Annotated in this window: 53 protein-coding genes and 1 pseudogene (2 of these 54 cut by a window edge); 19 read left to right on the top strand and 35 right to left on the bottom strand. The window is 73.5% G+C overall.

What is annotated here, in order from left to right; all coding sequences use genetic code 11:
• Nucleotides 1–454, top strand: partial view of a Gfo/Idh/MocA family protein gene (locus RM590_RS23880; RefSeq protein ID WP_311706745.1) — the final stretch only. 548 nt of this gene lie to the left of the window's left edge; only the last 454 of its 1,002 coding nucleotides appear in the window; its start codon lies beyond the left edge, outside the window; it ends in the stop codon at nt 452–454.
• An 82-nt stretch (nt 455–536) separates the two neighbouring features.
• Here the strand turns inward: RM590_RS23880 and argH are convergent, their stop codons facing one another.
• Nucleotides 537–1,988: an argininosuccinate lyase gene (gene argH / locus RM590_RS23885; protein WP_311706746.1), complete on the bottom strand. Its 1,452-nt coding sequence runs from the start codon at nt 1,986–1,988 to the stop codon at nt 537–539.
• Nucleotides 1,985–3,181 (bottom strand): argininosuccinate synthase, encoded by a 1,197-nt coding sequence (locus RM590_RS23890; RefSeq protein WP_311706747.1) that lies wholly within the window; start codon nt 3,179–3,181, stop codon nt 1,985–1,987. The genes argH and RM590_RS23890 overlap by 4 nt, the downstream gene beginning before the upstream one ends.
• A gap of 190 nt (nt 3,182–3,371) precedes the next feature.
• Between RM590_RS23890 and RM590_RS23895 the strand changes: the two genes are divergently transcribed.
• Both RM590_RS23895 and RM590_RS23900 read left to right on the top strand, forming a co-directional pair.
• On the top strand, nt 3,372–3,938 hold the full coding sequence (locus RM590_RS23895; protein ID WP_311706748.1) for a GNAT family N-acetyltransferase: 567 nt from the start codon (nt 3,372–3,374) through the stop codon (nt 3,936–3,938).
• 191 nt (nt 3,939–4,129) lie between these two features.
• Nucleotides 4,130–5,209, top strand: coding sequence for a polyprenyl synthetase family protein (locus tag RM590_RS23900; protein WP_311706749.1), 1,080 nt, complete (start codon nt 4,130–4,132; stop codon nt 5,207–5,209).
• 72 nt (nt 5,210–5,281) lie between these two features.
• Here the strand turns inward: RM590_RS23900 and RM590_RS23905 are convergent, their stop codons facing one another.
• The 7 genes from RM590_RS23905 to RM590_RS23935 form a co-directional block, all read right to left on the bottom strand.
• A complete protein-coding gene (locus RM590_RS23905) occupies nt 5,282–5,860 on the bottom strand; it encodes an arginine repressor (RefSeq protein WP_311706750.1) in 579 nt (192 codons plus the stop codon).
• A 16-nt stretch (nt 5,861–5,876) separates the two neighbouring features.
• Entirely contained in the window at nt 5,877–7,067 is a 1,191-nt protein-coding gene (locus tag RM590_RS23910) for an acetylornithine transaminase (protein ID WP_311706751.1), read from the bottom strand.
• Nucleotides 7,064–7,969 (bottom strand): acetylglutamate kinase, encoded by a 906-nt coding sequence (gene argB / locus RM590_RS23915; RefSeq protein ID WP_311706752.1) that lies wholly within the window; start codon nt 7,967–7,969, stop codon nt 7,064–7,066. Before argB ends, RM590_RS23910 begins: the two co-directional genes overlap by 4 nt.
• Complete coding sequence (argJ, locus tag RM590_RS23920) at nt 7,966–9,117, bottom strand: bifunctional glutamate N-acetyltransferase/amino-acid acetyltransferase ArgJ (protein WP_311706753.1); 1,152 nt, start codon at nt 9,115–9,117, stop codon at nt 7,966–7,968. Before argJ ends, argB begins: the two co-directional genes overlap by 4 nt.
• Nucleotides 9,114–10,142: an N-acetyl-gamma-glutamyl-phosphate reductase gene (gene argC / locus RM590_RS23925; RefSeq protein ID WP_311706754.1), complete on the bottom strand. Its 1,029-nt coding sequence runs from the start codon at nt 10,140–10,142 to the stop codon at nt 9,114–9,116. The genes argJ and argC overlap by 4 nt, the downstream gene beginning before the upstream one ends.
• Nucleotides 10,143–10,575: 433 nt before the next feature.
• Nucleotides 10,576–11,499 carry an RNA polymerase sigma-70 factor gene (locus tag RM590_RS23930; RefSeq protein ID WP_311706863.1) on the bottom strand — a complete coding sequence of 308 codons (924 nt, stop codon included), beginning with the start codon at nt 11,497–11,499 and terminating at the stop codon, nt 10,576–10,578.
• A gap of 176 nt (nt 11,500–11,675) precedes the next feature.
• Entirely contained in the window at nt 11,676–12,443 is a 768-nt protein-coding gene (locus RM590_RS23935) for an SDR family oxidoreductase (protein WP_311706755.1), read from the bottom strand.
• A gap of 777 nt (nt 12,444–13,220) precedes the next feature.
• On the opposite strand from RM590_RS23935, the gene RM590_RS23940 reads away from it, so the two are divergent.
• A complete protein-coding gene (locus RM590_RS23940; RefSeq protein ID WP_449657250.1) occupies nt 13,221–14,705 on the top strand; it encodes an Hsp70 family protein in 1,485 nt (494 codons plus the stop codon).
• Nucleotides 14,706–15,002: 297 nt separating this feature from the next.
• On the opposite strand, the pseudogene RM590_RS23945 reads toward RM590_RS23940, so the two are convergent.
• A pseudogene (locus RM590_RS23945) lies at nt 15,003–15,404 on the bottom strand (IS5/IS1182 family transposase); the annotation flags it as partial.
• Between the two features lie 117 nt (nt 15,405–15,521).
• Between RM590_RS23945 and RM590_RS23950 the strand changes: the two are divergent.
• The 3 genes from RM590_RS23950 (at nt 15,522) to RM590_RS23960 (ending at nt 18,998) form a co-directional block, all read left to right on the top strand.
• Nucleotides 15,522–15,971, top strand: a complete 450-nt coding sequence (locus RM590_RS23950) for a helix-turn-helix transcriptional regulator (RefSeq protein ID WP_311706756.1) — start codon at nt 15,522–15,524, stop codon at nt 15,969–15,971.
• Between the two features lie 5 nt (nt 15,972–15,976).
• Nucleotides 15,977–16,411, top strand: a complete 435-nt coding sequence (locus RM590_RS23955) for a VOC family protein (protein ID WP_311706757.1) — start codon at nt 15,977–15,979, stop codon at nt 16,409–16,411.
• A gap of 154 nt (nt 16,412–16,565) precedes the next feature.
• Nucleotides 16,566–18,998, top strand: a complete 2,433-nt coding sequence (locus tag RM590_RS23960) for an excinuclease ABC subunit UvrA (RefSeq protein ID WP_311706758.1) — start codon at nt 16,566–16,568, stop codon at nt 18,996–18,998.
• Between the two features lie 40 nt (nt 18,999–19,038).
• Here the strand turns inward: RM590_RS23960 and RM590_RS23965 are convergent, their stop codons facing one another.
• From RM590_RS23965 to RM590_RS23975, 3 genes are read right to left on the bottom strand one after another with little or no spacing between them, the layout of a single operon-like run.
• The gene (locus RM590_RS23965; protein ID WP_311706759.1) at nt 19,039–19,818 is read right to left on the bottom strand and encodes a 2-phosphosulfolactate phosphatase; all 780 of its coding nucleotides are present in this window, start codon (nt 19,816–19,818) and stop codon (nt 19,039–19,041) included.
• Nucleotides 19,815–20,231: a hypothetical protein gene (locus RM590_RS23970; protein WP_394813959.1), complete on the bottom strand. Its 417-nt coding sequence runs from the start codon at nt 20,229–20,231 to the stop codon at nt 19,815–19,817. Before RM590_RS23970 ends, RM590_RS23965 begins: the two co-directional genes overlap by 4 nt.
• A complete protein-coding gene (locus RM590_RS23975; RefSeq protein ID WP_311706760.1) occupies nt 20,228–20,704 on the bottom strand; it encodes a winged helix-turn-helix transcriptional regulator in 477 nt (158 codons plus the stop codon). The genes RM590_RS23970 and RM590_RS23975 overlap by 4 nt, the downstream gene beginning before the upstream one ends.
• A 24-nt stretch (nt 20,705–20,728) precedes the next feature.
• On the opposite strand from RM590_RS23975, the gene RM590_RS23980 reads away from it, so the two are divergent.
• Complete coding sequence (locus tag RM590_RS23980) at nt 20,729–21,157, top strand: YybH family protein (RefSeq protein WP_311706761.1); 429 nt, start codon at nt 20,729–20,731, stop codon at nt 21,155–21,157.
• Nucleotides 21,158–21,219: 62 nt separating this feature from the next.
• On the opposite strand, the gene RM590_RS23985 is transcribed toward RM590_RS23980, so the two are convergent.
• The 3 genes from RM590_RS23985 to RM590_RS23995 all read right to left on the bottom strand — a co-directional run bounded on the left by RM590_RS23985 (nt 21,220) and on the right by RM590_RS23995 (nt 23,819).
• Nucleotides 21,220–21,618 (bottom strand): thiol-disulfide oxidoreductase DCC family protein, encoded by a 399-nt coding sequence (locus tag RM590_RS23985; protein ID WP_311706762.1) that lies wholly within the window; start codon nt 21,616–21,618, stop codon nt 21,220–21,222.
• Nucleotides 21,619–21,712: 94 nt separating this feature from the next.
• Nucleotides 21,713–22,273, bottom strand: coding sequence for a histidine phosphatase family protein (locus RM590_RS23990; protein WP_311706763.1), 561 nt, complete (start codon nt 22,271–22,273; stop codon nt 21,713–21,715).
• A 91-nt stretch (nt 22,274–22,364) separates the two neighbouring features.
• Nucleotides 22,365–23,819 carry an aminotransferase-like domain-containing protein gene (locus RM590_RS23995; RefSeq protein WP_311706764.1) on the bottom strand — a complete coding sequence of 485 codons (1,455 nt, stop codon included), beginning with the start codon at nt 23,817–23,819 and terminating at the stop codon, nt 22,365–22,367.
• Between RM590_RS23995 and RM590_RS24000 the strand changes: the two genes are divergently transcribed.
• On the top strand, nt 23,818–24,756 hold the full coding sequence (locus RM590_RS24000) for a DMT family transporter (protein WP_311706765.1): 939 nt from the start codon (nt 23,818–23,820) through the stop codon (nt 24,754–24,756). The genes RM590_RS23995 and RM590_RS24000 overlap by 2 nt on opposite strands.
• Before the next feature lie 55 nt (nt 24,757–24,811).
• Nucleotides 24,812–25,009, top strand: coding sequence for a DUF1918 domain-containing protein (locus tag RM590_RS24005; protein ID WP_311706766.1), 198 nt, complete (start codon nt 24,812–24,814; stop codon nt 25,007–25,009).
• A 97-nt stretch (nt 25,010–25,106) separates the two neighbouring features.
• Here RM590_RS24005 and RM590_RS24010 read toward each other — a convergent pair whose 3' ends face one another.
• Nucleotides 25,107–26,351, bottom strand: a complete 1,245-nt coding sequence (locus RM590_RS24010; protein WP_311706767.1) for a glycoside hydrolase family 10 protein — start codon at nt 26,349–26,351, stop codon at nt 25,107–25,109.
• Nucleotides 26,352–26,590: 239 nt separating this feature from the next.
• Between RM590_RS24010 and RM590_RS24015 the strand changes: the two genes are divergently transcribed.
• Nucleotides 26,591–29,221, top strand: coding sequence for a cellulose binding domain-containing protein (locus RM590_RS24015; RefSeq protein WP_311706865.1), 2,631 nt, complete (start codon nt 26,591–26,593; stop codon nt 29,219–29,221).
• A gap of 105 nt (nt 29,222–29,326) precedes the next feature.
• A complete protein-coding gene (locus RM590_RS24020) occupies nt 29,327–30,193 on the top strand; it encodes a 3-hydroxybutyryl-CoA dehydrogenase (RefSeq protein ID WP_311706768.1) in 867 nt (288 codons plus the stop codon).
• 63 nt (nt 30,194–30,256) lie between these two features.
• On the opposite strand, the gene ku is transcribed toward RM590_RS24020, so the two are convergent.
• Complete coding sequence (gene ku, locus RM590_RS24025; RefSeq protein ID WP_311706769.1) at nt 30,257–31,219, bottom strand: non-homologous end joining protein Ku; 963 nt, start codon at nt 31,217–31,219, stop codon at nt 30,257–30,259.
• Between the two features lie 30 nt (nt 31,220–31,249).
• Between ku and ligD the strand changes: the two genes are divergently transcribed.
• On the top strand, nt 31,250–32,140 hold the full coding sequence (gene ligD / locus RM590_RS24030) for a non-homologous end-joining DNA ligase (RefSeq protein WP_311706770.1): 891 nt from the start codon (nt 31,250–31,252) through the stop codon (nt 32,138–32,140).
• A gap of 59 nt (nt 32,141–32,199) precedes the next feature.
• On the opposite strand, the gene pheT is transcribed toward ligD, so the two are convergent.
• From pheT to infC, 7 genes are all read right to left on the bottom strand, one after another.
• Complete coding sequence (pheT, locus tag RM590_RS24035) at nt 32,200–34,722, bottom strand: phenylalanine--tRNA ligase subunit beta (protein ID WP_311706771.1); 2,523 nt, start codon at nt 34,720–34,722, stop codon at nt 32,200–32,202.
• Entirely contained in the window at nt 34,722–35,870 is a 1,149-nt protein-coding gene (pheS, locus tag RM590_RS24040; RefSeq protein WP_311706772.1) for a phenylalanine--tRNA ligase subunit alpha, read from the bottom strand. The genes pheT and pheS overlap by 1 nt, the downstream gene beginning before the upstream one ends.
• Before the next feature lie 125 nt (nt 35,871–35,995).
• Nucleotides 35,996–37,075 (bottom strand): sensor histidine kinase, encoded by a 1,080-nt coding sequence (locus RM590_RS24045; protein WP_311706773.1) that lies wholly within the window; start codon nt 37,073–37,075, stop codon nt 35,996–35,998.
• Nucleotides 37,076–37,167: 92 nt separating this feature from the next.
• Nucleotides 37,168–38,025 (bottom strand): TrmH family RNA methyltransferase, encoded by an 858-nt coding sequence (locus tag RM590_RS24050; RefSeq protein WP_311706774.1) that lies wholly within the window; start codon nt 38,023–38,025, stop codon nt 37,168–37,170.
• 151 nt (nt 38,026–38,176) lie between these two features.
• On the bottom strand, nt 38,177–38,563 hold the full coding sequence (rplT, locus tag RM590_RS24055; protein WP_311706775.1) for a 50S ribosomal protein L20: 387 nt from the start codon (nt 38,561–38,563) through the stop codon (nt 38,177–38,179).
• 112 nt (nt 38,564–38,675) lie between these two features.
• Nucleotides 38,676–38,870 carry a 50S ribosomal protein L35 gene (gene rpmI / locus RM590_RS24060; protein ID WP_311706776.1) on the bottom strand — a complete coding sequence of 65 codons (195 nt, stop codon included), beginning with the start codon at nt 38,868–38,870 and terminating at the stop codon, nt 38,676–38,678.
• Nucleotides 38,871–38,923: 53 nt separating this feature from the next.
• Nucleotides 38,924–39,538, bottom strand: a complete 615-nt coding sequence (gene infC / locus RM590_RS24065; protein WP_107485146.1) for a translation initiation factor IF-3 — start codon at nt 39,536–39,538, stop codon at nt 38,924–38,926.
• Between the two features lie 316 nt (nt 39,539–39,854).
• On the opposite strand from infC, the gene RM590_RS24070 reads away from it, so the two are divergent.
• A complete protein-coding gene (locus RM590_RS24070; protein WP_311706777.1) occupies nt 39,855–40,202 on the top strand; it encodes a DUF1844 domain-containing protein in 348 nt (115 codons plus the stop codon).
• Here the strand turns inward: RM590_RS24070 and RM590_RS24075 are convergent.
• Nucleotides 40,180–40,926, bottom strand: a complete 747-nt coding sequence (locus RM590_RS24075; RefSeq protein ID WP_311706778.1) for an aquaporin — start codon at nt 40,924–40,926, stop codon at nt 40,180–40,182. The genes RM590_RS24070 and RM590_RS24075 overlap by 23 nt on opposite strands.
• Nucleotides 40,927–41,025: 99 nt before the next feature.
• Entirely contained in the window at nt 41,026–41,751 is a 726-nt protein-coding gene (locus RM590_RS24080; RefSeq protein ID WP_311706779.1) for an SseB family protein, read from the bottom strand.
• A 151-nt stretch (nt 41,752–41,902) separates the two neighbouring features.
• Here RM590_RS24080 and RM590_RS24085 point away from each other — a divergent pair, with 151 nt between their 5' ends.
• The gene (locus RM590_RS24085; RefSeq protein ID WP_311706780.1) at nt 41,903–42,898 is read left to right on the top strand and encodes a serine hydrolase; all 996 of its coding nucleotides are present in this window, start codon (nt 41,903–41,905) and stop codon (nt 42,896–42,898) included.
• On the opposite strand, the gene mycP is transcribed toward RM590_RS24085, so the two are convergent.
• The 6 genes from mycP to RM590_RS24115 form a co-directional block, all read right to left on the bottom strand.
• Entirely contained in the window at nt 42,861–44,093 is a 1,233-nt protein-coding gene (gene mycP / locus RM590_RS24090) for a type VII secretion-associated serine protease mycosin (protein WP_311706781.1), read from the bottom strand. The two genes, RM590_RS24085 and mycP, sit on opposite strands and share 38 nt — an antisense overlap.
• A complete protein-coding gene (locus RM590_RS24095; RefSeq protein ID WP_311706782.1) occupies nt 44,093–45,073 on the bottom strand; it encodes a hypothetical protein in 981 nt (326 codons plus the stop codon). Before RM590_RS24095 ends, mycP begins: the two co-directional genes overlap by 1 nt.
• Nucleotides 45,074–45,142: 69 nt before the next feature.
• Complete coding sequence (locus RM590_RS24100; protein WP_311706783.1) at nt 45,143–46,240, bottom strand: DUF2510 domain-containing protein; 1,098 nt, start codon at nt 46,238–46,240, stop codon at nt 45,143–45,145.
• A gap of 54 nt (nt 46,241–46,294) precedes the next feature.
• The gene (locus RM590_RS24105; RefSeq protein ID WP_311706784.1) at nt 46,295–47,080 is read right to left on the bottom strand and encodes a 3-oxoacyl-ACP reductase; all 786 of its coding nucleotides are present in this window, start codon (nt 47,078–47,080) and stop codon (nt 46,295–46,297) included.
• Between the two features lie 30 nt (nt 47,081–47,110).
• Nucleotides 47,111–48,502: an aldehyde dehydrogenase family protein gene (locus RM590_RS24110; RefSeq protein ID WP_311706785.1), complete on the bottom strand. Its 1,392-nt coding sequence runs from the start codon at nt 48,500–48,502 to the stop codon at nt 47,111–47,113.
• A 14-nt stretch (nt 48,503–48,516) separates the two neighbouring features.
• Nucleotides 48,517–49,887 (bottom strand): glutamine synthetase family protein, encoded by a 1,371-nt coding sequence (locus tag RM590_RS24115; RefSeq protein ID WP_311706786.1) that lies wholly within the window; start codon nt 49,885–49,887, stop codon nt 48,517–48,519.
• A 75-nt stretch (nt 49,888–49,962) separates the two neighbouring features.
• On the opposite strand from RM590_RS24115, the gene RM590_RS24120 reads away from it, so the two are divergent.
• The 3 genes from RM590_RS24120 (at nt 49,963) to RM590_RS24130 (ending at nt 53,051) form a co-directional block, all read left to right on the top strand.
• On the top strand, nt 49,963–50,703 hold the full coding sequence (locus RM590_RS24120) for a FadR/GntR family transcriptional regulator (protein ID WP_311706787.1): 741 nt from the start codon (nt 49,963–49,965) through the stop codon (nt 50,701–50,703).
• Between the two features lie 169 nt (nt 50,704–50,872).
• Nucleotides 50,873–52,351, top strand: a complete 1,479-nt coding sequence (eat, locus tag RM590_RS24125) for an ethanolamine permease (protein ID WP_311706788.1) — start codon at nt 50,873–50,875, stop codon at nt 52,349–52,351.
• Between the two features lie 13 nt (nt 52,352–52,364).
• A complete protein-coding gene (locus tag RM590_RS24130) occupies nt 52,365–53,051 on the top strand; it encodes a gamma-glutamyl-gamma-aminobutyrate hydrolase family protein (RefSeq protein WP_311706789.1) in 687 nt (228 codons plus the stop codon).
• Nucleotides 53,052–53,082: 31 nt separating this feature from the next.
• On the opposite strand, the gene RM590_RS24135 is transcribed toward RM590_RS24130, so the two are convergent.
• A complete protein-coding gene (locus RM590_RS24135; RefSeq protein ID WP_311706866.1) occupies nt 53,083–54,285 on the bottom strand; it encodes a cation:proton antiporter in 1,203 nt (400 codons plus the stop codon).
• 218 nt (nt 54,286–54,503) lie between these two features.
• On the opposite strand from RM590_RS24135, the gene RM590_RS24140 reads away from it, so the two are divergent.
• Nucleotides 54,504–55,436 carry a 5'-3' exonuclease gene (locus RM590_RS24140; protein ID WP_311706790.1) on the top strand — a complete coding sequence of 311 codons (933 nt, stop codon included), beginning with the start codon at nt 54,504–54,506 and terminating at the stop codon, nt 55,434–55,436.
• Between the two features lie 53 nt (nt 55,437–55,489).
• On the opposite strand, the gene RM590_RS24145 is transcribed toward RM590_RS24140, so the two are convergent.
• Nucleotides 55,490–56,207, bottom strand: the end of a protein-coding gene (locus RM590_RS24145) for a DEAD/DEAH box helicase (RefSeq protein ID WP_311706791.1). It continues 2,093 nt past the right edge of the window; the window shows 718 of its 2,811 coding nt (coding positions 2,094–2,811); its start codon lies off the right edge, out of view; the stop codon is at nt 55,490–55,492.

The following is a 56,207-nucleotide window of genomic DNA, read 5'->3' on the forward strand; positions in this document are numbered from 1 at the left end:
GCTGGACCTGGGCGTGTACCCGGTGTCGTTCGCGCATCTGCTGCTCGGCGAGCCGGAGGCCGTGGCGGCGTGGGCCCGGCTGCGCGGGGGCGTGGACGACAACACCGGGATGCTGCTGGGCTACGCCTCGGGCGCGGTGGCGGCGCTGACCTGCTCGCTCGTCGCGGACACGGCGCAGACGGCGGCGGTGACGGGCGCGACGGGCCGGATCGAGTTCCCCCGGGGCTTCTTCTATCCGGAGCGGTTCGTGCTGCACCGCGAGGGCCGGGCGCCGGAGGAGTTCGCCGGGCCGGGTCCGGCCGGCTCGTTCGTGCACCAGGCGGCCGAGGTGATGCGCTGCCTGCGGGCCGGCGAGACGGAGTCGCCGCTGGTGCCGCTGGACGGCAGTCTCGCCGTGATGCGGACGCTGGACACCGTGCGCGACCGCATCGGGCTGCGCTACCCGGGCGAGTAGCCCGCGCCGCCCTGCCCGCGGGCAGGGTACGGCGACGTGGTGCCGCACAGGGGCGGCACCACGTCGGCCTCGGTCAATCTCCTCAGCCGGCCGCGGAGTTCACCAGAAGTGGGTGGCCGGCCACCCACTCGCGCTGGCGCGCCAGGGCCGACCGCGCCTCCCCGAGCTGCACGGCCACCGCGGCCGGCGCGGTGCCGCCGCGCGCGTCGCGGGCGGCCAGGGCGCCCTCGACGCTCAGCACGGTGCGGACCTCGGGGGTGAGGTGCGCGGAGATCTTGGCGAACTGCTCGTCCGTGAGCTGGTCGAGCTCGATGCCCTCCGCCTCGCACGCCTTGACGCACTCGCCGGCGACCTCGTGCGCCACCCGGAACGGCACCCCACGCTTGACCAGCCACTCGGCGATGTCGGTGGCGAGGGAGAAACCGGCCGGGGCCAGCTCGGCCATCCGCTCGGCGTTGACCGTAAGGGTGGCGAGCATGCCGGTGAACGCCGGGAGCAGCACCTCCAGTTGGTCGCAGGAGTCGAAGACCGGCTCCTTGTCCTCCTGAAGGTCGCGGTTGTAGGCGAGCGGCAGGGCCTTGAGGGTGGCCAGCAGCCCGGTCAGATTGCCGATGAGGCGGCCGGACTTGCCGCGCGCGAGCTCGGCGATGTCCGGGTTCTTCTTCTGGGGCATGATCGAACTGCCCGTGGAGAACGCGTCGTGCAGGGTCACGAAGGAGAACTCCTTCGTGTTCCAGACGATGATCTCCTCCGCGATCCGGGAGACGTCGACGCCGATCATCGCGGTGATGAAGGCGAACTCGGCGGCGAAGTCGCGGGCCGCGGTGCCGTCGATCGAGTTGGCCGCGGAGCCGCCCTCGAAGCCGAGGTCCTTGGCCACGGCCTCCGGGTCCAGGCCCAGCGACGAGCCGGCCAGCGCCCCCGAGCCGTAGGGCGACACGGCGGTGCGCGCATCCCACTGCCGCAGCCGCTCGCCGTCGCGGATCAGGGCCTGGACATGGGCCAGCACATGGTGGGCGAAGAGCACCGGCTGGGCGTGCTGGAAGTGGGTGCGGCCGGGCATGGCCACGCCCGGGTGGGCGTCGGCCAGGGCGATCAGCGCCTCCTGGAGGTCGGCGATCAGCCCGCCGATGATCCGGGCGTGGTCCCGCAGATACATCCGGAAGAGCGTGGCCACCTGGTCGTTCCGCGAACGGCCGGCGCGCAGCTTGCCGCCGAGCTCCGGGCCGAGCCGCTCCAGCAGGCCGCGCTCCAGCGCGGTGTGCACGTCCTCGTCGGCGATGGTGCCGGTGAACGACCCGTCGGCGACGTCGGCGGCCAGTTGGTCCAGCCCGGCGAGCATGCGGCGCAGCTCGTCCTCGGTGAGCAGGCCAGCCCGGTGCAGCACGCGGGCGTGGGCGCGCGATCCGGCGATGTCATAGGGCGCCAGCCGCCAGTCGAAGTGGACGGACGCGCTGAGCTTCTCCAGCGCCTCGGCCGGGCCGTGCGCGAAGCGCCCGCCCCAGAGCCGGACCTCCGAGTTCTCGCCGGTCACTGGGCGAGGTCCCGCCGGGCGGCGATCTTGCTCGACAGACCGAAGATGTCGATGAAGCCCTTGGCCAGCGACTGGTCGAAGGTGTCGCCGGTGTCGTACGTCGCCAGGCTGAAGTCGTACAGCGACTGGTCGGAGCGCCGGCCGGTGACCACCGCGCGGCCGCCGTGCAGGGTCATCCGGATGTCGCCGCTGACGTGGGCGTTCGCCTCGTTGACGAAGCCGTCCAGGGCGCGCTTGAGCGGGGAGAACCACAGGCCGTCGTAGACCAGCTCGGACCACCGCTGCTCGACCTGCCGCTTGTACCGGGCGAGCTCGCGCTCGACCGTCACGTTCTCCAGCTCCTGGTGCGCGGTGATCAGCGCGATGGCGCCGGGGGCCTCGTACACCTCGCGGGACTTGATGCCCACCAGGCGGTCCTCGACCATGTCGATGCGGCCCACGCCCTGCGCGCCGGCCCGCTCGTTGAGCTCCTGGACGGCCTGGAGCATGGTGACGGGCTTGCCGTCCAGGGCCACGGGAACGCCCCGCTCGAAGGTGACGACGACCTCGTCGGCGTCCCGGGGGGTGGCCGGGTTCTGCGTGTACTCGTAGATGTCCTCGATGGGCGCGTTCCAGATGTCCTCCAGGAAGCCGGTCTCGATGGCGCGGCCGAAGACGTTGGCGTCGATCGAGTACGGCGACTTTTTGGTGGTGGCGATCGGCAGGCCCTTGGTCTCGGCGAAGGCGATGGCCTTGTCGCGGGTCATCGCGTAGTCCCGGACGGGGGCGATGCACTTGAGGTCGGGGGCCAGGGAGGCGATGCCCGCCTCGAACCGGACCTGGTCGTTGCCCTTGCCGGTGCAGCCGTGGGCGACGGTGTCGGCGCCGTGCTTGCGGGCGGCGGCCACTAGGTGCTTGACGATGACCGGCCGGGAGAGGGAGGACACCAGCGGGTAGCGGTCCATGTAGAGGCCGTTGGCCTTGATCGCCGGGAGGCAGTACTCCTGGGCGAACTCGTCCTTGGCGTCGACGACCTCGGCCTCGACCGCGCCGCAGGCCAGCGCGCGCTTGCGGATGACATCCATGCTCTCGCCGCCCTGGCCGACATCGACGGCGACGGCGACGACCTCCGCCCCGGTCGCCTCGGCGATCCAGCCGATGCAGACAGAGGTGTCCAGGCCGCCGGAGTAGGCGAGTACGACGCGCTGGGTCACGGTGTCTCCTTAGGATGCATGCGCTAGTGAGAATAAGTATGCAGGAGTCCGCATGGTTCGTCAATCGGGCCGACGCGACCGTACGCCCCGGCGACCCGCGCGGGCCCGGGAAACGCCGTCGCCCGTCCGTCCGGAGATCGCTAGGGTGATCGACGCCACGGGGGACGAGCCACACGACTGCGGAGGTCACGTGCTGTCCACCCCTCTCGGCCCCGGGGCCGAACTGCACCCCCTGGAACCCTGGCAGGCGGCCGAGCTCGCCGCGTACACCGACCGCGCGCGGGAGCATCTCGAACCCTGGCTGCCCTGGGCGCACGCCGTGACGGACGAGGAGTCCGCGCGGCGTTTCCTCCAGCGCTACGCCGACCGGCAGGCCGCCGACGACGGCCGGATCTACGCGATCCGGCTGGACGGCGAACTGGTCGGCGGCATGATCTTCCGGCTCTTCGACGCCGCGCAGGGCTCGTGCGAGCTGGGTGCCTGGCTGGCGCCAGAGGCCCAGGGGCGGGGGCTGGTGACCCGGGCGGCGAGCGTCATGATCGACTGGGCGGTCGGCGTCCGCGGGCTGGCGCGCGTCGAGTGGCTGGTGAGCCCCCACAACGGCCCCAGCATCGCCGTCGCGCGGCGGCTGGGCATGACCCACGAGGGAACGCTGCGCTCCGTCTTCGAGATGGGCGGCCGGCGGCACGATCTCCAGGTGTGGGCGCTGCTGGCCGACGAATGGCGGAAGCCCACGACTTCTCACTCACACGAGTGATTACCGCGCGCGCCGTCACGCTCCCCGGCGCCTTTGGCCTGAACGGAACTCCTGGTCAGCGCGGTTGACCCGGCGGGGACGGCGTGAAGTGGCGCGCCGGGGCGTGCGGCGAATCCGAAACGCGCTGTTCCAGCCGCCCCTTACAGAGGTCAAGCTGAACACATGATCAATGATCGGTATGAGGGGGCGCCGTGACGCCCGTCGACCTCGGTCTGCCCGGGTCCGGCGAGCGGCAGACCGCCCTGGACGTCCTGCGCCGCACCCGCGCGCTCCTCGATCCGGCCCTGCGGGAGTGGGTGCACCGCCTCCCGGCGCCCGTGGCGCGGGTCGCCTCCTACCACTTCGGCTGGACCGACAGCGCCGGCCGGACGGACACCGCGCCGGCCGGCAAGGCGCTGCGACCGGCGCTCGTCCTCGGCTGCGCGGAGGCGGTCGGCGCGCCGCCCGAGGAGGCCCTGGCCCCGGCCGTCGCCGTCGAGTTCGTACACAACTTCTCGCTGCTGCACGACGACATCCTGGACGGCGACACCACGCGGCGGCACCGCGCCACCGCCTGGACGGTGTTCGGCTCCGCCACGGCGCTGCTGGCCGGGGACGCCCTGCTCATCCACGCCGGACGGGTGCTGACGGAGCAGCCGGCGCGGCTGGCCACCGTGACCGGCATCAACTGGCTGTGCGAGGCGACCACGCAGCTCATCGAGGGCGAGCACACCGACCTCAGCTTCGAGGAGCGCACCCAGGTGTCGCTCGACGAGTGCCTGGCCATGACCGAACGGAAGACGGCCGCGCTGCTGGCCGTCTCGTGCGCCCTGGGCGCACTGTGGGGCGGCGCCTCGCCGGAGCGGACCGAGGCGCTGCGCCGCTTCGGCACCCATCTGGGCATGGCGTTCCAGCTCGCCGACGACCTGCTCGGCATCTGGGGCGATCCGGCCGTCACCGGCAAGCCAGCGGGGGCGGACCTGGCCAGCCGGAAGAAGTCCCTGCCGGTGGTCGCGGCGCTGGACTCCGGGACCCCGGCCGGGCGTCGGCTCGCGGGGATGTATCTGCCGGTGGACGGCGCCAAGTCCGCCGCGCGGAACGGGCAGAACAAGGAGGAGACCGCCCAGCTCGCCGCTCTGGTCGAGGAGGCCGGCGGCCGGGCCTGGGCGGAGCGGACGGCCGAGGAGCAGTTGCGGCTGGCCCTGGCGAGCCTGGCCGCCGCGGCGCCCGAGGAGCCGGCGGGCACGCGGCTGACCGCGCTGGCCAAGCTCGCCTGTCACCGCGACAGTTGAGGCGGGACGGAGGGCCGCCCGCGGCCGCCGGGGAGGCGCCGCGGTTCGCGCTGCTCCGGCGGCGGCCGGGGGTCAGCCCTCGCGCTGCTCCTTCTGCTTCTGCGCCAGCCGCAGCAGATGGTCCGCCAGCGACTGCCCGCCCACCGGATCCCTGCTGATCAGCAGCAGGGTGTCGTCGCCCGCGATGGTGCCCAGGATGTCGTGCACCTCCGCCTGGTCGATGGCCGACGCGAGGAACTGCGCGGCGCCCGGCGGGGTGCGCAGCACCACGAGGTTGGCCGACGCCTCCGCCGAGATCAGCAGCTCGCCGGCGAGCCGGGCCATCCGCTCCTCCTTGGCCGACTCCCCCAGCGGCACCCGGGGGGTGCGGAAGCCGCCCTCGCTGGGCACCGCGTAGATCAGCTCGCCCCCGGCGTTGCGGATCTTCACGGCGCCCAGCTCGTCGAGGTCGCGGCTGAGCGTCGCCTGCGTCACGCTGAGCCCGTCGTCGGCCAGCAGCTTGGCGAGCTGGCTCTGCGAGCGGACCGGCTGCCGGTTGAGGATGTCGACGATCCGGCGGTGCCGTGCGGTACGGGTCTGCGGAACGGAGGGGCCGTGTGCGGACCCGGGGGACGCGGGCGGGCCGCCCGGTGACTGCCGCTCGTCGGTCATGCTCTCTCTCCGGGGGTCATCGTGCTCCGGCTGATGTGTCCACGGTGTCGAGAACGCCGGGCAGAGCCGTGAGGAACGCGTCCACCTCGGCGTCGCCGATGATCAACGGCGGCGCGAGCCGCAGCACGTCGGGAGCGACGGCGTTCACCAGGATTCCGGCATTCTGGGCCGCCTGCTGCACCTGAGGCGCCAGTGGCCCGGTGAGCACGATACCGAGCAGCAGCCCGGCACCCCTGACCTGGTCCACCAGCGGGTGGCCCAACTGCCAGATCCCGTCGCGCAGTCGCTCACCGGCGTCCTTGACCCGCTGGAGCAGGTCCTCGGACTCGATCGTGTCCAGCACCGCCAGTGCGGCGGCGCAGGAGACCGGGTTGCCGCCGAAGGTGGAGCCGTGGCCGCCGGGGGTGAGCAGGTCGGCGGCCGGCCCGAAGGCCAGGGTGGCGCCTATGGGCAGCCCCCCGGCGAGCCCCTTGGCCAGGGTGACGATGTCCGGCTCGACGCCCTGCGCCTGCCCGGCGAACCAGTGCCCGGTGCGGCCGATGCCCGTCTGCACCTCGTCCAGGACCAGCAGGGTGCCGGTGGCCCGGGTGATCTCGCGGACCGCGGCGAGGTAGCCCTCGGGCGGCACGACGACGCCGTTCTCGCCCTGGATCGGCTCGATGACGACCAGCGCCGTGTCGGTGGTGACCGCGGCGCGCAGCGCCTCGGCGTCGCCGTAGGGCACATGGGTGACGTCGCCGGGCAGCGGGCCGAAGCCCCGCTGCTTGGCGGGCTGTCCGGTGAGCGCCAGCGCGCCCATGGTGCGGCCGTGGAAGCCGCCCTGGGTGGCGACCATGTGCGGGCGGCCGGTGAGCCGGCCGATCTTGAACGCCGCCTCGACCGACTCGGCGCCGGAGTTGCTGAAGTACACCCGGCCCGGGCGGCCCGCGAGCGCGAGGAGCCGTTCGGCCAGGGCGACGGGCGGCTCGGCGATGAAGAGGTTGGAGACATGGCCCAGGCGCGCCACCTGCTCGGACACCGCCCGCACGACGGCCGGGTGGCCGGTGCCCAGCGAGTTGACGGCGATGCCGCCGACGAAGTCGAGGTACTCCTTGCCGTCGGCGTCCCACAGCCGCGCGCCCTCGCCGCGGGTGAGGGCCAGGCGCGGGGCGCCGTAGTTGTCCATCAGTGCGCTCTGCCAGCGGGCGGTCAGTGAGGCGTTGCTCATGTCGGCTCTCCCAGTTCGTCGGGCACGACCATCGTCCCGATCCCCTCGTCGGTGAAGATCTCCAGCAGGATGGAGTGCTGGACCCGCCCGTCGATGACCCGCGCGGTGCGCACGCCGTTGCGCACGGCGTACAGGCACCCCTCCATCTTGGGCACCATGCCGCTGGCCAGTTCGGGCAGCAGCTTCTCCAACTGGCTCTCGGTGAGCCGGCTGATGACCTCGTCGCTGGCCGGCCAGTCCGCGTACAGGCCCTCGACGTCGGTCAGCACCATCAGCGTCTCGGCGCCGAGCGCGGCGGCCAGCGCGGCGGCGGCGGTGTCCGCGTTGATGTTGTAGACGTGGTCGTCGTCGACGCTGCGGGCGATCGACGAGATGACCGGGATGCGGCCGTCGTCCAGCAGCGCCTGGACCGCGCCGGTCTCGATGCCGGTGATGTCGCCGACCCGGCCGAGGTCGACGCGCTCGCCGTCGACGTCGGCGTAGCGCTTGGTGGCGGCCATCAGATGGGCGTCCTCGCCGGTCATCCCCACCGCGAACGGGCCGTGCCGGTTGAGCAGGCCGACCAGTTCGCGCTGGACCTGGCCGGCCAGCACCATCCGGACCACGTCCATGGTCTCGGGGGTGGTCACGCGCAGCCCGGCGCGGAACTCCGAGGTGAGGCCGAGCCGTTCGAGCTGGGCGTTGATCTGGGGGCCGCCGCCGTGCACGACGACGGGGCGCAACCCGGCGTGCCGCAGGAAGACGACGTCCTGGGCGAAGGCGGCCTTGAGCTCCTCGTCGACCATGGCGTTCCCGCCGAACTTGATGACGACGGTCTTGCCGTGGTGGCGGGTCAGCCAGGGCAGGGCCTCGATGAGGATCCGGGCCTTGGGCAGCGCGGTGTGTTTGCGGGCGGTCGTCATGACGAATAGGCGCTGTTCTCGTGTACGTAGTCGGCGGTCAGGTCGTTGGTCCAGATGACGGCGGACTCGGTCCCGGCGGCGAGGTCGGCGGTGATGGTGACCTCCCGGAAGCGCATGTCCACCAGCTCGCGGTCCTCGCCGACGGAGCCGTTCCGGCAGACCCACACGCCGTTGATCGCGACGTTGAGCCGGTCGGGCTCGAACGCGGCGGAGGTGGTGCCGATGGCCGACAGCACCCGGCCCCAGTTGGGGTCCTCGCCGTGGATGGCGCACTTGAGGAGGTTGTTGCGGGCGATGGAACGGCCGACCTCCACGGCGTCGGCCTCGCTGGCGGCGCCGACGACCTCGATGCGGATGTCCTTCGAGGCGCCCTCGGCGTCCTTGATGAGCTGCCGGGCGAGGTCGTCGCAGACGGCGGTGACCGCCTCGGTGAACTCCGACTCGTCGGGCGCCACGCCGCTGGCGCCGGAGGCCAGGAGCAGCACGGTGTCGTTGGTGGACATGCAGCCGTCGGAGTCGACCCGGTCGAACGTGGTGCGGGTGGCGGCACGCAGCGCGCGGTCCAGCGCGGCGGCGTCGAGGTCGGCGTCGGTGGTGAGGACGACCAGCATGGTGGCCAGGCCGGGGGCGAGCATGCCCGCGCCCTTGGCCATGCCGCCGACGATCCAGCCGGCGCGCTGGGCGACGGCGGTCTTGTGCACGGTGTCGGTGGTCATGATGGCGAGCGCGGCCCGCTCGCCGCCGTGCGCGGAGAGCTCGGCCGCGGCGGCGTCGACGCCGGGCAGCAGGCGGTCCATCGGCAGCCGGATGCCGATCAGGCCGGTGGAGGCGACGGCGATCTCGGCGGCGTTCAGCCCGAGCGCCCCGGCGGCGTGCTCGGCGGTGGCGTGGGTGTCCTGGAAGCCGAGGGGCCCGGTGCAGGCGTTGGCGCCCCCGGAGTTGAGCACGACGGCCGTGACGCCGCCGCCCTTGAGGACCTGCTCGGACCACAGCACGGGGGCGGCCTTGACGCGGTTGGCGGTGAAGACACCGGCGGCGGCGGTCGACGGGCCCCGGTTGACGACGAGGGCGAGGTCGGGTGCGCCGCTCTCCTTGAGGCCGGCGGCCACGCCGGCCGCGACGAACCCCTGCGCTGCGGTGACGCTCACGGGGCGACTCCGATCGTGGAAAGTCCCAGCTCCTCGGGGAGGCCGAGGGCGATGTTCATGCTCTGGACCGCGCCGCCGGCGGTCCCCTTGGTCAGGTTGTCGATGGCGCTGATCGCGATGACGCGGCCGGCGTCCTCGTCGAGGGCGACCTGGAGCAGCGCCGCGTTGGATCCGGCGACGGCGGCGGTGATGGGCCACTGGCCCTCCGGCAGCAGGCGGACGAACGGCTCGCCGGCCAGCGTCTTGGCGTACGCCTCCCGCAGGCCGGCCGCGGTGACGCCCGGCCGGGCCTTGGCGGAGCAGGTGGCGAGGATCCCGCGCGGCATGGGGGCCAGGGTGGGCGTGAAGGAAACGGTCACCCGCTCCCCGGTGACGGCGGAGAGGTTCTGGATCATCTCGGGGGTGTGCCGGTGCACGCCGCCGACGCCGTACGGGCTCATCGAGCCCATCACCTCGCTGCCGAGCAGATGCGGCTTGAGCGCCCGGCCGGCGCCGGAGGTGCCGGAGGCCGCCACGATCACGGCCTCCGGCTCGACGAGGCCCGCGGCGTAGGCGGGGAAGAGCGCGAGAGTGACCGCCGTCGGATAGCACCCGGGAACAGCGATCCGGGTGGCGCCCCGCAGGGCGTCGCGGGCGCCGGGCAGCTCGGGCAGCCCGTAGGGCCAGGTCCCGGCGTGCGGGGACCCGTAGTAACGCTCCCAGTCGGCCGCGTCCGCGAGCCGGAAGTCGGCGCCGCAGTCGACGATGAGCACGCCGTCGCCGAGCTGCTCGGCGACGGCGGCCGACTGGCCGTGCGGCAGGGCGAGGAAGACGACGTCGTGCCCGGCCAGGACCCCGGCCGTGGTCGGCTCCAGCACCCGGTCGGCCAGCGGCACAAGCTGCGGCTGGAGCGCGCCGAGCCGCTGGCCCGCGTTGGAGTTCCCGGTCAGGGCACCGATCTCGGCCCGTGGGTGCTGGAGCAGCAGGCGCAGGATCTCGCCCCCCGCGTAGCCACTCGCTCCCGCCACCGCAGCACGCACTGACATCGCCTCCTCAAGGTAATGGCATGACTATACGCACCTCAGCAGTTTTATGCAATCACGAGGGCTCACCCGGGGCCCGCTGCTGCAACTGGGCACTTCACTTGGCGGATCGGTGTGTGAGTTGGCGGGCCTGAGCGCCGGAGTTGTCGAGTGGGTGCGACATGGCGAGGCAGGCGTCACCTGATCGAGGCGACTGACACCGGCGGCCCGTTGAGTACCGGGACGCGCGCTCGGTCGACTCGGGTGACCGGCGAGCGCGCCCTGAGCGTCGGCGGCAACCGGCCCGAGCCTCCCCGGAGGCGTCAACCTGGACGGCCACTCGGCATCGACCATCGCGACCAATCCGTGCGGGCGGACGACGCGACTCCGTGACACCGGCCCGCCAGCGCGGGCCCGGGCCCGGCCTCTTGGCCGTGGAGAGCGGTTGGCTCGTCGGTCAAGCGGTGGGCCGGTGCGCCTGACGCGCCTCACGGAGAGCCACCCAGGCATCCGCCATGGGGCCGATGTGACCGAGTTTATCCGGGTTATTCACCGTGTGGATCGTCTGGAGCCGCCCGTCGAGTACGTCCAGCGCCCAGGTGCTGAGGACGTGGCCGTCTCGGTCACGGAAGATCGCGCCCGGCTGGCCGTTCACCCGTCGCGGCTCCACGACGCCGGCCCCCCTGATGACCAGCGGGACGAACACCGCGAGCACCCGGGCCACGTGCTCGGCACCGAGGATGACGGGCTGGAATCGGGGAGCTTTGCCGCCACTGTCGCCGATCATCGATACGTCGGCGGCCAGCAACTCGGTCAGCGCGTCGACATCCCCTTCCCGGAAAGCGTCGAAGAACCGTTCGGCAAGCGCGTCTCGCTCCTTTCGGTCGGCCTCAAACCGGGCCCGGCCCGCGTCCATGTGACGGCGCGCCCGCACCGCGAGCTGGTGGCACGCCGCCTCCGACCGTCCCACGGCCGATGCGATCTCCGGGAAGCCAAAGGCAAACACCTCCCGCAGCACGAAGACCGCGCGCTCGAGCGGGGTGAGCCGCTCCAGAAGGAGCAGGGCCGCCATCGACAGCGAGTCCGCCAGCTCCGCCGACCGCGCCGGATCCTCGTACGGGTCGGTCAGCAGCGGTTCGGGGAGCCACGGCCCGGCGTACTCCTCTCGCCGGACGCGAGCCGAGCGCAGTACGTCGATCGAGATCCGGGTGACCACGGTCGACAGGAACGCCTTGACCGACCCGGGCCGGGTGGAGGTGGCCTGATAGCGCAGCCAGGTCTCCTGGACCGCGTCCTCGGCCTCGCTCACACTGCCCAGGATCCGGTAGGCGATCGAGAACAGCATCGGGCGCAGCTCCTGGAACTCTTCAGTCTTCGTCACGCCGGCTCCTCCTCGAAGCTCTGCCGCCACGAGGGTCGCGCGGCTCCCGGTCGGGAAGCCGCGCCCCTCAGTCATCAGCTACCACTGCCTGCTGTTCGACTGGCAGCAGGGCCAGCCACTTGTCGATCCGCGAAGGAGCCGTGGCTGGTGGAACGCGCCGCTGTTCAGAGCCGACGTCACCAGGGCACCGGGCCGTCCTCGCCGAAGAACCCGGCGGTCGGTCCGTCTGCGCCGAGGGTGGCCAGGCGCACCACGACTGCGGCACCCTGCGCGACCGTGAGGAAGCCTGTGTGATTGTTGCTGTCCGTGTCGACGTAGCCGGGAGCGGCCGCGTTGACGAGGACACCGTCCTTGCGCAGTTCATTGGCGTACTGCACGGTCAGCGCGGTCAGCGCGCTCTTGGACGGCGAGTACGCCGCAGACGGCAGCAGCGCGGCAAAGGGTCCGTCCGGATCGCTGGTGAGGGTCAGCGACGCGGCGTGACTGCTGACGTTGACGACGCGCGGCGCCGGCGACCGCCGCAGCAGCGGCAACATGGCGTTGGTCACCGAGATCACCCCAAAGACATTGGTCTCGAACACCGCCCGGACCATGTCGAGTTTGACGGAGCTGGGGATCTGATCGTGGGCGTCTTCGGGCGAGACCGGTCCGGAGCCGGTGATGCCGGCGTTGTTGATCAGCACGTCGAGGTGGCCGAAGCGCTCCTCAACCAGCTTCGCGGCCTCGCGGACGGTGGCCTGGTCGGTGACGTCCAAGGTGACCGCGTGCGCGTCGCCGCCTGCCACGCGCATCGCCGCTGCTGCCTCCTCGCCATGCCGCGGGTCTCTGGCGCCGATCAGGACCGTCATGTCCAGCGCGGCGAGTTGCTCGGCAACCCCACGGCCTATCCCCTTGTTCGCCCCGGTGACCAGCGCGACCTTCTGGTGTGTGGTCTCCTCGCTCATGACCAGCTCCTTGCTGTCGAGGTGGGTTCTTCTCAGAACCCGTCTTCGCAACCTGAGACGAGACAGCCCGGCCACCACTGACATGCGGACAGAATCGCCGCTCTCGGTCGAGATGCTCTTGCCAGGGGCAGGCAGGATGGTCCACTCGCCTTCGAGGTTCACCGGTGGCCCGAGCGCCACGAACGGAGCGCCGCATCTTCCCGCTGCTCGCCGCCGCACTGACCACGTACTCCTCCAGGCTCGTTACCCACATCAACGAGCGGGCCCGCCAACTGGAACACCCAGTCGCCGGCTCGGGCTCTCGTCCGCCAAGGGAAGCGCTCAGTGGTACTGGCCGCGATCGTGTGCGTCGCCACCTCGGGCTGCGCCTGGCGGCAACTGCCGTCCGCGTCTCCCGGCAAGTACGGCCAGGCACATCCGGATGCGGGGCGCGCACGGTGAACTTGGCCCTCTGGCTGGGCACGGCGGGAGCCGGGGGCACGTAACCTGCGTGGGGGCGCCGGATGTTGGCGCCGGGCCATGGGTGCAGGGTGAGGAAGGGGGCCGGGGTGGAGCCGCTGAGGGCCGGGGACCCGGAGAAGGTGGGTGGGTTCGGGTTGCGGGGCCGGCTGGGTGCCGGCGGGATGGGCGAGGTGTTCCTGGGCCGGTCGCCGAGTGGGCGGGCGGTGGCGGTGAAGGTGGTGTATCCACATCTGGCGCGGCAGGGGGAGTTCCGGCGGCGGTTCACGCGGGAGGTGGCGGCGGCGCGGGCGGTGGGCGGGGCGTCGGGCCATCGGCATCGACTTCGGCACGACGAACTCGGCCGTCGCCGTCCTGGAAGGGGGCGAGGTCTCGCTGATCCCCAACGCCCAGGGCGCGCACACCACTCCCAGCCTGGTGGCCCTCACCGCCGAGGGGGACGTCCTCGTCGACACGGCCGCCGAGCGGCAGGCCCTCACCAACCCCGGTTACACCCCGCGCGCCGCCAAGCTGAAGCTGGGCACCGGCTGGCGTGTCACGCGGGGCGACATCCGGCTGACCGCCGAGGACGTCGCCGGGCTGGTTCTCGCCCGCCTGCGCCAGGACGCCGAGGCATACCTCGGCTGCCCGGTCACCGACGCGGTGCTGGCGGTGCCCGCCGGTTTCCGTCGCGACCAGCGGGCCGCGCTGGTCCGGGCCGCCGGGCAGGCCGGGCTCAACGTCCTGCGGCTGATCAACGAGCCCTCGGCCGTGGCGATGGCCTACGGCCCGCACCGGGACGACTGCACCGTCCTGATCTTCGATCTCGGCGGGGGCACCCTCGACGTCTCCCTCATCGGACTCGGCGACGGTGTCGTGTACGTCAAGGCCACCGCCGGCGACAGCCGGCTCGGCGGCGACGACTGGGACCTGCGGATCGTCGAGCACCTGACCGAGCGCGTACGGCGGCGGCACGGCGTGGATCTCACCGGCGACTTCGCCGCGACCCAGCGGCTGCGCGAGGCGGCCGAGGCGGCGAAGATCGAGCTGTCGGCGGCGCACACCACGCCCCTCCGGCTGCCCTACCTCGCCATTGGACCGGACGGTCCCGTCCACCTCGAAGAGGATCTGACCCGCGAGGAGTTCGAGACGCTCACCCGGGATCTGCTGGAACGCTGCCGAACCCCCGTCGAACGCGTCCTCGCCGACGCCGAGCACACGCTCGCCGACATCGACCGGGTCGTTCTGACGGGCGGCGCCGCCCGGATGCCCGCGGTGGGCGACCTGATCCGCCGGCTCACGGACGGCCGTGAGCCCTACCGGGGCCCGATCCCCGGGGCTGTCGCCAGCGGCGCCGTTTTTCAGGCGGGCATCCTGACCGGTGAGGTGAAGGACATGACGCTCCTCGATGCCACCCCCTACTCGATCGGCATCGAAACCAACGAGGGGACCACGACGAAGCTGATCGAGCGGAACACGACGTTCCCCACGAAGCGCTCCGAGATCTTCACCACGCACACGGACCACCAGCCCACGGCGGTGCTCCACGTCGTGGAGGGCGAGCGGGAGGACGCGGCTCGCAACCGGACCCTTGCGGTCCTCGAACTCGCCCTGCCACCCGCTCCCCGCGGCGTGCCGCAGATCGAGGTGACGGCCGACTGCGACGCCAACAGCATTCTCCACATCACGGTCAGGGACCTGGGCACGGGCAACGAGACGGCCGTCACCATCGACCAGGCGACGATGGAACGGGCGGCCGCGCTCCTCCGCTCCTCCCGCTGGGCCGGCCTGCGCGGTCTCGCCCCTGCGACTCAAGCCTTCTAGGGCCTGTATCGAGTTCCCGGTCGGATCAGCCCGCGGCGTCAGACGCGGTGCCCCCCCAGGCCCTTGGGGGCCTGGGAGGTACCCCCAGCAAGGCACCGGATCGCAGCTCATACCCGGCCGTATTCGCGCGATTCGGCTGGGGGCACCTCCCAGACGGAGTCTGGGGGAGCGGCGAGGTGCCGTGACTGGCGTCGCGGGCCCGGGCGGGAACTCGATACAGGCCCTAAGGGCTCGTCTCATGTGGTCAGTCCGCAGTGGCGGACAAGGGCAGGCGATACTGGTGAAGGCGGCTGTGGGGCGGCGGCAGCCGCCGGGCCAGGCCATGGTGTGTGCGTTGGTCCAGCGGTGGCGCCCAGTCGCTGTGAGGTCTCGGCGCCCTTGCCGACGATACGATGTGCGATGCCCACTCGCACAGCCATCGTCGCAGGTGGGAGTAGTCGTATCCCTTGTCGCGGCGTCGCCGTCCACGGCGGCCCGTTCGGTGGTCGGATGGATCTTCGAGCCGTACCTGCCCCGGTCGACAGGATGCGGACCTGTCAGGTCTCCCTTTTCCAAGCTCGTACGTTCACGGCGTCGACGGGGCAGCGGGTCCGGTCCAACTCACCGCGGGAGCCGGGTTCCTCCAGGACCAAGCAGTGGAGCCCGGCCCAGACTTCCGGCCTTCGCCCACTCGGCGAACCGCCGGTGAGCCGTCGCGCCCGGGCGTCACGTATGGCGAAACCCGTAAGCTGAGGCGCTCAGTCCCACGGCTGTGACATCGGCCGGCGGGTGGCTCTCCCGCTGGGCACTGTCGGTGCGGCGTGCCACCATGCCCACGTGACCAGCACCACCACCACCGAACAGCACCTGCGGAACCTCGCGCGGCTGCGCCGCGTCCGCGACCGGATCGACCGGGAGTACGCGCGGCCGCTGGACGTCGAGGCGCTCGCCCGCGACGCGCACATGTCGGCCGGGCATCTCAGCCGGCAGTTCCGGCTCGCCTACGGCGAGTCGCCCTACGGCTATCTGATGACGCGGCGCATCGAGCGCGCGATGGCGCTGCTGCGCCGTGGCGACCTCAGCGTCACCGAGGTCTGCTTCGCCGTCGGCTGCTCGTCGCTGGGCACGTTCAGCACGCGCTTCACCGAACTGGTCGGTGTGCCGCCCAGCGTCTACCGGCGCCAGGCCGCCCAGGCGACGGCGGGCATGCCGTCGTGCCTGGCGAAACAGGTGACCAGACCGATCAGGAATCGAGAAGCCCCGCTCAGCGAGCCGCGCCTAGCCTGATGGCCATGGACATCACCATTCACACCAGCTTTCTCCCGCACGACGACCCCGAGGCGTCCCTGGCCTTCTTCCGCGACGTCCTCGGCTTCGAGGTCCGCAACGACGTCGGCAGCGGCAAGATGCGCTGGATCACGGTCGGCCCGCCGAACCAGCCCAGCACGTCCATCCTCCTGGCGCCGCCGGCCACGGACCCCGGCATCACTGACGACGAGCGCCGCACCATCACCGAGATGATGGCCAAGGGCACCTTCGGCTGGATCCTCCTGGCCACCACCGACCTCGACGCCACCTTCGAGAAGGTGCGGGCCCACGACGTCGAGGTCGTCCAGGAGCCGACCGAGCAGCCGTACGGCATGCGGGACTGCGCCTTCCGCGATCCCGCGGGCAACCTGATCCGTATCCAGGAGGCACGCAGAGCCGCCGGGCGATCGCGGCCCTGACCCGCGCGCACGACGTCGGTGGCGGCGGCCCGGTGCCCGCCGCCACCGACGAGGAATGACCAGATGTACCGATCGAAGCCGGTCGGAGGAAGCCGGGCGACGCCGACGGAGACCGCGGAGCCGGGCCCCGCATTCACAGGTGGAGAAGGAAACGATGAGCATGACCCCGGGCCCGGAGACGCGGTCGCCCGCGCCGCGCGCCGCCGACAGCCACGAACTGATCCGTGTGCAGGGCGCCCGCGAGAACAACCTCAAGGACGTCAGCCTGGAGATCCCGAAGCGCCGGCTGACGGTGTTCACCGGCGTCTCCGGCTCGGGCAAGAGCTCGCTGGTGTTCGGCACGATCGCCGCGGAGTCGCAGCGGATGATCAACGAGACCTACAGCGCGTTCCTCCAGGGCTTCATGCCGACGCTGGCGCGGCCGGACGTCGACGTGCTGGAAGGGCTGACGACCGCGATCATCGTCGACCAGGAGCGGATGGGCGCCAACGCCCGTTCCACGGTCGGCACCGCCACCGACGCCAACGCGCTGCTGCGCATCCTGTTCAGCCGGCTCGGGCAGCCGCACATAGGCTCGCCCAACGCGTTCTCCTTCAACGTCGCCTCGATCCGGGCGTCCGGCGCGATCACCGTCGAGCGCGGCGACCGCAAGACCGTGAAGGCGACCTACACCCGCACCGGCGGCATGTGCCAGCGCTGCGAGGGCATGGGCAGCGTGACCGACATCGACCTCGCCCAGCTCTACGACGAGAACAAGTCGCTGGCCGAGGGCGCGATCACCGTCCCCGGCTACAAGGCCGACGGCTGGTCGGTGCGGTTCTTCACCGAGTCGGGCTTCTTCGACCCGGACAAGCCGATCCGGGACTACACCGAGACCGAGCTGCACAACTTCCTGCACCGCGAGCCGGGCAAGGTGAAGATCAACGGCGTCAACATGACCTACGAGGGGCTGGTCCCCCGGGTCCAGAAGTCGTTCCTCTCCAAGGACCGGGAGGCGATGCAGCCGCACATCCGGGCCTTCGTGGACCGCGCGGTCACCTTCACCACCTGCCCCGAGTGCGACGGCACCCGGCTCAGCGAGGCGGCCCGGTCGTCGAAGATCAACGGGATCAGCATCGCCGACGCCTGCGCGATGCAGATCAGTGACCTGGCCGAGTGGGTCCGCGGCCTCGATGAGCCTGGGGGCACCACCCGCGCGTACGGTGGCGTCAGCCACGCGTGGGGGACGGTGGCGCCGCTGCTCGCCACGCTGCTGCACACCCTCGACTCGTTCGTGGAGATCGGGCTGGGCTACCTCTCGCTCGACCGGCCGTCGGGCACGCTGTCGGGCGGCGAGGCTCAGCGCACGAAGATGATCCGCCACCTCGGCTCGTCGCTCACCGACGTGACCTATGTCTTCGACGAGCCCACCATCGGCCTGCACCCGCACGACATCCAGCGGATGAACGACCTGCTGCTGCGGCTGCGGGACAAGGGCAACACGGTGCTCGTGGTGGAGCACAAGCCCGAGTCGATCGCGATCGCCGACCACGTCGTCGACCTCGGCCCCGGCGCCGGCACGGCGGGCGGCTCCGTCTGCTTCGAGGGCACGGTCGAGGGGCTGCGGGCCGGCGGCACCCTCACCGGCCGCCATCTCGACGACCGGGCCGCCCTCAAGGAGACGGTGCGGAAGCCCACCGGCGCGTTGGAGATCCGCGGCGCCACCTCGCACAACGTGCGCGACGTCGACGTCGACATCCCGCTCGGCGTGCTGGTCGCCGTCACCGGCGTGGCGGGCTCCGGCAAGAGCTCGCTGATCCACGGCTCGGTGGCCGGCCGGGACGGAGTGGTGGCCATCGACCAGGGCGCGATCCGCGGCTCGCGCCGGAGCAACCCGGCGACGTACACCGGGCTGCTCGACCCGATCCGCAAGGCGTTCGCGAAGGCCAACGGCGTCAAGCCGGCGCTGTTCAGCGCCAACTCCGAGGGCGCCTGCCCCAACTGCAACGGCGCCGGCGTCATCTACACCGACCTCGGGATGATGGCGGGCGTCACCACCACCTGCGAGGAGTGCGAGGGCAAGCGGTTCCAGGCGTCGGTGCTGGAATACCACCTCGGCGGCCGCGACATCAGCGAGGTGCTCGCGATGTCGGTGACCGAGGCCGAGCAGTTCTTCGGCTCCGGAGAGGCGCGCACCCCGGCCGCGCACGCCATCCTGGACCGGCTCGCCGACGTCGGCCTCGGCTACCTCAGCCTCGGCCAGCCGCTCACCACGCTGTCCGGCGGCGAGCGGCAGCGGCTCAAGCTGGCCACCCACATGGCCGAGAAGGGCGGTGTCTACATCCTCGACGAGCCGACCACCGGCCTCCACCTGGCCGATGTCGAGCAGTTGCTCGGCCTGCTGGACCGGCTCGTCGACTCCGGCAAGTCGGTCATCGTCATCGAGCACCACCAGGCGGTCATGGCACACGCCGACTGGATCATCGACCTCGGCCCCGGCGCGGGTCACGACGGCGGCCGGATCGTCTTCGAGGGCACACCGGCCGACCTCGTCGCCGGCCGCTCCACCCTCACCGGCGAGCACCTCGCGGCCTACGTCGGCGCCTGACCGAGTGGTCGGCGAACGCCGCGCCCGGGGACGCGTGTCCTCACGGGGCGCCGGGCGGCTGTGGGCCGTCGCCCGGCGCCGCGAAGGCGCCGTCGGTCAGGACGGGGACCAGCGGGCACGCGTTCAGCTCCGTCGCGATCGACACGTCGTCGGGGAACCCGCCGTCGATCAACTCCCGCCCGGACACGCTCTCCCGAACGTCCCCGGCCACGTCCCCGGACGAGGTGAACGCGTCCGCCGCCGTCCCGGCCTCCGGCGACAGCGACGCGCGGCCGCTCTCCCGCAGCGCGGCGATCACCGCCCCGGCCCCGAGCAGATCCTCCAGCGCGCGGCGCAGGCTGCCGTCGGGCCGGAGTTCCCCGGCGGCGATCACGCCGACCGGCCGCTCGGCCGTGCCGTGGCCGTACTCGGCCAGCCACGCGCCCACGGCGGCGCCGTTCCGCAGACACGCGGCCACCACCATCGCCCCGTCGGCGGCGGCCGAGATCGCCGATCCGTTGGGCGAGGGGAGCACCAGCCGGGGCGTGAAGGGAGCACGGCGCAGCGCGGCCGGCGACAGTGACCACGGCGCGTCCGGGCGCGTGGCCCGGCGCCCCACGGCCAGCCGGGCGCCCACCCGCTCGGCGAACGTCACGGCGGTCCCGTCCCGCCAGGCGTAGGGGAACACCCGGGTGCCTGCCTCGACGGCGACCGAGACCGATGTGGTGAACGACAGCACGTCGACGACCACCAGACAGGACACCCCGCCCGCGAGGCGCTTCGCCCCCGCCGGCCCCCAGTCGAACCGCACCCCGGGGCCCGGCCGCGCACCCGCCGTCACGACGCGGACCCGGCGCCGCGGTTGGCGAGGTGGTTCGCGGAGAGCAGCCACCGCCACCGCCGGCGTTCCGTGCCGAGTGTGGCCGCGGCCAGCAGCGTCACGGGCACCGCCGCCCAGCCGGGCCAGGCCAGCCACGCGGAGACCACGGCGGCGACGAGTTGGAGGAGCACCAGCAGGATCGTGGCCCAGCCCGGCACCGCGATGATCACCGCCGCCTTGTCCCCCGGCGTGGCGAACAGCGTCGGAAGGCCGATCAGAACCGCCACGGACAGCGCGGCGAGCAGCCAGGAATGGCCGGCCAGGGCCCAGGGGGTGGCCACCCAGGCGATGAGTTCCGTCAGGAAGCGGAGGAAGGACGCGGCCCGGTCGTCCGGTCGTGCCAGAACCCTCTCGCCGGAGGCGGCGTCGGTCACTCGCGGACGATCTCATGGCGCGCGACCGGTTGCCAGGGGCCGGCCGGTGAGCGGTCCTGAAGCCCCGCGCCCGCCGCCTCCAGGGCCGCCCCGGTGCGGTAGAGCTCGATGAGCAGGGGCCGCAGGGCACGTCCGGCCGGGGTGAGGCGGTAACGGGTGCGGACCGGGAATCCGCCGAGCCGGTCGCGGGCCACCAGACCGCGCTCCGCCAGCACGCGCAGCCGGTCGGTGAGCACCTTGGCGCTGATCTCGGGCAGCCGCTCACGCAGGCCGCCGAAGGAGTGCGGCCCGTGCATCAGCTCCCGCAGCACGAGCGTCGTCCAGCGCCCCGCGACGGCGGCGAGGGCGACCTCGACCGGGCAGCCGGGCTCGGGACGCCCGGTGCGCCCGCGCTCGTCGGGCACCAACTCGCCGTCCCAGTCGCCGCGTCGGCCCGAGGGGGTCCCGGCGTGGGTTTCCGTTTGGTGAGCCACGCCGCCGCCGGATTGGCTGCGGTCATGAGCATCGAATCGAACATCGTGCCTGGCCATGCCCCCACTGTTTCGCTGACCACCGACCCGGGGCAACACCCGGCCGCGTTCGCCGAGGCGTTCAACAGCGGCAGCGCCGCCGCGGTGGGGCAGGTCTACGAGCCCGGCGCCGTCTTCGTCCCCGCCCCCGGCCGGCCGGTCACGGGTGACTCCCTGGCCGAGGCCACGGCCGACTTCCTCGGCCTGGGCCTGCCGATCACGGTCCTCCCCCGGCACACCTACGTCGCCGACGACATCGCCCTGCTGATCGTCGACTGGGTCATCGACGGCCCCGGGCCGGACGGCGAACACGTCCACATCGAGGGCACGGCCACGGACGTGGCACGCCGTGGCGCGGACGGCCTGTGGCGCTACGTGATCGACAATCCGTTCGGCACCGCCCACGCCCCGCGTTGACAGGCAAACGCCGTCACCGAGCGCTGGATCAGCCGGTACGACCGTGCGCGCCGACTGTCCTATCAGTCCGGAACGCGCCCCGGCCGGCGGTTCGCCGGGATCGCGCAGGCCGGGGTGCCGCCCGGCATCCGGTGGCGGTTGACGGCGATGATCCGGTAGGCACCGTGCGCCGCCCAGCGGACCACCGGCAGGGACAGCACCGCGCCCAGGACCGCCCACGCGCCCCCGGCGCTCAACAGCGCCTTGGCAACGGCCCGCGCGCCGCCGTACACCCGACCCCGGGGCGTGACCCACAGCACCTCGTGCTCCGCCCGGCGGCGGGTGACGCCCAGGCCGTCGAGATCGGCGAACTGCCAGGGCACGATCTCGCAGCGCGGCCGGACGCGCCGCTCGGCGAACTGCACGGAAGAGGTGCAGAACGCGCAGTCTCCGTCGTAGACGAGCACAGGGGGGGTCCGCATGGCCCCATCCTCCCCCGCCGCCCGGAACGCCCGGCCGGGGGGGCCGCCCACGGGAGGGGCCGAGCCGGGGAACGAGCCGATGGGCGGGGACGTTTCAGCCCAGCCGCAGGCTCCACCGGCCCGGTCGGCCGCTGAGGCTGACCACCGACAGCGGGTGGACCTCCGTGCGCCAGTAGGACTGCGGGGGCGCCTTCAGCGCGTAGAGCATGGTGGCGCGGATCACCGAGGGTTCGGTGACGGCGACGACGCGGCCATCGCCCTCGACCGGGCGGGTGTCCAGCCAGCGGCCCACCCGCGAGACGAACGACAGCAGCGGCTCGCCACCGTGCGGCGCCGACCGGGGGTCGGCCAGCCAGACGTCCACGGCCCTCGGCTCGCGCGCGGTCACCTCGGTGAGCGTCAGCCCCTGCCACCGCCCCATGTCGCAGTCCCGCAGGGCGGGCTGGGCCAGCGGCGAGAGCCCGAGCGCGTCGCCGGTCTGCCTGCTGCACGGGCTCGGCGAGCAGTAGCGCAACTCGGCGGCGGCCAGGGGCAGCAGGGTGGGAACGGCTCGCTCGACGGCCTGCCAGCCGGCCGTGTCGAGGGGCCGGTCATCACCGAAACGAGTGTCGAAAACCGTCGAACCGCGGGCGGCGGCTATCAGGGTGACCAGCATGGCGCGATCGTACGAGCCGGTAACTTTCCGCACCACTACCGGAGCGTAAAAATGCTGCTGGAATCGTTTCGGCGGGGTGCGGATCGCCTGGTCACGGCGCCGCGCCGAGCACCTCCTCACAGGCGCGGCGCAGGCGGTGCACGCCCTCGGCGATCTCGGCCGGCCCGGCGACGGACACGAAGCCGAGCCGGATGTGCGGGGCGGGCCGCTCGGCCGCGAAGTAGGGCCGGCCGGCGGCGATCGCGACCCCGGCCCGCAGCGCGGCGCCGGCCAGCGCGGTCTCGTCGGCGCCCGCCGGCAGGCCCAGCCACAGGTGGTAGCCGCCCCGCGGCACATACGGCGCCGACAGCCGGGGCAGCTCCCCGGCCAGGGCGGCGGTCATGGCTTCCCGGCGCAGCGTCAACTCCCGGGAAAGCAGGCGCAGATGGCGGCCCCAGGCGGGCGCGCCGACCAGTTCGAGGGCGGCCTCCTGGAGCGGCCGGGGCACGAAGAAGCTGTCCACGACCTGGATCGCGCGCAGCCGCTCACCCACTGGGCCGCGCGCCGCGAGGGCGCCGACCCGGAGGCTGGGCGAGGTGACCTTGGTGAGCGAGCAGACGTGCACCACCGTGCCGTCGGGATCCTCGGCGGCGAGCGTCGGCGGCAGCGGTCCGGCGTCCTCGTGGGCGAGACGGCGGGCGAAGTCGTCCTCGACGACGAACGCGCCGGCCGCGCGCGCCACCGCCAAGACCTCGCGCCGGCGCGCGGCGGACAGCACCGCGCCCGTCGGGTTCTGGAAGAGGGGCTGGCAGACGAAGACCCGCGCCCCGCTGTCCCGCAGGGCCCGCTCCAGCAGCTCGGGCCGGACGCCGTCGGCGTCCACCGGCACCGGCACCGGCCGCAGGCCCGCGGCGCGCGCCACTGCCAGCATCCCCGGATAGGTCGGCGACTCGACGAGCACCGGCGCGCCCGGCGGCGCGAGGGCGCGCAGCGCGGTGCTGAGCGCGCTCTGGCCGCCGGCCGTGATCAGCACGTCGGAGGCGGCGACGGTGCCGGCGCCGTCGTCGATGGCGCGGGCGAACCACGCCCGCAGCTCGGCCAGTCCGTCCATCGGCGGGCGGTCCCAGGCGCCCGGCCGCCGGCCGGCCCGGGCCAGCGCGGCGGCCAGCGCGCGTTCGGGCCGCAGCCCGGGCGCCGGATAGCCGCCGCTGAACTCGATCACGCCCGGCGGCGGGGCGTCCAGCGTGGCCAGCACCCCCTGGGCGTCCACGGTGCGCGGCACCTGATCGGGGGCCGCCACGGCGGTCAGCGTGACCTCCTGCCAGCTCACGTCCCCGCGGCGCGGCCGGGCGGCCCGCGGCTCGGACCGGAACGCGCCCGCGCCGGGCCGGGTGACGACCAGCCCCTCGGCGGCCAGCGCGCCCAGCGCCCGCGAGACGGTGACCGGGCTGACCCGGTACCGCTCGACAAGCTCCCGACTCGGCGGCAACTTCTCCCCCACCGAGTAGCGCTTCAGCTCACCACGCAGGACAGCGGTCAACTCGGCCACGCTGCTACCCTGATTCATGACAGCAGAGAATAGCGCTATCGCACCGGTTCGAGTAGCGATCCCAGCCCGCCGAGGCCGGGACCGCGCCGGGCTGCTCCTGGCAGCCGCGGGAGTCACCGCGTTCTCCCTCACCTTCCCCGCCACCGTCTGGGCCATGGACGGCCTCGGCCCCTGGACGGTGACCACCGCCCGCACCGTGCTCGCCGCCCTCATCGCCGGCTGCTGTCTGACGGTCGCGCGCGTCCCCCTCCCCGCCCGCCGGCACTGGCCGGGCCTGGCCCTGGTCGCCGCTGGCTGCGTGGCCGGCTTCCCGCTGCTGACCACCCTCGCGCTCCAGACCTCCGGCACCGCCCACGCGGCCGTCGTCGTCGGGCTGCTGCCGCTGACCACCGCCGGCTACGCCGCGGCGCGCACCGGCCACCGCCCCGCGCCCGCCTTCTGGGGCGCGGCGGCGGCCGGCGCCGCCGTCGTGCTCGCCTTCGCGATACACCAGAGCGGCGGCGCGCCCACGGCCGGCGACCTCTACCTGTTCGCCGCGCTGCTGATCTGCGCGGCCGGCTACGGTGAGGGCGCCCGGCTCGCCGGGCTGATGCCGGGCTGGCAGGTGATCTCCTGGGGCCTGGCCGGCTGTCTGCCGCTCGCCGTGCCCGGCCTGGCGATCGCGCTGCTGGCCGAGCCCGCCCGGCTGACCGGCCAGACGGCGGCCGGGCTGCTCTGGCTGGCGACGGGCTCCAGCCTGCTGGGCATGGTCGTCTGGTACCGCGGCCTGGCCCGGGCCGGCGTCGCCCGGGCCAGCCAGCTCCAGTTGGCCCAGCCGCTGCTGACCGTGGTGTGGTCCGTGGCCCTGCTCGGCGAGCCGCTGTCCCCCGCCGCGCCGGTCGCCGCCGTCGCCGTGCTGGCCTGCATCGCCGTCACCCAGCGGGCTCACGGTGCCGGACGGGCCGGCCGGCCGTAGACTGGGAGAACGAGTGACGGGCATCACAGTGATGGGCGACAGGAGGGTTCTCCTGATGCAGGCGAAGACTGGCGACCGCGTCGTGACGCACGGCCGGACCGTAGGACAGCGGGACCGGGTGACCGAGATCGTGGAGGTCCTGGGCCCCGACGGGGAGCCCCCCTACCGCGTGCGCTCGGCGGACGGCCACGAGAGCGTGATGTCCCCGGGCCCGGACTCCGTGGTCGAGCCGGGCAAGAAGCGCCGCCGCTGACCCCGGCGCCCCGGGCCGGGCCCCGGCTCCTCGCCCGGCCCCAAGGACGCCCTGGCACATCGGAGTTGACCCGCGACCGGCGGAACGGCCGGGCGGGTCAGCCCCGGTAGTGGTCCTCGAACACCCGGCTCATCGCCCCGATGGGATCGGACAGCACCTGGCTGGCGGAGTAGAAGACGTTCCCGCCGACCGGCGCGTGGTCCCGGCAGAGCGTCAGATGCCGCGACAGCTCGGCCGGATCCTGCCAGGCCTCGGGCTGCGCGGGATCGCCCGCCTTGTAGAGGGCCTCGCCGATGTACAGCGCGACATCCGTGCCCTCGGCGACGTCCGACCACCAGCGGACCAGCGTGGCGTAGTCCGCCGCGGTGTTCCCGATGTGCCAGTAGACCTGCGGCACCACATAGTCCAGCCAGCCCTCCTTCACCCAGGTCCGGACGTCCGCGTACAGGTCGTCATACGTCTGCACGCCGCCGTCGGTGTCGGACCCGAGCGGGTCGGTGGCCCTGTTGCGCCAGATGGCGAACGGGCTTACGCCGAACGGGACGCCGGGCCGCGCCGCCCGGACCCGGTCGCGCATCTCCCGTACCAGCAGGTCGATGTTGTGCCGCCGCCAGTCGCCGCGGTCCTCGTATCCGCCGCCGTGCTCGCGGAACGCCGCGTCGTCGTCGAACTCCTCGCCCGCCACCGGGTACGGGTAGAAGTAGTCGTCCCAGTGCACCCCGTCGATCTCGTACGACTCGACCGCGTGCATCATCGCGTCCTGGACGAACGCCCGCACCTCGGGGAGCCCGGGGTTGTAGTAGAGCCGCCCGCCATAGGGAACGGCCCAGCCCGGGTGGTCCCGGACGGGATGCCCCTCCGCCAGCTTCCCGGGGTCGTCGTGGGTCGCGACGCGGTACGGGTTGAACCAGGTGTGCAGGGCCAGCCCGCGGTCGTGGGCCTCCCGCACCGCGAAGTCCAGCGGATCCCAGCCCGGGTCCCGGCCCGGTACCCCGGTCAGCCACTGCGACCACGGCTCGAAGGGCGAGGGCCACAGCGCGTCGGCGGTCGGCCTGACCTGGAGGAAAACGGTGTTGAGCCCCCAGTCCGCCGCCGTGTCCAACAGCCCGGTGAGCTCAGCCTGGGCGTCGGCGGGCGACAGGCCCTGCGCGGCGGGCCAGTCGATGTTGGCCAAGGTCGCGATCCACATCCCGCGCACGTCTGCGGATGCGCGGGGACCGGACCGGCCGCGGCCCCGCCGCGCGAATGGCCCCGGCTGCGCGGATGCCTGACTGAGCGTCAGCGTTCCGGCCAGCGTGCCGACCGCCGCGACGGCCAGCCCTCTGCGGGTGATGCGTCCCATGTGATGCCCCCTTCGTCTCGCTTCGTGATGCATGCCCCGCTCAGCGTGACCAAGTCCCGGCTCACAAAGCCCCGTGACACACCCTTATGCGAACAACATTCGATAGTTAACATCGGCGACACGTACCTGGGAGCGCTCCCACCGCTTGACCACCCCCCAAACCGCCGCCTTGGCGGATGAGTACGGAGAGGAGCGCCAGCGTGCGCACAGGGAGACCGGCCATCGCTTTGCTGGCCGGCATGGCACTCACGGGCGGGCTGCTCACCGCCAGTGCTTCCACGGCCGTGGCCGAGGAGGAGTCCGCCCCCGCGGCCTCCGCCGCGGTGGCCGAGAGCTACGCGTGGGACAACGTCCAGATCGGCGGTGGCGGCTTCGTGCCGGGCATCGTCTTCAACCGCTCCGAGCCGAACCTCGCCTACGCCCGGACCGACATCGGCGGCGCCTACCGCTGGAACGAGGCGGCGCAGGAGTGGGTCCCCCTGCTGGACCACGTCGGCTGGGACGAGTGGGGCTACTCGGGCGTGGCCTCCATCGCCACGGACGCGGTGGACCCGGACCGGGTGTACGCCGCCGTCGGCACCTACACCAACGACTGGGACCCCAACAACGGCGCGATCCTGCGGTCGTCGGACCGGGGCGAGACCTGGCAGACCACCGAGCTGCCGTTCAAGCTCGGCGGGAACATGCCCGGCCGCGGCATGGGCGAGCGCCTGGTCGTGGACCCCAACGACAACGACGTGCTCTACCTCGGCGCGCCCAGCGGCGAGGGCCTGTGGCGCAGCACCGACGCGGGTGTCACCTGGCACGAGGTGACCTCCTTCCCCAACCCGGGTGACTACGTCATCAACCCGGACGACCCGTCGGGCCTGGAGAACGACATCATCGGCGTCGCCTGGGTGACGTTCGATCCCCGTTCCGGCACCCCGGGCAGCCCGACGCAGACCATCTACGCGGGCGTCGCCGACCTGGAGGAGAGCATCTACCGCTCCACCGACGGGGGCGCGACGTGGGAGGCGGTCCCGGGCCAGCCGGCCGGCTACCTCCCGCACAAGGGGGTGCTGGACGAGGAGACCGGCGATCTGTACATCGCCACCAGTGACAACCCCGGTCCCTACGCCGGCGCCGACGGCGAGGTCTGGCGGTTCGACACCGCGGACGGCACCTGGACGGACGTCTCCCCCGTGCCGGCCGGAGGCGACCGCACGTTCGGCTTCAGCGGGCTGACCGTGGACCGGCAGAACCCGGGCACGGTGATGGTCACGGGGTACAGCTCGTGGTGGCCGGACACCCAGATCTTCCGTTCCACCGACAGCGGCGAGAACTGGACGGCGTCCTGGTCCTGGGGCAACTACCCGGAGCGGAACAAGCGCTACGCCATGGACATCTCCGACGTGCCGTGGCTGACGTTCGGCGCGAACCCGCAGCCGCCGGAGGAGTCGCCGAAGCTCGGGTGGATGACCGAGGCGATGGAGATCGACCCGTTCAACCCGGACCGGATGATGTACGGCACCGGCGCGACGATCTACGGCACGACCGAGCTCACGAACTGGGACAGCGACCAGACCTTCACCATCCGGCCGATGGTCCGGGGCCTGGAGGAGACGGCCGCGCTGGACCTGGCCAGCCCGCCCTCGGGCGCCGAACTGCTCAGCGGCCTGGGCGACATCGGCGGCTTCCGGCACACGGACGTGGAGCAGATCCCGTCGACGATGTTCCCGGCCTTCGGGACCACGACCAGCCTGGACTTCGCCGAGCTGGCCCCGGCCACGGTGGTCCGCGTCGGCAACCACGTCGGCGACGGCACCGAGCCCACGGTCGGCTTCTCGACCGACGGCGGGTCGAACTGGTTCCAGGGCACCGCGCCCAGCGGCGCGGTCGGCGGCACGGTGGCCGCGGCGGCGGACGGCAGCCGCTTCGTGTGGAGCCCGGCGGAGGGCGCCGGGGCCCACTACTCGGTGGGCTTCGGCAACAGCTGGACCGCGTCCCAGGGCCTGCCGCAGGGCGCCCGGGTCGAGGCCGACCGGGTGGACCCGGACGTCTTCTACGGCGTCGCCGGGGGCACGTTCTACGTCAGCACCGACGGCGGCGCGACGTTCACTGCCTCGGCCGCCACGGGTCTGCCGACCGGTGACGTCCGGTTCGCGGCGGTGCCGGGCAAGAGCGGCGACGTGTGGCTGGCCGGCGGCGGCCTGTGGCACTCCACGGACGCCGGCGCCACGTTCACCGAGATCGCCGGCATCGAGGCCGACAACATCGGTTTCGGCAAGGCGGCCACGGGCGCCTCCTACCACACGCTCTACAGCAGCGCGGTCGTGGACGGCGTGCGCGGCATCTTCCGTTCCACCGACGCGGGCCAGACCTGGGTGCGGATCAACGACGACGAGCACCAGTGGGCCTGGACCGGTGCAGCCATCACCGGTGACCCGGACGTGTTCGGGCGGGTCTACATCGCCACCAACGGCCGCGGTGTCATCTACGGCGACACCTCCGAGCCCGGCGGCGACCCGGGGACCGATCCGGACCCGGACCCGGATCCCGACCCGCCGACCGGCGCGTGCAAGGTCGGCTACCGGGTGACCGGTGAGTGGTCGGGCGGCTTCCAGGGCGAGGTCACGGTGGCCAACACCGGGACCCAGCCGCTGACCGACTGGGAGCTGACCTGGTCGTTCCCCTCCGGGCAGCGGATCAGCCAGTTGTGGAACGGCACCTTCACCCAGACCGGTGCCGAGGTCGCGGTCGGCCCGGCGGCCTGGAACAGGTCGCTGTCCCCCGGCAGCTCGGCGACCATCGGGTTCGTCGGCAGCTGGTCGGGCAGCAATGGGGTGCCGGCCGCCTTCGAGATCAACGGCGGGGCCTGCACGACCGGCTGAACCACCGCGCCACCGCACGTCCCGGGAGGACCGGCCCCGGCCGGTCCTCCCCCGTGCCGGAGGGGTAACGTCGTGGCGAGGCGAAGATCGGCGAAGGGGCAGGGTGTGACCGATATCGAACGCGTCGGAGTCGTGGGCTGCGGCCTGATGGGCTCCGGCATCGCCGAGGTGTGTGCCCGCTCGGGCCTCGACGTCCGGGTCGCGGAGACCACGGGCGAGGCTCTGGAGCTCGGCCGCACCCGGCTGGCGAACTCGCTGGGCAAGGCGGCGGAGCGCGGGAAGATCAGCGAGGAGGAGCGGGACGCGGCGCTGGACCGCATCACGTTCACCACGGATCTGGGCGAGTTCGCCGACCGCGATCTGGTGATCGAGGCGGTCGTGGAGAACGAGCAGGTGAAGACCGAGATCTTCCAGGTCCTGGACCAGGTGGTCACCCGCCCGGACGCGATCCTGGCCTCGAACACCTCGGCCATCCCCCTGGTGAACCTGGCCGTCGCCACCTCCCGCCCGGCCCAGGTGGTGGGCATCCACTTCTTCAACCCGGCCCAGGTGCAGCGCCTCGTGGAGCTGATCCCGGCGCTGACCACCTCGGAGGAGACCGTCAAACGAGCCGAGGCGCTTATCTCCGGCGTGCTGGGCAAGCACCCGATCCGGGCGCAGGACCGCTCGGGCTTCGTGGTGAACGCGCTGCTCATCCCCTATGTGCTCGCCGCCGTCCGGATGTTCGAGTCGGGGGCGGCCAGCCGTGAGGACATCGACGCCGGGATGGAGCTGGGCTGCGCCCACCCGCTCGGCCCGCTGAAGATCGCCGACCTCATCGGCCTGGACACCGTCACCGCGATCGCGCAGTCGATGTACGAGGAGCTGAAGGAGCCGCTGTACGCGCCGCCGCCGCTGTTGCTGCGGATGGTCGCGGCCGGCCAGCTCGGACGGAAGACGGGCGCCGGCTTCTACCCGTACGGCGGCGCGTAACCGGCCCTCGTTCCCCCGGCTCCGTTCCCTCGCCGTCCGAGGTGCCGGGGCCGGGACGGGCGGTCAGGAGGCGCGTTTGCGCCCGGCGGCCTTCTTCTTCGCCGGGGCCTTCTTCCCGGTGGACTTCTTCGCCGCCGCCTTCTTGGCCGGGGCCTTCTTCCCGGGCGCCTTCTTGGCGGTCTTCTTCGCGGCGGACTTCTTGATCGGCGTCACGGTCGCCTCCGCCCCCTCCTCCCGTTCCTCCTCCCCGCGCGACTCCCGCGCGCTGCGCACGCTGTCCTCCAGGGCGGCCATCAGGTCGACGACCTTGCCGCCGCGCGGGGCGATCTCGGCCGGCTCCGGCGCGGCGCCGGAGAGCTTGGCGCTGACCAGCGCCTCCACCGCCTCCCGGTACTCGTCGTGCAGTTCCGCCATCTCGACGGAGCCGAGCGTGTCCATCAGCGTGTAGGCGAGGTCCAGCTCGGCGTCGCGGACCGTGACCTTCTCGGTCGGGGCCAGGCCCGCCGCCGACCGGATCTCGTCCGGCCACAGCAGCGTGTGCATGCCGATGACGTCCTCGTCCTCCAGCGCCCGGACCAGGGCGAGCGTCTCCCGGCCGCGCATCGCCAGCTTGGCGATGGCGCCCTTGTCGGCCCGCCGCAGCGCCTCGCGCAGCAGCACATAGGGCTTGGCCGCTCCCGTGTCGGCCGTCAGGTAGTAGGAGCGGTCGAGCTGGTAGGGGTCGATGCTGCTCACGGGCACGAAACCCAGGATCTCCACGGTGCGGGCCGTGGGCAGCGGCAGCACGGCCAGGTCGTCGTCGGTGAGCTGGATGATGGAGCCGTCGTCCGTCTCGTACCCCTTGCCGATCTGGTCGCCGGAGACCTCCTCGCCGTCGATCTCGCAGACCTTCCGGTAGCGGATCTTCCCCTCGTCGGCGGTGTGGATCTGGCGGAACGAGACCGAGTGGCTCTCCGTCGCGCTGACGACCTTCACGGGGATGGTGACCAGGCCGAAGGATATGGAGCCCTTCCAGATGGTTCGCATCATCTGCCCCTTTCGTGCCAGTCTCAGGGTATGCCTGTCGTCTCCGTGGAGGGGCGCCGTCTGGCCCTGTCGAATCTGGACAAGGTCATCTATCCCGACGGCACGACCAAGGGCGAGCTGCTCCACTACTACGCCACCCATGGGAGCGTGCTGCTGCCGCACCTCGCCGGCCGGCCGCTGAGCCTGCTGCGGTACCCGGACGGGCCCGAGGGCGAGACGTTCTTCGCCAAGAACGTTCCGCCGGGCACCCCCGAGTGGGTGACGACCGCCGAGGTGCCCCGCTCCGGCGGCGGCACCATGCGGCAGGTGGTGATCAACGAGCTGGCCGCGCTGGTGTGGGCGGCGAACCTGGTGGTGGAGTTCCACACGCCGCAGTGGCTGGCCGGCGACCCCGGGATGGCCGACCGGCTGGTATTCGACCTGGACCCGGGCGAGCCCGCGACCGTCGTGGAGTGCTGCGAGGTCGCGCGCTGGCTGCGCGACCGGCTGGCGGCCGACGGGCTGACGGCCTACGCCAAGACTTCGGGCGGCAAGGGCCTGCACCTGCTCAGCCCGCTGCGGCCGACCGCGCCCGCGGCGGAGACCTCGGCCTATGCCAAGGCGCTGGCGCGGGAGGCCGCCAAGGCGCTGTCGGGGCTGGCCATCGCGACGATGACCCGCCGCCTGCGGCCCGGCAAGGTGTTCATCGACCACAGCCAGAACGCCGCCCGCAAGACCACCGCGACGCCCTACACGCTGCGGGCCCGCGCCACCCCCCTGGTCTCCGCGCCCGTCGGCTGGGACGAGATCGAGGGCTGCGCCTCGCCGGAGCAACTGATCTTCGCCCTGCCGGACATGCCCGCCCGGCTGGACGCGTACGGCGATCTGATGCGGGACCTGTCCGACCCCCGCCGCGCCCGGCCGCTGCCGGCGGCCGGCTGAGAACGCGGCTGGCCCCCGCCCGGCGTGCGGGCGGGGCCGGCGAGACCCGGAGCCGGGGGTCAGCCCCGCAGGACGGCGCCCGTGCGCTCCACCGCGGCGGCCACCGCCGCCTCGCGGGCGGCCGTCGCCTCCTCGGCGGTCAGCGTGCGGTCCGGCGCCCGGAAGCGCAGCGCGTAGGCCAGCGACTTCCGGCCCGGCCCGACCTGCTCGCCGGTGAACACGTCGAACAGCCGCAGCGACTCCAGCAGCTCCCCCGCACCGGACCGCAGCGCGGCCTCGACCTCGGCGGCGGGCACCGCCGCGTCGACCACGAGGGCGACATCCTGCGTGGCGACCGGGAACGACGAGATGCTCGGCGCGCTCAGCGGCCCGGTCGCGGCCCGGCCCAGCAGGTCGAGATCGGCCTCCATGGCGCAGGTGCCCGCGGGCAGGCCGAGCGCCTTGATGACGCGCGGGTGCAGCTCACCGGCGTGGCCGACCAGCGTCTTCGTGCCGTCCACGACGACGAACAGCGCCGCGCACCGGCCGGGGTGCCAGGGCGCGTGCCGGTCGTTCTCGACGATCAGCTCCACGCCCGCCTGCCGGGCCACGGTGCGGGCGGACTCCACGGCGTCCGCCCAGTCGGCCAGGCGGCCCGGTCCCCACCAGCCCGCGGGCTCGCGGGCACCGGCGAGAACGGTGGCGACCCGGCGCGGCTGCTGGGGCAGCGTGGCGTTCAGGCCGGCGATCTCCTCGTCGGACGGCCGGACGGTGACGGGCAGCCGGGCCGGCGCGGCCTCGTTCCCGGTCGGCCGGAAGACCAGGCCCGTCTCGAAGAGGGCGAGCTCCTGGCTGCCCCGGCCGTGGTTGCGGCGCAGCGCCTCCAGCAGTCCGGGCAGCAGGGTGGTCCGCAGCGCGGGCGCCTCGTCCGAGAGGGGGTTGACCAGCCGGACCACGCGGCGGCGCGCGTCGTCGGCGGGCAGCCCGAGCGCGTCCAGCGCGGCGGGCCCGACGAACGGGTAGTTCAGCGCCTCGACATAGCCGGCGCCGACCAGGGCGCGGCCGACCCGCCGGTGCAGGCGCTGCCGTTCGGTCAGGCCGCGGCCGGCCGGCGGGCGGGGCAGCGTGGCGGGCAGCGCCTCGTAGCCCTCCAGCCGGATGACCTCCTCGGCGAGGTCGTTGGGGTCGGTGAGGTCCGGGCGCCAGCTCGGCACGGTGACGGTGAGCTCGTCGGTGCCGGTGACGTCGCAGCCGATCTCCTGGAGGCGGCGCACCACGGTCTCCCGGCCATAAGTGACGCCCGCGACCCGGTCGGGGTGGTCGGCGGGGATGACGATGGCGCGCGCGGCACGGTCCGCGGCGACCTCGGTGACGCCGGGGTCGGCCTTGCCGCCGGCCAGCAGCACCAACAGGTCGACGGCGCGCTGCCCGGCGGCCGCCGCGGCCTGCGGGTCGACGCCGCGCTCGAAGCGCCGGGCCGCCTCGCTGGCGAGCTTGTGGCGGCGGGCGGTGCGGGCGACCGAGACGGGGTCGAAGTGGGCGATCTCCAGCACGATGTCGGTGGTGCCCTGGGCCTGGCCGACCAGCGGCTCCTCGGTGGCGTCGGCGATCTCCGTGTCCGCGCCGCCCATCACCCCCGCCAGCCCGATCGGGCCGTTGCCGTCGGTGATGACCAGGTCCTCGGGGTCCAGGGCCCGCGCGGCGCCGTCCAGGGTGGTCAGCTTCTCCCCCGGCCGCGCGCGGCGCACCCCGATGGGGCCGGACAGCCGGGCGCGGTCGTAGGCGTGCAGCGGCTGGCCGATCTCCAGCATCACGTAGTTGGTGATGTCCACGGCCAGGGAGATCGGGCGCATGCCGGCCTTTTGGAGCCGCCGTTGCAGCCAGATCGGCGAGTGCGCCTCGGGGCGCAGCCCGCCGACGGTGCGTACGACGAGCCGGTCGCAGGCGGCCGGGTCGGCGACCTCGGCCGGGTAGCCGGAGTCGTTCGGCGCGGGCACGTCCAGCAGCGCCGGGTCGCGCAGCGGCAGCCCGAACGCGGTGGCGGTCTCGCGGGCGATGCCGCGCATGGACAGGCAGTAGCCGCGGTTGGTGGTCACGGCGATGTCGAGCACCTCGTCGACGAGCTCCAGCAGCTCGATCGCGTCGGTGCCGGCCTCGTGCTCCGGCGGGAGCACGAGGATGCCGCCGTGGTCGTCGCCGAGGCCCAGCTCGCGCGCCGAGCAGATCATGCCCTCGGAGACCCGGCCGTAGGTCTTTCGGGCGCTGATCTCGAACCCGCCGGGCAGCACGCCGCCCGGCAGCACCACGACGACCTTGTCGCCGACCCGGAAGTTGGTGGCGCCGCAGACGATGTTCTGCGGCTGGCCGGTGCCGTTGGCGGTGCCGACGTCCACCTGGCAGTACCGGATGGGCTTCTTGAACTCGGTGAGCTCCTCGATGGCCAGGACACGGCCGACGACCAGCGGGCCGGTGATGTCGGCGCCGAGCTGCTCGACGGTCTCGACCTCCAGCCCGGCGGCGATCAGCCTGGCCGCCACGTCGCGGCCGGTCACCCCGGCCGGCAGGTCGACGTACTCCCGCAGCCAGGAAAGCGGGGCGCGCATCAGATCTCCATCCCGAACGGCCGGGTGAACCGCACGTCACCCTCGATCATGTCTCGCATGTCCTCGACGTTGTGGCGGAACATCAGCATCCGCTCGATGCCGAAGCCGAACGCGAAGCCGCTGTACTTCTCCGGGTCGATGCCGCAGGCGATGAGCACCCGCGGGTTGACCACGCCGCAGCCGCCGAGCTCGATCCAGCCCTCGCTGGCACAGGTGCGGCAGGGCCGGTCCGGGTTCCCCACGGACTCGCCGCGGCAGCGGAAGCACACCATGTCCATCTCGGCGGACGGCTCGGTGAAGGGGAAGTAGTCGGGGCGCAGCCGGGTGCGCATGCCCTCGCCGAAGAGCGCCTGGACCATGTGGTCGAGCGTGCCCTTGAGGTCCGCCATGGTCAGGCCCTCGTCGACGGCGAGGAGCTCGACCTGGTGGAAGACCGGCGTGTGGGTGGCGTCCAGCTCGTCGGTGCGGTAGACGCGGCCCGGGCAGATCACGTAGATCGGCGGCTCGCCGCGCAGCATCGAGCGGATCTGCACCGGGGAGGTGTGGGTGCGCAGCACCAGGCCGGACTCCCCGGCGGCCGAGCCGCGGTCGGCGGCGGACGCCGCCTCGGCGCCCTCCACGAAGAACGTGTCGTGGGTGGAGCGCGCCGGGTGGTCGGGTCCGATGTTGAGCGCGTCGAAGTTGAACCACTCGGCCTCCAGCTCGGGGCCCTCGGCGACCTCGTAGCCCATGGCCACGAAGATGTCCTCGATGCGCTCCGAGAGGGTGGTGAGCGGGTGCCGGGCGCCGGCCGGGGCCCGGTCGTAGGGCAGCGTGACGTCCACGGCCTCCTCGACCAGGACGCGCTCGTCGCGCTCGGCCTCCAGTTCCTCCTGGCGGACGGCGAGGGCCTTGTTCACCTCGCCGCGGGCCCGGCCGACGCGCTTGCCGGCGTCGGCCTTGGCGTGCGGCGGCAGGGCGCCGATCTCGCGGTTGGCCAGGGCCAGCGGCGAACGGTCGCCCGCGTGGGCCGCCTTGACCTCCCGCAGCGCGTCGAGGCTGTCCGCGGCGGCGATCGCCGCGAGCGCCTCGTCGCGCACCCGGTCGATGTTTTCCGGTTTCAGTGCCTCGACCTCGACAGGGTCGTACGACTTGTTGGGTGCCGACATCTCTTCCCGTGCTTCCGTTTTTTGCGCCCCGCCGCGCGCCCCGGGGTGCCCAGGGACCGAGTCTAAGGGGGCGCGAACGACGTTGCGTACGCGGTGGGAGCCCGCGGGACCGGCCGGTGAGGACGTCAGGAGAGGAACGCCGGGGTGCCCGCGGGCAGGATAAATCGGAAACGGGCCCCCCCGCCGGAGGATCGGCCGACGGTGACCGTGCCGCCGTGGGCCTCGACGATGCCCTTGACGATATAGAGGCCGAGGCCGGTGCCGCCCCGGTCGTTGCCCCGCCAGAAGCGCGTGAAGACCCGGTGCATCGCCTCCTCGGGGATGCCGGGTCCTTCGTCGCTCACGGTGACGGCCATGCCTTCCTGACGGGTCCTGGTGGGCGGTACACGGTCGACCTCGATGGTGACAGTCCCCTCGCCGTGACGCACGGCGTTTTCCAGGAGGTTGACCAGCACCTGGTCGATCTTGTCCGGGTCCGCCCAGACCCGCGCGACCGAGTCGGCGAAGCGCAGATCGAAACGGTCCGCCCGGCAGCCGCCGTTGACCATCACCTTCACCTGGCGGCGGACGGCGTCGTCCAGCCGGACCGGCTGGCGGCGGATCTCCAGGCGGCCGGAGTCGATCCGGGAGACGTCCAGCAGCTCGGTGATCAGCCGCGTGACGCGGTCGGCGTCGCCGTCGACGGTCTGGAGCATGAGCCGCTTCTGCTCGTCGGTGAAGCGGTCCCACTTGTCGAGCATGGTGGCGGTGAAGCCCTTCACCGAGGTGAGCGGGGACCGCAGCTCGTGGGCGACGGTGGCGATCAGCTCCGCGTTGCTGCGCTCGGTGCGCTTCCTGGCGTCGGTGCCGCGCAGGGTGACCACCAGCCGCCGCACCGGCCCGCCGGGCCGGGAGCGGACGTAACGTGCCGCGACCAGCACCTCGCGCCCGCCGGGCAGCAGCAGGTTCCGCTCGGGCTGGCCGGAGCGGGTGGCCAGGCCGCCATAGGGGTCGGTGAGCCGCCACCAGGGGCGGCCGTCGGGGTCCTCCAGCGGCAGCACGCTGTCGATCGGGCGGCCCAGGGCCCGGTCCGCCGGCTGGCCGGCGAGCCGCGCGGCCTCCGCGTTGAAGCAGACCACCAGGCCAAGCCGGTCGGCGATCACCAGCCCGTCGGGAAGATCATCGGGCCGCAGATCCACGTGCCCGGCACCGGATGCGGTGTCCATCCCCGTTCGCCCCTCTCCCAGTGCGGATCAGCCTACTAGGGCCCGTCCGAAGCATGCTCCTCGCGCCGGATCGGCAATCGTTGAAGGGGCAATCACCGGCTGTCCCCTGCCCGGCAGCCGCCCGGCGCGCGCTGGGCACGGGCCGAGGCGTAGAGGCAGACGGCGGCGGCGGTGGCGAGGTTCAGGCTTTCGGCCCGCCCGTGCAGGGGCACGCGCACCACGGCGTCGGCGAGCGCGCGGGTCTCCTCGGGCAGGCCCCACGCCTCGTTGCCGAAGATCCAGGCGGTGGGTCCGCCCATGGCGTCCGCGTCGAGCTCCGCGTCCAGGTCGCGGTCGCCGCCGCCGTCGGCGGCCAGCACCCGCACCCCGGCGGCGGCCAGGCCCCGCACCGCCTGCGCGACGGGGACGCCGACGGCCACCGGCAGATGGAAGAGGCTGCCCACGGAGGCGCGCACGGCCTTCGGGTTGTACAGGTCCACGGAGGCGTCGGTGAGGATCACCGCCTCCGCGCCGGCGGCGTCCGCGCAGCGCAGCACGGTGCCGGCGTTCCCGGGATCCCGGACGTGCGCGAGGACGGCGACCAGCTTGGGCCGGGCGGCGATGATCTCCTCGACCGGGCGGTCCAGGAACCGGCAGACGCCGACGAGGCCCTGCGGGGTGACGGTCTGGGAGATGTCCGCGACCGCCTCGGGAACGGCCAGGTGTATCCGGGCGCCGGCCGCGCGGGCGGCCTCGACGACATCGGCGTGGCGCTCGGCCGCCTCCAGCGTCACGAACAGCTCCACGAGGGTGCTCTCGCCGTCCGTCCGGTGCGCGGCGGCCTCGCGGACCGCCTGCGGGCCCTCGGCGAGGAACCGGCGCTCCTTGCCGCGGAAGCTGCGCCGGACCAGCCGCCGGGCGGCGGCCACCCGGGCGGCGCGCGGGGTCAACGGCTCGGCGGCAGGGCCCATGGCGGGAGGCTCACTTCTCGTGCTGGCGGGGGCGGCGGGAGCGGTGGGAAGCGGGGGCGAGACGGGGGGCGGAAAAGGCCGGACCCGCAGGCGGGGCCTGCGGGTCCGGTCACACCGGCGGGCGGGCGTCGGTGCCGCTGGGGCCGCTCGCTCAGGCGGCGGCCTTCGGGGCGTTGACGTCGCTGGGCAGCGCCTTCTGCGCGGTCTCGACCAGCACGGCGAACGCGCCCGGGTCGTTGACCGCGAGCTCGGCGAGCATCTTGCGGTCCACCTCGATCTCGGCGGCCTTCAGGCCCTGGATGAAGCGGTTGTAGGTGACGCCGTTGGCGCGGGCGGCGGCGTTGATCCGCTGGATCCAAAGCTGCCGGAAGTCGCCCTTGCGCTTCTTGCGGTCGTTGTAGTTGTAGACGAGGGAGTGGGTGACCTGCTCCTTCGCCTTGCGGTACAGGCGGGAGCGCTGGCCGCGGTAGCCGCTGGCCTGTTCCAGGATCGCCCGGCGCTTCTTGTGGGCGTTGACTGCCCGCTTGACGCGTGCCACGTGTGTACTCCTTGTAGCGGGGCCGCGGGGTCCTCACGCGGCCCGGAACGGATGGGTCCGGTCTTCTTCTCGGGCGTCCGCCGCCGGGTGCCGGCTCGCGGTCGCGCCCGGGTCACTTGCCGAGAAGCTTCTTGATCCTCTTGGCGTCGGCCGGAGCCGTCTCCGTGGTACCGGCGAGGCGACGGGTCAGCGTCGACGGCTTGTGCTCCAAGTAGTGACGGCGACCGGCGCGCTGGCGCATCACCTTGCCGGAACCAGTGATCCTGAAGCGCTTACTGGTACCGCTGTGCGTCTTGTTCTTCGGCATGTCGCCGTTCTCTCCTCGTCGTCTTGCATCCTGTGCCGCGGGGCGGCGTCCGCCTAGGCGGACGCCTTGCCCTGCTGGCGCTCGGCCTTGCGGGCGGCCTGTGCCTCCCGGGCCTCGGCCATGGCCTCGGTCTTCTTCTTGTGCGGACCGAGAACCATGATCATGTTCCGCCCGTCCTGCTTGGGGTTGGACTCCACGAAGCCCAGGTCCTGGACGTCCTCAGCGAGCCGCTGCAGCAGCCGGTAGCCCAGCTCGGGGCGGGACTGCTCACGACCGCGGAACATGATCGTGATCTTGACCTTGTCCCCCTGCTTGAGGAACCGGACGACATGACCCTTCTTGGTGTCGTAGTCGTGCGGATCGATCTTCGGCCGGAGCTTCATCTCCTTGATGACCGTGTGCGCCTGGTTCTTGCGCGCCTCACGGGCCTTCATGGCCGACTCGTACTTGAACTTTCCGTAGTCCATGAGCTTGCACACCGGCGGGCGGGCGTTGGCCGCCACCTCCACCAGGTCCAGGTCGTACTCCTGGGCAAGCTCCAGGGCCTTGGCAAGCGGCACAATGCCGACCTGCTCGCCGCTGGGACCGACGAGTCGCACCTCGGGGACGCGAATCCGGTCGTTGATTCGGGGCTCGGCGCTGATGGGGCCTCCTCGGTTGCGCCGCACGGTTGCCTGGCGGACAGCCGTGCTGGAATAGGTCGCGTGGACCGCCGTACGGCGGCGTCAAAAAACGCCCCGAACGACACGCAAGGCGGGCTCCACGCAGACCGGGAGCACCGCCGCGACGGGTCGCGGGGCGCAGCCTGACCGGTGACCTGCCGACCCGGGGGCCGATCAGGTGGGAGTGCGGAGCCTCCACTTGCGGGCCGGACACACGGATGTCCGGCCGGTCACTCACCATGTTACAGCACACTTGCAAGGAAGCGCGCCGTACGCTAACCCCCGGCTCACCGCCGCGCGGGGGACGCATAGTCTGGGCGCCATGAGCGACTCCAGTGACGACATCGGCGGGATGACCCGCGACATCGCGGACGTGCCGGCGGTCGAGCTGATCACCACGGTCGCGGTGCACCTCATGAGCTCGGCGGCCGTCAGCCTGGGGCTGGCGGAGGACGGCGAGCGGCACAAGGATCTCGACGAGGCCCGCAAGCTCATCACCGCCCTCGCCGGGCTGGTGACGGCCAGCGCCCCGGAGGTGGGCTCCTACCACGCCGCGCCCCTGCGGGACGGGCTGAAGTCGTTGCAGCTCGCCTTCCGCGAGGCGTCCGCCGTGCCCGACGCCCCGGGCCAGGGTCCGGGCGAGAAGTTCACTGGGCCGGTCCTGGGCTAGTCCGTCGGCGCCGCCAGTCGGCGAGCCACTCGTCGGGCTGCGGGTGCACCAGCCGGTGCACGATGACGGCGAGCGCGGCGCCCACCAGCGGGGCCAGGATGAACAGCCAGAGCTGGGCCAGCGCGTCTCCGCCCGCGAACAGCGCGGGGCCGAAGCTGCGCGCCGGGTTCACCGAGGTACCGGTCAGCGGGATCCCGACGAGGTGCACGGCGGCCAGCGTCAGGCCGATGGGCAGGCCGTCGAAGCCCTTGACGGCCACGTCGTGGGTCACCGACAGCCAGACGAAGACCAGCAGGAACGTGAGCATCGTCTCGGCCACGAAGGCGCCGCCGATGGAGATGCCGACCGCCGACCGGTCGTCGTAGCCGTTGCTGCCGAACGCCTCGCTGGTCTCCAGGCCGGGGACCTGGTGGGCGACCAGGAAGAGCAGCGCGGCGCCGACGACGGCGCCGAGGAACTGGGCCGCCCAGTACAGGCCGGCGGTCCGCAGGTCCATGCGGCCGGCCAGCAGCGCGCCCAGCGTGACCGCCGGGTTGACCTGGCTGCCGGAGATGGGGCCGAGCGCGTAGGCCAGGCCGAGCAGGGTGAAGCCGAAGGTCAGGGCTATGCCCATGCTGCCGATGTACTCACCCGCCAGTACCGCGGCGCCGACGGCGAAGAACACCAGGGCCAGCGTGCCGACGAATTCGGCGATGAGCGGCTGCGGTTCGGTCTCGGTGGACATCGCGCCCTCCAGTGGCTGCGTCGGTCTCTGTCGCAGTCTGCTGCCGCGCCGTCCCGCGCCGCATCCGGGCCCGCGCCATGCGGGTGAGGGGCCAAAGGGTCAGCGGCGGTAGGTGGGCTCGCCCGGCAGGGCGCTGCCCGGCGGCAGCACGGCGAGCTGGAGGCCGCGCACCAGGTGGGCGCGCAGCACCTCGTCGGCGGCCAGCGCGCGGGCCAGCCGGCCGACGGCCTCGGCGGACGGGGCCGGCCCGTCCAGGATCAGGGCGAGGGTGCCGTCGGCGGCGCCGCCGGGCACCAGGTGGGCGGCGGCCACGGCGGGCTCGGCGGCGAGCAGCGCGCGCACGGCGCGGGTCACCGCGGGCGCGGCGGCCGGGCTGCCGCCCCCGGCCACGGCGCGCAGGGCGGCGCCGGCGAGCTCGTAGGTGACCGGGCCTGCCACGTCGAGCAGCAGCGAGCCGGCGCCCTCCTGGACGGCGGCGGCCAGGGCCTGTTCGGTGGTGACGGCCACCGGCCGGGCGTCCGGGCGCCAGCGGGCCAGGGTGTCCGTGGCGGTGAAGACCGGCAGCGCGCGGCGGCCGTCGGGGAGGGCGAGGGTGAGGACCGCCATGTCGCTGCTCTTCTCCCGGCGCAGCCCGTCCGCGCCGGTCTCCGCCTCGCCCAGGACGGCGACCACCGGGACCAGCAGCCGGGCGCCGGCGAGCGCGGCCACCAGCGCTTGCTCGGCCGCGGGGTCCCGCGCCCAGTCGGCGAGGGCGCCGCGCAGGGCGGGGTCGGCAGTTCCGTCGTCGTCGGCGAAGGCCGGCCCGGGGATGTTCTTGAGCGCCACCCGATGAGGGTATGCGAGGGGGTCGGGACAGCGCGCACGCGGTGGCGGGAAGCGCGGGAACGGCTTGTTCCAGGACATATCCCTCCCGCTGTTACGCGTTCTTCATTCAACGGCCGGTGACTCGCGAAGGCGTGCGGGATAGCGTTTGGTCATGAGTCCCTCGCGGCGGTTCCGCCCTGCCCTGGTGTGGAACGCCGCGCTGGCCACCTCGCTGCTGGCCGCCACCGCCGCCGGTGACTCGCTCTCGGTTTCCGCGCGTCCGCAGGGAGTTGAGCGGCCGGTGGACGACGCGGAGAACGCGATGCCGGACGTCCGCGCGGACGGGCCCGCCGCGTCGCGCGACACGGAGTCGCGCCGGGACCCCGCCGGGACCTCCCCCAACTCCCTGGCGCCCGGGGCAAGTCCGAACGCCGCGCTGGCCGAGGCCGTGGCGCCGCTGGAGGCCGACGGCGCCACCCGGCTGTCCGTGTCGGTCCTGTGCCTGAACAGCGGGGCGAGCGCCGGTTACGGCGAGGCCCGCTTCGACACCGCCAGCATCGTGAAGGTGGACATCCTGGCCGCGCTCCTCCTGCTGGCGCAGGACGAGGGGCGGCAGCTCACCGCGCTGGAGCGGGCCCGGGCCCAGGTGATGATCGAGCAGAGCGACAACGCCGCCGCAGACGCGCTGTGGGTGACGATAGGCGGCGCGGCCGGGCTCGACGCGGCCAACGCGCGGCTCGGCCTGACCGCCACCACCGCGGGCGGGGGCGGCCACTGGGGGCTGACGCAGACCACCAGCGCGGACCAGATAGCCCTGCTGCGCGCCATATACGGGACCGGCTCGCCGCTGAGCGCGGCGTCGCGGGCCTACATCCAGGAGCTGATGGCCGGCGTGGTGCCCGGCCAGCGGTGGGGGATATCGGCCGCCGCCGACGAGGGCTTCGAGCTGAAGAACGGCTGGCTGCCGCGCAGCCACACCGGCCTGTGGGACGTCAACAGCATCGGCCGGATCACCTCGGGGGGCGAGGAGTATCTGGTGGCCGTCGTCTCCGACGGCCACGTCACGCACGCGGCCGGCATCACGGCGGTCGAGACCGCCGCCATGGCGGCCGTGGAGGCGCTGGCGGCGGTCAGTACGGCGGAAGACGCTCCGCCGCCGGGCGTCTGAACCGGTCCCGCAGCCGCGTGGTGCCCCGCCCGGTCACCAGGGCCGTCGCCGCGCCGAGCAGGAGCACGCCGAGCGCCCCGGAGACCGGGGCGAGCCAGGCGGTGCCACCCGAGCCGGACGCCTGCTCCCGGGGGCCGGGGCCGAAGTACTCCTCGCCATACGGCTCGGAGCTGGGGGTCAGGGGCCGGGCGACGAGCCCCGCGGCGGCCGCGATGGCGGCGGCCGGGTCCACGACGCCGCTGCCGAGGGCGTCGCTGCGGCCGGACTCCGGCGGGTTCTGCGCGGTGTCGGCGAGCACTTGGCGCACCTGGGCGGGGGTGAGGTCGGGGTGGGCGGCCAGCAGCAGCGCGACGGAGCCGGAGACGAAGGCCGCCGCCGCGGACGTTCCCCAGCCGGTGTAGTACTCGCGGTCCGGGTCGGCGACGATCACGCCCTTGCCGGGGGCGCTGACGGTGGCGTACCACCGGCGGGTGGAGAACGCGGCGGGGCTGCCGCTGCGGTCGACCGCGGCGACCGCGATGACTCCGGGGTAGCCGGCCGGGTAGGAGACGGGGTCGCCGTTCTCGCCGCCGTTGCCCGCGGAGGCCACCACGACCGCGCCCTTGGACAGCGCGTAGCGGACGGCCGCGTCCTCCTCGGCGTCGTGGTGGGCGGATTCGCTGTCGTCGCCCAGCGAGAGGTTGATCACGTCGGCGCCCTGGTCGGCGGCCCAGCGGATGCCCTCGGCCAGCGCGCCGGAGCGGGTCTCGCGGGCCTCGTCGCGAACGGGGTCGTCGTCCTCCAGCAGCACGCGCACCGGCAGGATCTCGGCCTCGGGGGCGACGCCGATGACGCCGGACTCGTTGTTCGCGCCGTGGCCGCGGCCGGCGATGATGCCGGCCATCGCGGTGCCGTGCTCGGCCCACTCCGGGTCGCCGGGGCCGGCGCCCATGCCGACCAGGTCGCGCCCCTGGCGGACCGCGCCGGCCAGGTCGGGGTGGGTGGCGTCCACGCCGGTGTCCAGCACGGCGACGGTGATGCCCTCGCCGCGCGTGGTCGCCCACGCGGCCGGGGCGTTGATCGCGTCCAGGGCCCACTGCTGCTGGTCGCGGATGGAGTCGGCGCGGGCCGGGGCGGCGCCGGGCAGCGGTCCGGCGGCGAGCAGCGCGGCCAGGGCGAGCGCGCCGGCCACGGCGCGCGGGCGGGGACGTCGCATCACGGCTCCCGGACATGCCGGTCGGCGGCGGACCGCAGGCCGCGTTCGACGCGCTCGGCGATGCCCACGGCGTCGTGGCCGAGGCCGGCGAGCGCCGCGGTGCTGTCCTCGTCCTCGGCGGTCGCCTGGGCGGCGGGCTGCGGGGTGGTGACGGCGCGGCCGTCGGCGAAGCCGGTGAGGGCGTAGACCAGGACGGGGAGTTCGGGCGGAACGCCGATGGTCCAGGTCGCGCGCTGCGCGTCGCCGAAGTCGGCGGCGAGGGTGCCAGGGGCGGCGTAGGGGCGGGGCAGCAGGTCGGTCCTCGTGTCCAGGCCCTCGTCGGCGAGGCGGGCCGACAGTCCGGCCATCTGCTCGGTGTCGGCCTCGGTGAAGAGCAGCCCGACCGTGGTCACGCTGGTCTCGGTCTCGTCGGTGTAGGTGGCGCGGACCAGCCGGTGGCAGCCGACGGTCGCGAGGACCTCGGTGAGCAGCGGGTCGAACGCCTCCTCGCAGTCGCTGTCCGGGGCGACGGCCACGCGTATCCAGCGCCGGTCGGAGCCGCCGGGGCCGGCGCCCTCGCCGGTGAGCTCGGGCGGGAACAGCTCGTCGACGGGGATCTCCCGCCACAGGCCCCGGCGTTGGTCGAAGGCCGCCTCGGCGGAGGAACGGTCGTCGCCACCGCCGGCGAGCCAGGCGCCGGCCGCGGCGCCGCCGAGCAGGCCGGTGCCCAGCACCCCGCAGACCAGCGCGCCGATCAGCCGGGCGGACGCGCGGGAGGTGACGGCCCGCAGCAGGGCACCGCCGGGCAGGGCGGGCGCGGTGGGCGGTGGCCCGGCCGGCGCGTGCGGGCCAACGGGGCGCGGCGGCACGGCCGGTGGCGGCGGGCCGCCCGGCCGCGGCGGGGCGGCGGGGCGCGGGGGCGCGGTGGGCCGGGGCGGGCCGGCGGGTGTGGGCGGTACCAGGGGCGGCGGCGAAGGCGCCGGTCCCTGCTCCGTGTTCATCCGCACTCTCCCCGGCCCCCCGGCGCCCCACCGATCACGCTTGACTTCGGTCACTTTACGGGCGCCGCCTCAGGCTTCGGTACCGGGTCCGCCCGACACGGCCCGGGCGCCGAGCACGATGCGGTCCATGTCCTCCACCGGCGGTGCCTGGTCGCCGATGTCGAAGCCTAGCCGGATGAGCACCATCGCGCCGGACTCGTCGGGCGCGGGGAACGCCACGGACTCGACGTGCGCGCTGGTGCCGGACTCCGTCTCGACCCGGCTGCGGACGCGGAAGCCCTCCTGGCCGGCGACGGTGACCGCCTCGGCGAGCACCTCCTCGCGGTCGGTGATCGCGCCGTATGTGTCGGCGCTGTAGGACGTCTCCTCGTTGGGTGTGATGTCGGCGCGGGCGAAGTCCTCGGGCGTCAGGGAGGCCGCGTCGGGGACCACGGTCAGGAAGACGCCGGCGTCCACGCACTCCAGGCTGCCCTCGCCCGGGCAGGTGTAGCTGCCGGAGGTCATAGCGACGCCGCCGGGCAGTTCGCCTTCCGTCCAGCCCTCGAGCAGCGGGAGTGCGACGCCGGCGCCGTCGGCGCGGGTCAGCCCGCCGGACCCGCCGCCGTCGTCGGGCTGTTCGCCGTCCGGCGCCCCGTCCTCCGGCGAGTTCTCCTCGCCGGGGCCGTCCTCCTGGGAGGCGCTCGGGCCGTCGCTGGCCCCGTCGGCGGTGTTGGAGCCGTCGCCGTCGTCGCCGAGGAGCAGCACGGCCATGACGATCAGCGCGGCGGCCACCGCGAGGCCGCCGATGATGACGACGACGCGGGTGGCCCGCTGCCGGTTGGCCGGCGGCGGGCCGAACGGCGGTGCGCCATAGGGCTGTTGGCTGTAGCCGGGGGCGCCGTACGGCGACGTGGCATACGGGCTCGGGGCGCCGGGCGGCGGCGGTCCCAGGGACTGGTTCCCCGGCAGGGTGGCGGCCGCCCAGGGCGAGGACGGGGCGCCGCCCTCGGCCGGGGTGATGTCGGGCACCGCGCCGTCGGGCAGCGTGGCGTCCGGCGGGGCCGACGGCACCCCGCCGCCCGCGGCGCGCGTCTGTCCGGTCCAGGCCGAGCCGTCCCACCAGCGTTCCGGTGCGGGTCCGTCGCCGGTGTGGCCGGGGTCGGGGTACCACCCGGGGGGAGTCGTCATGCTCACACCGTTGAACTTCTCACAAGCGGCGCGTGACGGCCACCACCCCTTCCCCTACAAAGGGGTCACATAAGCGCCGGAAATACCGCCGTCCACCAGGAATTCGGCGGCGTTGACGAACGACGCGTCATCGCTCGCGAGGAACGCCACGGCCGCGGCGATCTCCTCGGGCTCGGCGAACCGCCCCATCGGCACGTGGACCAGGCGGCGCGCGGCGCGTTCCGGGTCCTTGGCGAACAGCTCCTTCAGCAGCGGGGTGTTGACCGGGCCGGGGCACAGGGCGTTGACGCGGATGCCGTCGCGGGCGAACTGCACGCCCAGTTCGCGGGACATCGCCAGGACGCCGCCCTTGGAGGCGGTGTAGCTGATCTGGGAGGTGGCGGCGCCCATCACGGCGACGAACGACGCGGTGTTGATGATCGAACCCCGGCCCTGGCGGCGCATGTAGGGGATGACGGCCTTGCAGCAGAGGTAGATCGAGGTGAGGTTGACCTGCTGGACGCGCTGCCAGGCGTCCAGCCCGGTGGTGAGGATGGAGTCGTCGTCGGGCGGCGAGATGCCGGCGTTGTTGAAGGCGATGTCGACCGAGCCGTACGTGTCGTGCGCGGTGCGGAACAGCGCCTCGACCTGGTCCGGGTCGGTGACGTCGGTGGCCACGTAACGGCCGCCCGTCTCCGCCGCGGCCGCCGCGCCGCGCTCGGCGTCCACGTCGGCGCAGACGACGTGCGCGCCCTCGGCGGCCAGCCGGCGGACGGTGGCCAGGCCGATGCCGCTGCCGGCGCCGGTGACCACGGCGGTGCGGCCGACGAGCCGGCGGCTGACCACGGAGGTTTCTGTCATCTCTTCTCCTTGCTCGCTTCTGCGCCCGCCTCAGCCGTCCTCGGTGCTGAGGAAGACGTTCTTGGTCTCGGTGAACGCCGCCAGCGCGTCGGGGCCCAGCTCGCGGCCCAGGCCCGACTGCTTGAACCCGCCGAAGGGCGTGGCGTAACGGACGCTGCTGTGCGAGTTGACCGAGAGGTTGCCCGCGGCGACGGCACGGGAGACGCGGATGGCCCGGGCGGCGTCCCGGGTCCAGATGGAGCCGGACAGCCCGTAGTCGGTGGCGTTGGCCAGCCGGACGGCCTCGGCCTCGTCGTCGAAGGGGGTGACGACGGCGACCGGCCCGAAGATCTCCTCTGCGGCGGCGCGGTCGCCCGCCCGGTGCGCCTCCAGCACGGTCGCGGGGTACCAGTAGCCGGGGCCGGCGGGGATCTCGCCGCGGATGGCGGCCGGGGCGTCCTCGGGGACGTAGGAGCGGACGCGGTCCCGGTGCGCGGCGGAGATCAGCGGGCCCATGGCGGTGTCCGGGTCGGCCGGGTCGCCGACGGTGACGGCGCGGACGGCCGGTTCGAGGAGTTCGAGGAAGCGGTCGTAGACCGGACGCTGGACCAGGATGCGGCTGCGGGCGCAGCAGTCCTGGCCGGTGTTGTCGAGGAACGAGCCGGGCGCGGTGGCGGCGGCGCGGGCCACGTCGGCGTCGGCGAAGACGATGTTGGGGCTCTTGCCGCCGAGTTCGAGAGTCACGCGCTTCACCTGGGCCGCGCAGCGGGCCATGACCGCCTTGCCGACGGCCGTGGAGCCGGTGAACACGATCTTGGCGACGCCGGGGTGGTCCACCAGGGCCGCGCCGGTCACCGGGCCGGCGCCGGGCAGGACCTGGAAGAGGTTCTCGGGCAGCCCGGCCGCCAGGCCCAGTTCGGCCAGCCGCAGCGCGGTCAGCGGGGTGGTCTCGGCGGGCTTGAGGATGACGGCGTTCCCGGCGGCGAGCGCGGGGGCGGTGGCCCAGGCGGCGATGGGCATGGGGAAGTTCCAGGGGGCGATCACGCCGACGACGCCGAGGGGTTCGTGGAACGTGACGTCCAGGCCGCCGGCGACCGGGATCTGCCGCCCGGTCAGCCGCTCCACTCCCCCGGCGGCGTAGTCCAGCAGGTCGCGGACGTTGCCCGCCTCCCAGCGGGCGGCGGCGACCGGGTGCCCGGCCTCCCGGACCTCCAGGCCGGCCAGCTCCGGCACCGCCGCGTCGACGGCCGCGGCGAACCGGCGCAGCAGCCGGGCCCGGTCGGCCGGGGCGAGGGCGGCCCAGGTCCGCCGGGCGCGGGCGGCGCGCCGGACGGCGGCGTCCACGGCGGCGGGCGAGGTGGCGGGGACGGTGGCGATGACCTCCTCGGTGGCCGGGTTGACCACCCGGTGCTCGGGCGGCGCGTCCACGGGCTGCTCCTGCACGGCGATCGTTGTCCTCACATGCGCTCGAAGGAACGGAACCGCTCCCAGTCGGTCACGGCGGTGTCGTAGGCGTCCTGCTCGACGCGGGCCATGTTGCGGTAGTGGTCGACGACCTCGGTGCCGAACGCCGCGCGGGCGAGCGGACTTTCGGCCCAGCGGGCGGCGGCGTCGCGCAGGGTGGCGGGGACCTGGGGGGCGTCGGCGGCGTAGGCGTTTCCGGTGCAGGGCTCGGGGAGTTCGAGCTCGTTGTCCACGCCGTGCAGGCCCGCCGCGATGATGCCGGCGACGGCCAGGTAGGGGTTGACGTCGCCGCCGGGCAGCCGGTTCTCCAGCCGCAGCGAGGCGGGGCCGTGGCCGACCACGCGCAGGGCGCAGGTGCGGTTGTCCGGGCCCCAGGCGACGGCCGTGGGGGCGAAGGAGCCGGGGCGGAAGCGCTTGTAGGAGTTGATGTTCGGCGCGTACAGCAGGGTGAGTTCGCGCAGGGCGGCCAACTGCCCGGCGAGGAAGTGGCGCATCGTGGCCGACATCCCGTCCGGTGCGGCGGGGTCGGCGAAGACGGGCCGGCCCGCCTGGTCGCGCAGGGAGAAGTGGATGTGGCAGGAATTGCCCTCGCGCTCGTCGAACTTGGCCATGAACGTGAGCGCGACGCCCTCCTGGGCGGCGATCTCCTTGGCGCCGGTCTTGTAGATGCTGTGCTGGTCGCAGGTGGTGAGGGCGTCGGCGTAGCGAAAGGCGATCTCGTGCTGGCCGAGGTTGCACTCGCCCTTGGCGGACTCCACCACCATGCCCGCGGCGCCCATCTCGTTGCGGATGCGGCGCAGCAGCGGCTCGACGCGGGCGGTGCCGAGCACGGAGTAGTCGACGTTGTACTGGTTGGCGGGCGTCAGGCCGCGGTAGGCGGCGTTCCAGGCGTGCTCGTACGTGTCGCGGAAGACCATGAACTCCAGCTCGGTGCCGACGTGGGCGGTCCAGCCGCGGTCGGCGAGGCGGTCGAGCTGGCGGCGCAGTATCTGGCGGGGCGAGGCGGCCACGGGCGTGCCGTCGGGCCAGGCGAGGTCGGCGGTGATCATGGCGGTGCCGGGCTGCCAGGGCACCCGGCGCAGGGTGGCGCGGTCGCCGCGCATGGCGAAGTCGCCGTAGCCGCGTTCCCAGGAGGACATGGCGTAGCCGTCCACCGTGTTCATGTCGGCGTCCACGGCGAGCAGGTAGTTGCAGCCCTCCGTGCCGTGCGGCAGGACCTCGTCCAGGAAGAAGCGGGCGGCGAACCGCTTGCCCTGGAGTCTGCCCTGCATGTCGGTGAAGGCGAGGACCACGGTGTCGATGTCGCCGAGGTCGACCAGGCCCCGCAGTTCCTCGACGGGCAGCGGGGGCGTGTGCGTCGTCACGTCGGTGGGCCTCCTGTCGCTTCGGCCGGAGGCCATAAGGTAGCGGCGCAGACCATTGATTGGGAAGTAGGTCCGATGGACGACGGCGGGGACGCGCCGGCCCACGACCGGCTGGCCGGGGTGCTGCGGCCGGTCCGCGCGGGCAACGGCTTCGAGGAGGCGCTGGCGCAGATACTCCAGGTGCTGCGGCTCGGCCTGGTGCCGGAGGGCGGCCGGCTGCCGGCCGAGCGGGACCTGGCGACGCGCCTGCGGGTCAGCCGGGTCACGCTGCGCGAGGTGCTGAAGGCGCTTCAGGACGAGGGGTTGGTGGAGAGCCGGCGGGGGCGCTACGGCGGCACGTTCGTGCGCCCGCGCCCGGAGCCGGCGCGCGACGCGCGGGACGAGTTGCGGCGGCGCCTGGCGGACGTGGACGTGGAGGACACGCTGCGGATGCGCGAGGTGCTGGACGTGGGCGCGGCCGGGCTGTGCGCCGAGAACGGCCCGGACGAGGCCGCGGCGCGGCGGCTGCGCGACGCTCTGGCCGGGACCCGGGAGGCGACGCCGGCCGGCTACCGGCGCGCGGACACGCTGCTGCATCTGACGCTGGCGGAGCTGTCCGGCTCGCCGTCGCTGGCCGCGCACTACGCCGCGGTCCGCGCGGAGCTCAACGAACTGCTGGACTGCATCCCGCTGTTGGTGCGGAATCTGGAGCACTCCCAGGCGCAGCACGCGGCGCTGGTGGAGGCCGTGTCGGAGGGCGACGCGGACGGGGCGCGCGAGGTGATGCGCGAGCACTGTGCCGGAACGGCGGCCCTGTTGCGCGGTTTTCTCTCCTGACCACGCCCCGGCCGGGCCGTCGGCGGACCCGCCCGGCGCCCGGTCGCGCGCGCCCCCGCGCGCCGGCCTCGGCCGTAACCGCGCTTTTACGCACGGGGTCTTGCGCCCTCGCCGCCGGAGCCGCAATGGTGTGCGACCAGACCTTTGCGGCACGAGGCAGGAGCGGCCCATGACCGAAGGCACCGAGTCCAGTACCGCGATACCCGGAACGCCGCCGCCGGGCGGCCCCGACTCCCCCGAGGACGCCTATCTGAGCCGCCGGACGCTGCGCACCGGCAGCGCCGGGCCGCTGCTGCTGACCGGGCTCGGGGTCGCCTATGTCGTCTCCGGCGACTACGCCGGCTGGAACTTCGGGCTGGCGGAGGGCGGCTTCGGCGGGCTCGCGGTGGCCACCGTGCTGATGGGCCTGATGTACACCTGCATGGTGTTCGCCCTGGCCGAGCTGGCGTCCGTGCTGCCGACGGCGGGCGGCGGCTACGGCTTCGCGCGGCGCGCGCTCGGCCCCTGGGGCGGGTTCCTGACCGGCACGGCGATCCTCATCGAGTTCGTGCTCGCGCCCGCCGCGATCGCGATCTTCATCGGGGACTATGTGGAGTCCCTCGACCTCTTCGGCCTCACCTCCGGCTGGCCGGTCTATCTGGGCTGCTTCGTGATCTTCCTGGCCATCCACCTGTGGGGCGTGGGCGAGGCGCTGCGCTTCAGCCTGATCGTGACGGCGATCGCGGTGGCCGCGCTGGTGGTGTTCGCGGTGGGCGCGTTCACCGAGTTCAGCGCCGGCTCGCTGGACGACATCCCGGTGGACGACGAGGCCGTCGGCGCCAGTTCGTGGCTGCCGTTCGGGCTGATGGGGATCTGGGCGGCGTTCCCGTTCGGCATGTGGTTCTTCCTGGGCGTGGAGGGCGTGCCGCTGGCGGCCGAGGAGACGCGCGACCCCGTGCGCACCCTGCCGAGGGCGATGGCCTGGGCGATCGGCGTCCTGCTGGTGCTCGCGGTGGTGACGTTTCTCGCCGCGGCGGGCGCGCGCGGCTCGGCCGCCGTGCAGGCCGAGGGCAATCCGCTGGTGGCCGCGCTGGAACCGGACGGCGAGGCGACAGCGCTGAGCCGGTTCGTCAACTACGCGGGGCTCGCGGGCCTGGTGGCGTCGTTCTTCTCCCTCGTCTACGCCGGGTCCCGGCAGCTCTTCGCGCTCTCCCGGGCGGGCTACCTGCCGCGTTTCCTGTCGCTGACCAGCCGCCGCAAGGCGCCCTATCTCGGGCTGCTGATCCCCGGCGCGCTCGGCTTCGCGCTTGCGGTGGTGGCCGACGGCGACGGCGCCCGGCTGCTGAACGTGGCGGTGTTCGGCGCCACCATCTCCTACGCCCTGATGACGCTCTCGCACATCGTGCTGCGCCGCCGCGAGCCGGACCTGCCGCGGCCGTACCGCACCCCGGGCGGCATCGTGACCTCCGGCGTGGCCTTCGTGCTGGCGCTGGCCGCGCTGGTGGCCACCTTCCTGGTGGACCACGACGCGGCGTTCATCGCGCTGGGCGTGTACGCGGTGGCGGCCGGCTACTTCGCCTTCTACAGTCGGCACCGCCTGGTGGCCGCCGCGCCCGAGGAGGAGTTCGCGGCGCTCGCCGAGGCCGAGGCCGAACTGGCCCGTGACTGAAGGGAGAACGTCCGTGGACCGGCCCCTCATCGGCGTCAGCACCTATCTGGAGCCGGCGCGCTGGGGGGTGTGGGAGCAACGCGCGGCGCTGCTGCCCGCGGGCTACCACCGGCTGGTCCAGCGCGCGGGCGGGCTGGCGGCCCTGCTGCCGCCGGACGAGGACCCGGCGGCGGCCCGGGCGACGGTGGCCCGGCTGAACGGGCTGGTGATCGCGGGCGGGCCGGACGTGGCCCCGGAGCGGTACGGCGCGCGGCGGGATCCGCGCTGCGGGCCGCCCGCGCCGGAGCGCGACGCCTGGGAGCTGGCGCTGATCGGCGCCGCCCTGGACCTGCGGGTGCCGCTGCTGGGCATCTGCCGCGGAATGCAGTTGCTGAACGTCGCCCTCGGCGGCACGCTGCGCCAGCACCTGGACGACCACGCCGGCCTGCCCGGAACCTTCGGCGCGCACGAGGTGCGGCCGGTGCCCGGCACGCGGCTGGCCGCCGCGCTGCCGGGCCCGGTGCGAGTGCCCACCTACCACCACCAGGCGGTGGACGTGCTGGGCCGGGGCCTGGTGGTGTCGGCCGTCGCGGCGGACGGCACGGTGGAGGCGGTCGAACTCCCGGCCGCGGACGGCTTCGTCCTCGGCGTGCAGTGGCACCCGGAGGCGGGCGAGGACACGAGCGTGATGCGGGCCCTGACCACCGCGGCGGCCGACTGACCACCGCGCGACCGCCCCCGGCCGGGCGCCGTCAGGGCGCCGACCGGGCCGCCCCCGCCTCGGCGGCCTCCCGTTCCGTGTACCGTTCCGCGTCGGCCCGGCCGCCCGGCAGCAGCCGGGCCAACCAGTGCGACCGACCGGCGACCAGCGGGGCGATGACGGCGAGGATCAGCACATAGCCCGCGATGAACGGGGACAGCCGCTCGTCGAGCCCGGCGGCGGCCGCCATCGTGGCCAGGATCAGCGCGAACTCGCCGCGGGCCAGCAGCGTGGTGGCGGCGTTCGCGGTGGGCCGGGGGCCGAAGCCGTAGACCCGCGCGGTGAACAGCCCGGCCAGCACGTTCATCGAGATGGTGACGAGCAGGGCGATCAGCACCGGCCAGATGACGCTCGGCAGGTCGCCGGGGTCGATCGACAGGCCGAAGCCGAAGAAGAAGATTGCCGCGAAGGCGTCCCGCAGCGGGTGGACCAGCTCCCGGATGCGGTCCCCGGACCCGGTGTTCCCGAGGATCAGGCCGACCATGAACGCCGCGATGGCGTCGGCCACCCCGAACTTCTCGGCCACTCCGGAGACGAGCACGGCCGCGCCGAGGAAGGAGATCACCAGCAGCTCGTCGTCCCTGGTGGCGAAGAGACGGCCGATGACGCCGGTGCCCCAGCGCGCGGCCACGGCGAGCAGCACCAGGAAGCCGAACGCCTTCCCCATGTCCGCGAGCATGGCGCCCACGTCGTCCGCGCCGGAGATCACCGGCTGGAGGGCCGCCAGGTACAGGGCGAGGAAGATGTCCTCGACGACGATGATGCCGAGGATGGGCTTGGTCTCCGGATTCCCGATGCGGCCGAGGTCGACCAGGATCTTGGTGACGATGGCCGAGGACGAGATGCCCAGCACACCGGCGAGCACCAGGGCCTCGGAGGTGCCCCAGCCCAGCGCGAACCCGAAGGCCAGGCCGGCCCCGACGTTCAGCGCGAGATAGGCGGAGCCGGCGACGACCATCTTGCGGCCGCCGGTTCGCAGGTCCTCCATGTGGAATTCGAGGCCCAGGTAGAACAGCAGCAGCACCAGGCCGAGAGCCGAGAGCATCTCCAGATCGTGCGGGTCCTCCAGGAGCACGAAACCGGGAGTGTTGGGGCCGAGAAGTATCCCGGCCAGGATGAACAGCGGGATCGTGGGCAGCCCGATGCGGCCGCCGAGGCGGGCGAGGATCGCGGCGGCGACGAAGGCGCCGCCCATCGCGAGCAGGGTGTCGGCGTGTCCCATGGCCGTCACCCGCCGCGCGGCAGGGCGAAGAACGTACGGCGGCCGGGTCGGGCGGGCGTCAACAAGCGGATGGCTCCTCCTATGGCGTCCGGACGGCTCGGTCAAATGAGCGTCAAGAAAGCGTTAATACTTAGCATACCAAACGACTTTTCGGACACCGGAGGGCGGGTCTCCGGCCCCCGCCGTACGGCATGATCCGGGGTGTGACCAGACGACTGATGCTGCTCGACACCGCCTCGCTCTACTTCCGCGCCTACCACGGCGTTCCGGAGTCGGTCCGCGCCCCCGACGGGACCCCCGTCAACGCGGTGCGCGGCCTGCTCGACTTCATCGCCCGGCTGGTGCGCGACCACCGGCCCGACGACCTCGTCGCCTGTCTCGACGAGGACTGGCGCCCCGCCTGGCGCGTGGAGCTGATCCCCTCCTACAAGGCACACCGGGTCGCCGAGGAGGCCGCGATCGGACCCGACACCGAGGTCGTTCCCGACACGCTCACCCCGCAGGTGCCGGTCATCGAGGAGGTGCTGGACGCGCTGGGCATCGTCCGGCTCGGCGCGACCGGCTACGAGGCCGACGACGTCATCGGCACGCTCGCCACCCGCGCCACCGGACCGGTCGACGTCGTCACCGGCGACCGCGACCTGTTCCAGCTCATCGACGACGCACGAGGGGTCCGCGTGCTCTACCCGGTCAAGGGCATGGCCACCCTCGCCACCTTCGACGAGGCGGCGCTGCGGGAGAAATACGGGGTGAACGGCCCCGGTTACGCCGACCTCGCCGTGCTGCGCGGCGACCCCAGCGACGGGCTGCCCGGCGTGGCCGGCATCGGCGAGAAGACGGCGGCCCGGCTGCTGGAGCGGTACGGCGACCTGGTCACCGTCATCAAGGCCCTGGACGACCCCGGCGCCTCGTTCACCCCCACCCAGCGCAAGCGGCTCACCGAGGCGCTGCCCTATCTGGCCGTCGCCCCGCGCGTGGTGCGCGTCGCCACCGAGGTGCCGCTGCCCGCGCGCGCCCCGGCGCTGCCCCGTGCCCCCCGCGACCCGGCCACGCTGGACGCGCTCAACGAGCGCTGGGGCCTTGGCGGTTCACTGACCCGCCTGCTCGCCGCCCTGGACCGCTGACAAGCCGCCGCCGGCCCCGGACGGGTGGTCCGGGGCCGGCGGCGTGCGGCCGTTCAGCCGACCGAGCTGTAGGCGACCACGCCGCGCAGCATCTTGTCGACCGCCTTGCGGGCGGTCGATCCCACGGTGCCGCCCTCCGGCGCCGCCGCCGCGATCTGGCCCAGCACGTCGATGACCTGCTTCGACCAGCGCACGAAGTCACCGGCCGGCATATCGGCGTCGCGCAGCACCTCGTCCAGGCCGTGGCCCTGCGCCCAGCGGTAGGCGGGCCAGGCGAAGCCGAGGTCCGGCTCCCGCTGGCCGACACCCGTCGCCTGGCTGATGCGGTGCTGCTCCTCCAGCGCGTCCAGCCGGCCCCAGATCCGCACCATGTCGGCCAGCGCCTGCCGCGCCCGGCCGCCGGGCACCTCCGGCGCCGGGGCGTCGTCCGCGCTGCGGGCCTCGTAGACCAGCGCCGAGGCGCAGGCCGCCAGCTCCGCCGGGCCCAGCCCCTCCCACACGCCGTCCCGCAGGCACTCGCTGGCCAGCAGGTCCAGCTCGCCGTAGAGCCGGGCCAGTCGGCGGCCGTCCGAGGTGACCTCGTCGCCCCGCAGGTAGCCCAGCTCCGTCAGCAGCGCGGCGACCTGGTCGAAGGTGCGGGCGATGGTGTTCGTCCGGCCCTCGATCCGCCGCTCCAACTGCCGGGTGTCCCGGGCCAGCCGGTGGTACCGCTCGGCCCAGCGGGCGTGGTCCTCGCGCTCGTCGCAGCCGTGGCACGGGTGCACGCGGATC

Source organism: Streptomyces litchfieldiae, from assembly GCF_031845365.1.
Taxonomy (GTDB): domain Bacteria; phylum Actinomycetota; class Actinomycetes; order Streptomycetales; family Streptomycetaceae; genus Streptomyces; species Streptomyces litchfieldiae.

Excerpts from the sequence above, each read along its gene's own strand:
- RM590_RS23990 (WP_311706763.1), bottom strand. The coding sequence starts at position 22,273 with ATGCTGGTCACCCTGATAGCCGCCGCCCGCGGTTCGACGGTTTTCGAC.
- RM590_RS24100 (WP_311706783.1), bottom strand. The coding sequence starts at position 46,240 with ATGACGACTCCCCCCGGGTGGTACCCCGACCCCGGCCACACCGGCGAC.
- rpmI (WP_311706776.1), bottom strand. The coding sequence starts at position 38,870 with ATGCCGAAGAACAAGACGCACAGCGGTACCAGTAAGCGCTTCAGGATC.
- RM590_RS23985 (WP_311706762.1), bottom strand. The coding sequence starts at position 21,618 with ATGCGGACCCCCCCTGTGCTCGTCTACGACGGAGACTGCGCGTTCTGC.
- argC (WP_311706754.1), bottom strand. The coding sequence starts at position 10,142 with ATGTCAGTGCGTGCTGCGGTGGCGGGAGCGAGTGGCTACGCGGGGGGC.
- RM590_RS24140 (WP_311706790.1), top strand. The coding sequence starts at position 54,504 with ATGATCCGGGGTGTGACCAGACGACTGATGCTGCTCGACACCGCCTCG.
- RM590_RS24000 (WP_311706765.1), top strand. The coding sequence starts at position 23,818 with ATGACAGCAGAGAATAGCGCTATCGCACCGGTTCGAGTAGCGATCCCA.
- RM590_RS23960 (WP_311706758.1), top strand. The coding sequence starts at position 16,566 with ATGAGCATGACCCCGGGCCCGGAGACGCGGTCGCCCGCGCCGCGCGCC.
- RM590_RS23995 (WP_311706764.1), bottom strand. The coding sequence starts at position 23,819 with ATGAATCAGGGTAGCAGCGTGGCCGAGTTGACCGCTGTCCTGCGTGGT.
- RM590_RS24135 (WP_311706866.1), bottom strand. The coding sequence starts at position 54,285 with ATGGGCGGCGCCTTCGTCGCCGCCGCGATCCTCGCCCGCCTCGGCGGC.
- eat (WP_311706788.1), top strand. The coding sequence starts at position 50,873 with ATGACCGAAGGCACCGAGTCCAGTACCGCGATACCCGGAACGCCGCCG.
- RM590_RS23905 (WP_311706750.1), bottom strand. The coding sequence starts at position 5,860 with ATGACCGACGAGCGGCAGTCACCGGGCGGCCCGCCCGCGTCCCCCGGG.
- RM590_RS24085 (WP_311706780.1), top strand. The coding sequence starts at position 41,903 with ATGAGTCCCTCGCGGCGGTTCCGCCCTGCCCTGGTGTGGAACGCCGCG.
- RM590_RS24070 (WP_311706777.1), top strand. The coding sequence starts at position 39,855 with ATGAGCGACTCCAGTGACGACATCGGCGGGATGACCCGCGACATCGCG.
- RM590_RS24045 (WP_311706773.1), bottom strand. The coding sequence starts at position 37,075 with ATGGACACCGCATCCGGTGCCGGGCACGTGGATCTGCGGCCCGATGAT.
- RM590_RS24075 (WP_311706778.1), bottom strand. The coding sequence starts at position 40,926 with ATGTCCACCGAGACCGAACCGCAGCCGCTCATCGCCGAATTCGTCGGC.
- RM590_RS24095 (WP_311706782.1), bottom strand. The coding sequence starts at position 45,073 with ATGAACACGGAGCAGGGACCGGCGCCTTCGCCGCCGCCCCTGGTACCG.
- RM590_RS23955 (WP_311706757.1), top strand. The coding sequence starts at position 15,977 with ATGGACATCACCATTCACACCAGCTTTCTCCCGCACGACGACCCCGAG.
- RM590_RS24120 (WP_311706787.1), top strand. The coding sequence starts at position 49,963 with ATGGACGACGGCGGGGACGCGCCGGCCCACGACCGGCTGGCCGGGGTG.
- ligD (WP_311706770.1), top strand. The coding sequence starts at position 31,250 with ATGCCTGTCGTCTCCGTGGAGGGGCGCCGTCTGGCCCTGTCGAATCTG.
- mycP (WP_311706781.1), bottom strand. The coding sequence starts at position 44,093 with ATGCGACGTCCCCGCCCGCGCGCCGTGGCCGGCGCGCTCGCCCTGGCC.
- pheS (WP_311706772.1), bottom strand. The coding sequence starts at position 35,870 with ATGTCGGCACCCAACAAGTCGTACGACCCTGTCGAGGTCGAGGCACTG.
- RM590_RS24015 (WP_311706865.1), top strand. The coding sequence starts at position 26,591 with ATGGCACTCACGGGCGGGCTGCTCACCGCCAGTGCTTCCACGGCCGTG.
- RM590_RS23980 (WP_311706761.1), top strand. The coding sequence starts at position 20,729 with ATGAGCATCGAATCGAACATCGTGCCTGGCCATGCCCCCACTGTTTCG.
- RM590_RS24050 (WP_311706774.1), bottom strand. The coding sequence starts at position 38,025 with ATGGGCCCTGCCGCCGAGCCGTTGACCCCGCGCGCCGCCCGGGTGGCC.
- RM590_RS24105 (WP_311706784.1), bottom strand. The coding sequence starts at position 47,080 with ATGACAGAAACCTCCGTGGTCAGCCGCCGGCTCGTCGGCCGCACCGCC.
- RM590_RS24010 (WP_311706767.1), bottom strand. The coding sequence starts at position 26,351 with ATGGGACGCATCACCCGCAGAGGGCTGGCCGTCGCGGCGGTCGGCACG.
- pheT (WP_311706771.1), bottom strand. The coding sequence starts at position 34,722 with ATGCGCGCCCCGCTTTCCTGGCTGCGGGAGTACGTCGACCTGCCGGCC.
- RM590_RS23910 (WP_311706751.1), bottom strand. The coding sequence starts at position 7,067 with ATGAGCAACGCCTCACTGACCGCCCGCTGGCAGAGCGCACTGATGGAC.
- argB (WP_311706752.1), bottom strand. The coding sequence starts at position 7,969 with ATGACGACCGCCCGCAAACACACCGCGCTGCCCAAGGCCCGGATCCTC.
- RM590_RS24005 (WP_311706766.1), top strand. The coding sequence starts at position 24,812 with ATGCAGGCGAAGACTGGCGACCGCGTCGTGACGCACGGCCGGACCGTA.
- RM590_RS23935 (WP_311706755.1), bottom strand. The coding sequence starts at position 12,443 with ATGAGCGAGGAGACCACACACCAGAAGGTCGCGCTGGTCACCGGGGCG.
- ku (WP_311706769.1), bottom strand. The coding sequence starts at position 31,219 with ATGCGAACCATCTGGAAGGGCTCCATATCCTTCGGCCTGGTCACCATC.